Genomic DNA, 57,671 nt, shown 5'->3' on the forward strand with positions numbered 1-57,671 from the left:
CGCGGCCTGGGTCGAGCGGCTCTCGCCCGCCAGACGCAGCGCCTCAGCGCGGAAGGCGGCATCATAACGCCGACGTTTAGGAGGTTGGGGGCTGTCCTTTCATGACATTCGAAAGATAAGACCCTATTCTGTCCACATTTACCTGACCACCTCACTTTCTCCCTGTGGTATTACCGCTATTCTAACAACTCTGCTGCTCCTGCCGGACTCGCCGCGCCGCCTACGAACACGCGCTCCGTCAGCCGCGAAGCCACCAGGGCAAACAGTGTGACGTTCACGGCCATCAGGCCCACGAAAAACCAGTAGTAATCGGCTCCCTGGAAGCGGGCGAAAAAGCCGCCGCCGGCAATGCTGCTGTTCATCAAGGCCAGAAAGAAGTTGCCGCCCGCGATGGTGAGCAGCCATAACGAGGTGGTGAAGCTTTTGAGGGCCGGGGGCGCGTGGGTGTAGGCGTACTCCAGGCCCGTGACGGCCACCATGAGCGTGCCGCCGGCCACCACGAAGTAGGCCAGCACCTGCCACCACACCGAAGGACTGCCGCCCGCGTCGAGGCTGCGCTGAATACCGGCAATAACCACCATCGAGATGGCCACGAACACCATGCCCGCACCCATGCGCCGCAACGGCGTAGCCCGCAGCCCGCGCCGCTCCAGGGCCGGGTAGATGCGGTAGGTGAGCAGCGGGTTGAGGCCGATGCCGAACACGATGCCCAGAATCTGGAGCTGCTCGGGCCGCGGGGCGTAGCCGGGCCACAGCTCCCGGTTCAGGTGGGCCGCCTGCAACACCCACTCCGACACGCTCTGGTCATAAAGCGCCCAGACCACCGGAATGAACAGAAATACCACACCCACCCGGCGCAGGGCCGCCCGGCCCTCACCGGCCCCGAGCGTCTGACGCAGACCCGCCCGCAGGCCGGTGGGCGGCACCCGCACGTAGTGCCGCCGCCCCAGCCAGAACGTGAGGGCAGCCGCGCCCATCAGCAGCCCCGGCACCCCGAACGCCACGGCCGCCCCGTAGCGGGCATACAACTCCGGAATGAAAAACGTGGACAGAGCCGCGCCCACATCGATGCTGAGCTGAAACCAGCCGTAGGCTTTGGGCAGCAAATGGGCGTTGGCGGGGCCGAACTGGTCGCCCAAGTTAGCCGTGACGCTCGATTTAATGCCGCCCATGCCCACGGCCACTACCAGCAAGCCCAGCCGAAAGCCGACCAGCTCATCATGAAAAGCGGCCAGCAGTGCGTGCCCGCCGCAGTAGAGCACCGAGAGCCAGAGAATGACGCGGTATTTGCCCAGCACCCAATCGGCCAGCAGCGCGCCCACCACCGGCAGCGCGTAGCCCAGGGCCGCGAACGAATGCACCAAGTCGTTGGCCCGGGCCTCGGCGGCGGCCGTCAGGGCCGGGTTGTGGGCGGGGTTGAAGAACTGAGCCACCAGAAACGTGGGCAGAATGGCCCGCATGCCATAGTAGCTGAACCGCTCGGCCACCTCGTTGCCGATAATAAAGGGCACGGCTTTCGGAAAGGCGGCAGTTGCGGTGGGCGCGGCAGTAGGCGGCATCGGAGCGGGGTTGGCAGTTAACGGCGGTCAGATGAGCAAGCTAACATTCCGGGACTTAAGCGCCAGGGGCAAGCTGCCTACGGCACGACCACCAGCCGTTGCACCGTGGTGCGCTTCCCCGACTGCACCCGCACCAGGTAGGTGCCGGCGGGCCAGGAGCTGGTGTCGAGCTGGTAGCGGGAGCCGCTGAAGGTGGCCTGCTGGCGGAGCTGGCCGCGCAGGTCGAATACGGTAACGGCGGTGCGGCCGGCCGGATCGGCTACCACCACCTGGGCCTGCTGGCGGGCAGGGTTGGGGTAGAGCTGGGCCGAAAGCTGGCGGGCCGTTTGGGTGCTGGTAACGGTTTGGGGCGTGAGGCGCAACAGCCAGGTGGCATTGGCGCTCAAGGCCCTAAGGGTCGTGGGCTGCCAATTGCTGAAACCGCCCTGGGCATCGAGCGTGAGCGTGCCGGCCGTTTGGCCCGAATACAGCTCCGTTACCAAGTAACTACCGGCAGGCAGAGAGGAAAGCGGCAACGAAAGCGTCGGCTGACTGATGGCACTGCCGCCTAGGTTGGCGGCTACCACGACAGCCTCCGTACCGTACACGCGGGTGTAGCTCAGCAGGCTGGTGCCGGTGGTGGTTACGGGCAGCAGGTAGCCCTTGCGCAGGGTTTCGTGGGTGGTGCGCAGAGCAATCAGCTTTTTGTAGTGGTTGAGCAGCGAAGCCGGGTCGGCGGCCTGGGTGGCCACGTTGAACTGGGCGTAGTTGCTGTTGAGGCCGCGCCAGGGCGTGCCGGTGCTGAAACCGGCGTTGGTACCCGCCGTCCACTGCATGGGCTTGCGCTTTTCCTCATCGGTCCCGCTGCCGAGCAGGCCCACTTCCTCGCCGTAGTACAGGAAGGGCACGCCGGGCATGGAGAGGTAGAGGGCGGCCGCCTGCTTCATGCGGGCCAGGTTGCCGCCGAGCTGGCCCAGCACCCGGTTCTGGTCGTGGTTGGTGAGGAAGGTGGCGTACTGGAGCTTGGGGTAGGTGGCGTCTACCAGCTGCAGCTGGCTGCGCAGCCCGGCCGCGCTACCCGAGCTAACCCCATTCACGATGGCTTCAGCCAGATCGAATTCGAAGCACACGTCCAGCCGGTCGTTGGTCACGTAGGGCAGCACGGCCGGGGTTTTCGACCAAGCCTCGCCCACAGTAAAGGCGTTGGCGTTGGCCTGCTTCACTACTCCATTGAACTCGTGAAGCAGGTCGAGGGTAGCAGGGGTGTCTTCCAGGGTCGGGCCGTTTTCATCGAGGTATTTCACGGCGTCGAGGCGGTAGCCGTCTACGCCCTTGTTCAGCCAGAAGCGGGTGGCGTCCCACATGGTCTTTTTCAGGTCGGGGTTGTTCCAGTTAAGGTCGGGCATGCCGCTCCAGAAAACACCGTAGTAGTAGCTGCCATTGCGCGGGTGCCATACTGTCGGCTGGCCCCAGGGCCCGGAGTAGCCCGGGTTGGTGGCCGACCACCGGTACCAGTCGCGGTAGGGGCTAGTGGCGCTGCTGGCCGCCTGGGTAAACCAGGGGTGCTGCTCGGAAGAATGATTCAGCACCAGATCAATAATTACTTTGATGCCCCGGGCGTGGGCGGCGGCCATGAACGCCTCAAACTCGGCCATCGTGCCGTAGTCGGGCTCGGTGGCCTGGTAGTTGGTCACGTCGTAGCCGTGGTAGCTCGGCGACTCCATCATGGGCATCAGCCACAGGGCCGTTACGCCCAGGTCGGTGGTGGTGGCCGGGTCGCCGTCGTTGAGGTAGTCGAGCTTCTGCATCAGGCCCTTGAAGTCGCCCTTGCCGTCGCCGTTGCTGTCGTAGAAGCTGCGCACGAACACCTCGTAAAACACCGCGTCGTTCCACCAGTGGGTAGCATAATTGGTGGGCGAAGCTCCGCAGCTGGCGCAGCTGCTGAAGCATACCGGCCCGACCACGTTGGCATCCTGCAGGGCATCGACGGTGCGGTTACGGTTGCCGCTGCCATCATCCTGGCCGCAGGCGGCCGGCACGATTTCGGCCCCGGCCCAGGTGTCGCCATTGATAAACTTGTACTGGAAGCGGCCGGGGGCGGGCAGCTGTACTTCGGCTTCGTACACGCCGTCGGCGTTGTCGTCGGTGAGCTTGGTGGCGGCCGGGTCCCAGTCGGTGGCATAGCCGGCCAGGGCCTGGAAGTTGCCGGCCACATGGATTCCGGCGGCCGAAACCGTCTGGCCCTGCATGTTTACTACAAAGCGCAGGCGGGTAGCACAGCCGTTGAAGGCAATAGCCGGCAGGCGCAAGGCCGCGGAGCCCACCGTCACCATGCGGTTGTAGTTGCCGCCGCCGTCGTCCTGGCCGCAGGTAGCCGGCACGGGCTCGGCCCCGCCCCAGGCGTTGCCATTAATGAATTTGTAGCGGTAGGTGCCGGACGGTATGTTCACCGTCAGCTCGTATACTTTATCCCCGTCGGGGTCGGTAAGGGCCGTTGTGGCCGGGTCCCAGTCGGTGGGGAAACCGGCGGCACGCTGGAAGGTGCCCGCCACGTGCACCCCGGTGGCCGGAACGGTCTGCTGGCGCATATCGACCCGAAACGTGAGCGGCGTGGCGCGGAGGCTGAGGGCCCCGGTCAGCAGCGCCAGAAGAAGTACGAGTTGTTTCATGCGGGAGAGAATGATTCGGGAACCAGGGACCAAGATAGAGCCCCCGGGTTGCCTTGCCCGATGCTGTCAACCGCTAATAGTGCCGGTACTTCCGAATCAGCCGAAAAAAAGCCCGCCGACACATCAGCGTCGGCGGGCCTGGAGTTGATGAAGCTGTTTAGAAACGCTGTGGTATTAATGAGCTCGTCATGCTTCGGCATGACGTTTTTTTGGCTTTCTAAACAACTTCGATAACAAACGGGCAACCTACCGTTGCGCCGAACCTTCGGGCTTCAGTGTGCGGCCGAGCCACTCAAAAAACACCCGGTTCCAGAGCACCGCGTTCTGGGGCTTGGAAATCCAGTGGCCCTCGTTGGGGAAGTACAGGAAACGGCTCGGGATGCCGCGCAGCTGGGCCGTGCCGAAGGCCTCCATGCCCTGGCCCTCGGGCACCCGGAAATCCTTGGCACCGTGGATGACCAGGATGGGCGTATCCCAGTTCTGGGCGAACTGCTGGGGGTTGAACTCGGTGTAGCTCTTGTTGAGCGGTGTCTCCCAGGGCGCACCGCCGATGTCGTGTTTGGCGAAGAACATTTCCTCGGTGCTGGGGTACCAGCTGGTGAGGTTGTAGAGGCCGGCGTGGGCGATGAACGTTTTGAAACGGCCCTCGTGCTTGCCGGCCAGTTGGTACACCGAGTAGCCACCGTAGCTGGCGCCCACGCAGCCGCGCCGGTCCTTGTCCACGTAGGGCTCCTTGCTCACGGCGTCAATGGCCGAGATGTAGTCGCGGATGGGCTGGCCGCCCCAGTCGCCCGAAATGCTGTTGTTCCACTCGGTGCCGAAGCCGGGCAGGCCGCGGCGGTTGGGCGCCACCACAATGTAGCCCTGGGCCGCCATAAGCTGGAAATTCCAGCGGAAGGAGAAGCTCTGTGAAATCGGGCTCTGGGGGCCGCCCTGGCAATACAGTAGGGTTGGGTACTTCTTGGCCGGGTCGAAATCGGGTGGGAAGGTTACGTACACCTGCATCTGCTTGCCATCGGTGGTGGTCACCATCCGCGACTCCAGCCGGCCGGTTTTCACGCCCGCCAGTTCCTGCTGATTGATGTTGGTGAGCACTGTTTCGCGGCCCGATTTCAGGTCCACGCGCACGAGGTCGGCGGGCGTGGCCTGGGTGGTTTTGTTCACGATAACCGCGTCCTTGCCCGCCAGCTCGAATCCGTTGTAGTTGAACGCGCCCTTGGTTAGCTGCTTCACCTTGCCGCCTTTGGCGGGCACTGAGAAGATCTGCTGGGTGCCGGCCAAGGCGCTGGCGAAATAGATGCTTTTACCATCGGCGCTCCAGCGCAGGTTGCCGGCCGCCTGCTCCGAGCTGGCCGTTATGTCCTGGCGCTTCTTGGTCTTGAAATCATACACCACAATGCCGTTACGGTCCGACTCGAAGCCGGGCGTGGCCATGCTCAGCCAAGCAATCTGGGAGCCGTCGGGCGAGAAAACCGGCTCGGTGTCGTAGCCGCCCAGGCCTTCGCTCAGGTTGCGTGTCTGGCCCGTGCGGATGTCGTAGAGGTAGATGTCGGAGTTGGTGCTTTCGGCTTCGGCCTTGCCCGTAAGCTTGCGCGAGGTGTAGGCCAGCTCGTAGCCGTCGGGCGAAAATGCCAGCTGCTCGGAGCCACCAAACGGCTGCAACGGCGCATCAAACTTCTCACCAGCCATCACGTCCTTGCCGCTCCCCACGGGCTTGCCATCGGCTCCCACGGGCTGGAAGTAGACGTGCGACACCTTGAAATCATCCCAGCTACTCCAGTGGCGGTAGTTGAGGTCGTCGATGATTTTGGCGTCGGCCTTGGGCAGGTCGGGGTACCAATCCTGCACCGATTTGCCCACTTTCACGTCCTGGGTGTAGAGCATGAAGTTGCCTTTGGGGGCGAACTTGAGGTTGGCCACGCCTTCCTCGGCCCCAAAGCTGCTCAGCTGCTGCTTACCCGAGCCGTCGGCGTTCATCACGTACAGCTGATCCGAGCCGGCTTCGGCGCTCATAAACGTCAGCTTGCCATCGGCGCGCCAGTTGAGCGTGTTTTCCGACGTGGCCGGCGTATTGGTGAGCTGCCGGGCCACGCCGCCGCCGGCCGGCACCAGCCAGATATCCGACTGGCCTTTGTTGTCGGCCAGCGAATAGCGCGTGATGGTGTAGGCCACCGTTTTCTGGTCCGGCGACACCTGCATTTCGCCCAGGCGGCCAAGTTTCATCAGCAGTTCGGGCGTGTAGGTATTCTGGGCCGCGGCCGCCAACGGTAGCAGGAGTAGGGCAGTTAAAATCGGTTTGTGCATCATGGGAATTTCGGGTGGAAACGGAGGGCAAGATAACCAAGACTCGGTGCTGAACCCAAAACGGCGTAGGGGCGGGGCATGTCCCCACCCGCCATTCGCGCTACCAAAACGGTTCTGTTCAGACGGTTCTGTTCAACGGCGGGCGGGGACAAGCCCCGCACCCTACGCCGTTCTGGGTTCAGCACCGAGACTCCCGGTGTAACGTCTCTGCAATCATTCTACCTTGCACCCATGTCCGATTTTCGACTGCGCGTTTTTCAGGCCGTGGCCCGGCACCTGAGCTTTACCAAGGCGGCCCAGGAGCTCTACATCAGCCAGCCCGCCGTAACCAAGCACGTGCGGGAGCTGGAAACGACCTACGGCCAGCGCCTGTTTGAGCGGCGCGCGGGCCGCGTGAGCCTCACCGACGCCGGCCACCTGTTGCTGGCCCACGCCGATGAAGTGGCGCAACTCCACGCCCAACTCACCGATCAGCTTCAGGAGCTGCACGGCGAGGCCGCCGGCCGTCTGCGCCTGGGAGCCAGCACCACCCTGGCCCAGTACGAGCTGCCGGCGCTGCTGCCCGGTTTCCAGCGCCGCTATCCGCGCCTGGAGCTCACGCTGCTCAACGCCAACTCCGAGCAGATTGCCGAGGCGTTGCTGCAGGGGCGGCTCGACTTGGGGTTCGTGGAGGGGCGGGCTAAGAGCCGCGACCTGCACTACGAGCCCCTGCTGGCCGACGAGCTGGTGGCTGTGCGCCGGGCCACGCCCGCCGGTCCGCCCGCCGTGCCGCTGCCGCTGGCCGAGGCCCTGGCCCACCCGCTGGTGCTGCGCGAGCGGGGCTCGGGCACGCTGGAGGTGCTGGAATTCGCGCTCCGGGAGCAGAAAATCAAGCTGGCCAACCTGCGCGTGGCCTTCTACTTCGATAACACCGAAGCCATCAAAACCTACCTCGAAGCGGCTCCCGATGCCCTGGGCTTCGTGTCGCGCCGGGCCCTGACGCGGGAGCTGGCGGCGGGGCTGCTGGAGGAAGTACCGGTGGCCGGACTGCGCCTGCCCCGACAATTCGAGGCCCTTTGGGTGCAGGGCCAGCCCCTAACCAAGCCCGCCGAACGGTTCCTGCGCTTCGTGCAGCAGCAGTATAACCTGAAGGAATAGCCGATAACTATTTTAGATTATCCATCGGGGTGGGGCGGCCGTACTTTTGGGTGCTGATTTTCTGCCCCCTTGCATGCCCGCTGCCCCAACTGCTCCCCTTGTTTCTGCCGCTCCAACCCTGGGGTCCAACCCGCCACCGGCCCCCGCAAACTGGCTACCGAAAGTGGTGTTCGGGTTGCTGCTGGTCTTCTGCCTCACGCCCTGGGCCTCGCCACCGGTAGCGCTGGCCCTGGGTTTGGTGCTGGCCCAAACAGTAGGCAACCCCTTCCAGGCCTTCACCAAAAAATATACGGCCAAGCTGCTGCAATACTCGGTTATCGGGCTGGGCTTCGGCCTGAACGCCCACGCGGCGGTGCAGGCCGGGCGGCAGGGCCTGTTGTTCACGGTAGCCTCCATTTTTGGCACGCTGGCGCTGGGCTACGTGGTGGGGCGCTGGCTGAAGCTGGGCCGGGTGGTCACGCACCTGATTTCCTGCGGCACCGCCATCTGCGGGGGCTCGGCCATTGCCGCCGTGGGCCCGGTAGTGGGGGCCAAAGATGAGGAAATGTCGGTGGCCCTGGGTACGGTGTTCGTGCTGAATGCAGTGGCCCTGTTCGCCTTCCCGCCCATTGGCCACGCGCTGGCCATGACGCAACAACAGTTCGGCCTTTGGTGCGCCATTGCCATTCACGATACCTCCTCGGTGGTGGGCGCGGCGGCCGCCTACGGCTCCGAGGCGCTGGGCGTGGCTACCACCATCAAGCTGGCCCGCGCCCTCTGGATTATTCCGGTGGCCCTGGGCACGGCGTATTTCTTCAAGCAGAAAGACGTAAAGGTGAAGCTGCCCTGGTTTATTCTGGGCTTCATCGGGGCCATGCTGCTCAACACCTACGTGCCCGCCACCCGGCTCGTGGGCCCCTGGCTGGTGCAGGCGGCCCGGCTGGGGCTCGTGGTCACGCTGTTTTTCATTGGAGCGGGCCTGTCGCTCAAAACTATCAAATCAGTTGGCCCCCGCCCGTTCGCGCTGGGCGTGCTGCTGTGGCTGGTGATTTCGAGCGTGTCGCTGTACGTGATTGTGTCTGTATAACAGATAGGGGCGGAGAAGCTATTTAGAAAGTCAAAAGAACGTCATGCTGAGCGCAGCCGAAGCATCTCTACCGCTTCGTAGCAGTCGTTCGACGAAGCGGTAGAGATGCTTCGGCTGCGCTCAGCATGACGTGTCTTTAACCGGCAACCAACAACTGGCAACTAACAACTGACAGCCAACCGCGTATCTTTGCGGGGTTCAACTACCCCTGCCGTTACTTATGCGCCAGCTCGCCATCATTCCCAACCCGCACGCCAAAATCACGCTTTTCAGCTGGAATGGGAAGTACCTCATCAAGCTCGAAAAAGGCTCGTTGGAGCAAACCTATAAGGTAAGCGAGCTGGACCTGACCGGCGAAGAAGATATCCACCGGCTGCTCGACGAGGAGTTCGTGCAGGCCGCCGTGGCCCGTTTTGCGGCCATGAGCCAGGATCTGCAGGCTGCTTTCGACCGCCACGACCTGTAAACTGCTTTTTTTCCGATGCTTTCAACTTCCAACCTCATGCGTTTTCTGCTTGCGCTGCTGCTCCTGCTGCCAGTATCCACTGTGATGCGGGCCCAGCTCTACGAGGCCCGCACGGGCAGCGTCAATTTTGAGCGCCGTGAGCGCGACGCCGTAAAGGTGGAAATCGAGGCCTCGGCCAACTGGACCCGCGATTTCTGGCAGAGCTGGCTTAAGGACACCTACAACATCAAGCTCAAGGGCGATGGGGTGTTTGGCGTGGGTAAAAAAGACAACCTCACGGCCAAGCAGGTCCCCATGTCGAACGTGACGGGCAAGCTGCTCGACCTCTATTCGACCATCATTGCCCCGTCCGATACGGTGTCGGAGCTGTCGGTGTGGGCCGCCACCGGGCCCGATGCCTTCTTGGCCGCTTCTACCAGCGAGTTCAGCGCCCTGCGCACCATGGTGCAGAGCTTCGGCGCCGCCGCCCGCCTGAAAGCCTACCGCGAGCAGATTGTCGAGTCGGAAAAGGAGCTGGCCGCCGCAAGCAAAGACAAGGATAAGCTCGAAAAGGAGCGCCTCAGTCTGGCTAGCAATACCAAGTCGAACCTTGAGAAAATCGAGGATCTGCATAAGCAAAACGCCGATAACAAGCTCAAATCGGCCGAAGACTCGGTGAAGCTGCTAGATAATGCCCGCCTGCTGGAACTGCGGCAGGCCCAGCTGGAGCGCCGCCGCGCCCGCCTCACCAACCTCGACCGCAAATAACCTTCGCTATTCACGCACCCGCTGCTCTGCCTTATGGAAAAAGACCCTTCCCCCCTTGACACCCTGCGCCAACTGAAGGAGTGGCTGGATGCTGGTACCATTACCCCGGAGGAGTTCCAGACCCTGAAGCAAAAGCTCGTTTTCGCCGATACCACGCCGCCCCGCGCCCCCGAACCGCCCGCTCCGGAGCCGTTTGAGGTAGCGCTGCCCACGGTGCCGGAACCCATGCCACCCCTCCCGGAGCCGCCCACCGCCGCCAGCCCGAAAACCTGGCCGTCCTTGCTGCCCCTGACTCCCGTGCCGCCACCTGCCGCTGCAGTGCCCCCGGCCCCCGAGCCTACCACCATTGCGCCTGTCGAATTCGCGCCGCTGCTGCCGCCCATCACTCACGCCCCGGCGGCCGAGGTGCCGGTAACCCCGGCCCCGCCCGCTACTGCCGAAGCGCCATTCTCACACCCCTTCGAAGCTGGCCGCCCCGCCGCCTCGCCCGGCCCGGCCGACTCGTTTCTGCCCCCGGTGCCGCCCGCCGCGGATGCCGATTCCGTCGAATACGTGGAGGATGATGCCTATACTGCACCGCCCAAAAGCTCCCTGACCACGGTGCTGGTGGTGGGTGGCATCGTGCTGCTACTGGCTTTGGTGGTGTATCTGATGACGGATAACCGCGACTCGGAGCGCCTGACCAGCGCCACCCGCACCGCCGCCGACTCGGTGGCCGTTCGTCCCGACGAAGGCCCGCAAACTGAGCAGATCGAGCTGCCGCCCATTGCCGCGCCCGAAACTATCCGCGTTGAGCCGGTGGCGCCGCCGGTAGCTGCTCCTCCGGCTTCCGACACAGCCACGATGGCTGCTCCCACACCCGAAGCTCCACCCGCCGCTGCACCCGCGCCGGCCGAAGCGCCCGCAGTTTCGGAGAATGAGGCAAAAACCCGCGTCGAAGGAGCTTTGCGGCGCTATTATGCCGATTTGCAGGCGGCACCCTTCACGGCCACGGCCCACTTTGCGCCCCAGGTCGAGCGGTTTTACCTGATGCGTAACACGAGCCCGGCCGCCATCAGCGCCGAGCTGGAGCGCAGCCACTTTCCCGAGTTTCTGGAGGGCCAGACGACCATCCAGCCCGGCAGCCTGCAGGTGAGCCCCGCGGTGGCCGACGGCTCGCGGGTGGTTACCTATGTGGAGAACAGCACGGCTCTGCGCCAGTCGCTCCAGAAGCGCCAGCAAACTGCCGCCCAGGTGCGCGTGCGCTTCGATAAGAACTTCAAGATTGTGTATCTGCGCCAGGAAAAACTGCTCGAAAATAACTTCACCGACTAAGCTCGGAGGAGGCGTACTGTGAGCACGCAAAGCACCTTACTCTATGCGCAACCACCTACTCTTATTCACTTCCGTGGCCCTGCTTGGCCTCAGCTCCTGCCTGAAAATCATCAAGCCAAGCAAGGATTTTGGCCAATACGAAACGCCCGTTGCGCCCGATTACGGCCAGCCGGCCAGTTGGGCTGCCCTGCCCACCCGCCGCGATTCGGCCGATGCGGTGCCGCGCAATACGCCATTCCGCGACCAGCAGGCCACGGCCGCGGCCGACGTATTCTTCGTGCACCCGACTACGTACTACTGGCGCAAGCAGTGGAACGCCAGCCTGGCCAACAACCGGCTCAACCAGTTCACCGACGACGACGTGATTCGGAATCAGGCCTCCGCGTTCAACGCCGCGGCCCGGGTATACGCGCCCCGCTACCGCCAGGCCACGCTCTATAGCTTCTTCGTGGATGACCAGAGCACCAATGGCCAGAAAGCCCTCGATCTGGCTTACAGTGACGTGAAAGCGGCTTTTCAATACTACCTCGACCACTACAACCAGGGCCGGCCCATCATCATCGCGGGCCACAGCCAGGGCACCGTGCATGCCACCCACCTGCTGCACGAGTTCTTCGATAACAACCCCGCGCTCCGCCAGCGCCTCGTAGCCGCCTACCTCATCGGCTTCAAAGTGAAAACCGACGAGTACCAAACCCTGCGGCCCTGCGCCGACTCCACCCAAACCGGCTGCTACGTGGCCTGGAACACGGTGGCCTGGGGCAACGACTACCCGCCTTTCCAGAACGGCGTGGCCGTGAACCCCCTCACCTGGACCCTCGACACCCTCGCCGCGCCCGCTGCCCTCAACCGCGGCGGCGTCGGGCAGGATTTCAACCGGCTCGATGTGGGCGTAGTCGATGCCAAAATTCACCAAGGGCTACTGTGGGTGCATCCGCCCAAGCCCTCGGGCTACCCGCGTTTCCTGCTGCCCGGCCAACCCCAGCTCTGGCATTCCTTCCACATCGCCGATTACGGCCTATTCTACGCCAACATCCGCCAAAACGCCGTAGCGCGGGTGCGGGCCTGGCAGGGGCGGGCGGGCAATAATCAGTCTACACTTTCTAACAGTTGCTGGTCAAAAACCTTTCGGTAATGGCTGATATCTAACTATTGGGTTCGAAACCCTAAAATGATTCAGACCTCCCCAAAACGCTTCTTCATTAAAACCGATAAAGTCTGTGGCGGCAGCTAATGCAAAGTTGTGGAGTTGATAAGCTACGGCTCCAGAATAATAACTGTGTTGCGCAAATTGCTCGACGCTACGCTCGGGTTGAGATGGAGTCGGAGCAGTTCTGATATCAATCAGAAACTGGTACAGCAAGTACCGATAGGCATTCTTTCTATTCTCATCCATACCCAAAGAACCATAGAAAAGGCCCCGCCGGCAAATTGCCAGCGGGGCCTTTTCAAATTCTGAACGGAAAGCTAACGGCTAAAAGCTGTCAGCCACTAGCTCCCAAAGACCTAGCCTACAATAGCTACGCGCTTGAAGTCGGAAACCGTCAGGCCCTTACTCGTCTTGTCGAGTAGCTGGGCGATGGTCATCGAGCTGTCCTTCACGAATTCCTGGTTGAGCAGGGTGTTCTCTTTGTAGAACTTGTTGAGCTTTCCCTGGGCAATTTTCTCCAGCATGGCTTCGGGCTTGCCGTCGGCGCGGGCCTGCTCCTTACCAATCTCGATTTCGCGCTCAATGGTAGCCGAATCCACGCCGTCCTTATCGAGGGCAACGGGCTTCATGGCAACAATTTGCATGGCCACGTCGCGGCCCACGGTAGCAACGTCGGCACCGCCTACGTTCTTCATGGCCACCAGTACGCCCTTCTTGTTGTCGGAGTGGATGTAGGAGGCCACTTTCTCGGCCGTGATGTTCTCGTAAGCTGTTACCACCAGCTTCTCGCCGATTTTGCCCATCAGGTCGGTGATGTGGTCTTGCAACGGACGGTCATCCTCCTGCTTGGCAGCCAGCAGCTCCTCTTTAGTGGCGGCGTCGGTTTTAACGGCCGTGGCCAGAATGCGCTGGGCCAACTCCTTGAAATCGGGAACCTTCGATACCGGCTCGGTTTCGCAAGCCAGCGATACGAGCTTGCCGTTGGTGCCATCCTCGCTTACGGCGGCCAGCACCACGCCTTCCGACGTTTCGTTGTCCGAACGCTTGTCAGCGATTTTCTGGCCCTGCTTGCGCAGCAAGTCGCGGGCAACCTCGAAGTCGCCATCGGCTTCTACGAGGGCTTTTTTGCAATCCATCATGCCTGCACCAGTCATGGTGCGGAGCTTGTTCACGTCAGCGGCGGTAATTGCGGCCATTTGTTTCTAGGAGTTAGGAGCTAAAAGCTAGGAGTCAGAATCGCAAAGGATAAAGCCCGGAGCTAAAAGCTGGGTGTTGAAATTAGATAAAGGAGAAAAGAAGCAGCAAGAAAGAGGTATTAAGTAGAAGCAAAAAAGTCAGGAGCCAGGAGCTAGAATTGGCCAGTCGGTTTCCCTCTGATTCTATCTCCTAGCTCCTGACTACTAGCTTCTACGAAGTCGCCTATTCTTCGGCGTCCAGCTTTTCCTTGATGCCTTCTTCTTCGGCTTGCTTCTTGTCGGCGTCCTCTTTGTCAACCTTGCGCTCCGACAAACCTTCTTCAATAGCCTTACCCATGATGCCCACGATGAGCTGGATAGACTTCGAGGCGTCGTCGTTGGCTGGAATCGGGAACTGAACCGACTCGGGGTTGGAGTTGGTGTCGCAGATAGCGAATACCGGGATACCCAATTTCTGGGCTTCCTTTACGGCAATGTGCTCACGCTTCACGTCAATCACGAACAGGGCCGAAGGCAAGCGGCTCAGGTCGGCAATGCCACCGAGCACCCGCTCCAGCTTCTCCCGCTCGCGCGACAGCATCAGCCGCTCGCGCTTAGCGAGGGCCGCGAAAGCCGTGTTTTCCTTCACCATCTTGTCGATAGTGCTCATCTTCTTCAGCGACTTGCGAACGGTGGTGAAGTTGGTGAGCAGACCACCCAACCACCGATCGGTGATGTAGGGCATGTGCAGGCGCTTAGCCTCCTCGGTCACAATTTCCTGGGCCTGCTTCTTGGTAGCCACGAACATGATCTTACGGCCGCTCTTCGCGATGTTGCGAATAGCAGACGTCGCGTGTTCGAGCGAAGCCAGGGTTTTGTTCAGGTCAATGATGTGGATGCCGTTCTTCTCCATGAAGATGTACGGAGCCATTTTGGGGTCCCACTTGCGGGTGAGGTGACCAAAATGCGAACCGGCGTCCAGCAATTCTTTATAAGTGGTAGTCTGGGCCATGATAGGGTTCCTCTGGAAGATTAGCGTTTCGAGAACTGGAACGAACGACGAGCCTTACGCTTACCGAATTTCTTACGTTCCACCATGCGCGGGTCGCGGGTCAGGAAGCCTTCCTTCTTCAGGGCGGGCCGAACCTCAGCGTTTTCACCCACGAGGGCTTTGGAGATGGCCAGGCGGATGGCTTCGGCCTGGGCCGAAATGCCACCACCGCGCACGTTCACCTTGATGTCGTACTGGCCGACTTGCTCGACCGTCGCCAAAGGCTGGTTCACGATGTTTTCCAGGAGTTCGTTGCCGAAATAGGCTTTCATTTCCCGGCCGTTGATAGTGATATTCCCTTGCCCGGCCTGCATGTAAATGCGGGCCACCGAGGTTTTTCTTCTACCAGAGGTATTGGAGATTTCCATTAAGTGAAGAGTTAGAGAAAAAAGGAGCCGGTTTGCGGCTTACAGATGCGAGAAAGAAACGGTTTTAGGCTGCTGCGCCTCGTGCGGGTGCTCGGTGCCAGCGTACACGAACAGGTTACGGAATTGCTCCGCGCCCAGCCGGTTGCCCTGCAGCATACCACGTACGGCGTGCTCGATCACGCGGGTCGAGTTCTTGGCTTTCTTGTCGCGCAGGTTGATGCGCTTCTGTCCGCCGGGATAGCCCGAGTGCGTTACGTAGATTTTGTCGGTCATCTTCTTGCCCGTTACCCGCAGGTTGTCCGAGTTGATGACGATGACATTGTCGCCACAGTCCGAGTTGGGCGTGAAGGAGGGCTTGTGCTTGCCACGCAGAATGTTGGCAACCTGGCTGCACAACCGACCCAAATTGGCGTCGGCGGCGTCAACCACAACCCAGCCCTTGTTGGCGTTGGCTTTGTTGACGGACACCGTCTTGAAGCTCAGATGATCCATTGGGAGGAGGATAAACGTTTGAAAATGAAGAAGAAGCCGAACACAGTTCGGGGAAAACGGACACAAAGTTACCGCCTTTCGGCGAATATTCAAACCAAGAGCTTAATAATTGTCTGGCAGGCAGTTGGAAAGGAGGGTCTAGGTGGCCGAGCAATGCAACAGAAAGACGGTCTTTCTGCATTTTCATCTCCTAGAGGTACTGCCGCATATTTTCCACCAGCACCCGAAAGTCCTTGGGGTAGGGGGCTTCTACCGTCACCGGCTCGCCATTGAGGCGGGCGAAGGTGAGTTGGGCGGCGTGCAGGGCGAAACGCTTGATGAATGGTTGCTCCTCTTCGCCCTGCTTCACATTGAACTTCTTCTTGAGCGTGGATAGGAAGAAATCGTCGCCGCCGTACATGCTGTCGCCCACGATGGGGGCCTGCAAATAGGCCAGGTGCAGCCGAATCTGGTGCATGCGGCCCGTAATGGGCTGGCATTCGAGTAGCGTGTGGCGGGCGAAGGGCTCCAGCGTGCGCACCAGCGTCACGGCCGGCTTGCCCTTGTAGGCCAGCCGGGCCTTGCCCTTGGTGGTAGTTTCGATGCTTCGGTCGACGCGCAGGCCGTCGTAGTGATGCACGCCCCAGGCCACGGCGTGGTACACCTTACGCACCTGCCGGTCTTCGAACTGCATGGCCAGGTGGCGGTAGGCAGCTGGGTTTTTGGCCAGCGCCAGCGCCCCACTGGTTTCCTTATCGAGGCGGTGGCAGGCTTGGATGTCGTCGTGGTGCTCGCGGGCCAGGCGCAGAATATTAGGGGCCCCGCCAAACCGCTCGTCGAGCGTGGCCAGGAACGGGGGCTTGTTGATGACGATGAAATCTTCGTCTTCGAACAGAATCAGGTCGTTGAAATCAGGCAGCTTCATAGAAGCCGTAAAGGTAGGGGTTAGCGCGGTGGCAAGGGAGGAGAGGCGAGAAGTGGGAGGTGAGTGGGGAATGTCATGCTGAACGAAGGCGGAGCCGCAGTCGAAGCATGACGCCCTGTTAGGCCCAACCTCCCGTATCGTTTCTCACTTCTCACTTCTCACTTCTCACTTCCACCTTGGGCCGGGGAAGCTTGAACTCCAGCGTTGTGCCCTGGCCCAACTCGCTGCGTACGCGGATAGTGGACTTGTGGGCCTCCACAATGTGCTTGCTGATGGCCAGCCCCAGACCCGAGCCGCCTGCCGCCCGCGACTCGCGGGTGCGGCTCTTATCGATGCGGTAAAACCGCTCAAAAATGCGGTTCTGGTGCTGCTTCGGGATTCCCTCGCCGTCGTCCTGCACGCTAATGCGCACGTTTTTGCCCGTGGGCTGGAGGCTGACGCGCACGTGGCCCTGCTCGCGGCCATACTTAATGGCGTTGTCGATTAGGTTGATGAGGACTTGGCGGATGCGGTTGCGGTCGGCCAGTACGCGCACGGGGCCGGCGGGCGTACCGGGGGCCGGTTCAAGCAGCTCCAGATGCACCTGGCGCTGGGCGGCCTTTAACTCCAATTGCTCGAAAATGTCGCGCACCAGCTGGGCCAGGTCGAAGGGCTGACGACGCATGCGCAGCACGCCTTTTTCGAGCTGAGAAATAGTTACCAGATCCTGCACAAGCGTGTCGAGGGCGTCGAGGCTGGTGGCGGCTTTGCGCAGGAACTTGCGGCGCGTCCCGGCATCCATACCGTTGCCCTCTTCTTCTTCATCGAGCACGGTGTGTACGAAGCCCTGGGCGGCGAAAATGGGCGTTTTTAGCTCGTGCGACACATCGGCCAGAAACTCGCGGCGCAACTCCTGCAACCGCCGTAGCTCATCGATTTCCTGCTGTTTGCGCAGGGCCATATCCAGAATTTCGTCGCGCATACGCTTGAGCGGCTCGGGCCGGAACAAAAACTTGCTCGACATACGCCGGAACTCCTTGCGCTTGATGTGCTCCAGCCCCTCGTAAATGTTGTTGACTTCCCGGAAAATCAGCGCCTCAAACATCAGGTAAAGTAGCAGGAAGCACGCGGCTATGGTAATGCCCGCCGCCAGCACGCCCTGTTGCAACGGCAGGGTAGGCGCGATGAAGACCAGCGCCGTGAGCACCGTAGCCACCAGCACCGACAGCAGCACGGCAATACTGCGGGACGAGAAATTTAAACGCATAGGAGTAGTGCAGTAGTGAGCAGTTGAACTGGCGAGGTGTGGCCGACTGAACCCGGCGGTGCTGTAGGGGCAACAAGGCCCTGTTGAACATCACTCACCACCCCCTCCTCATTTCACCACCTCACCTGGAGCGGATTTCAAGTTCCTGTGCTGCCTCGTTCTCGCGTCACGCCTCACCCCCCGGCCTCCTACGCCGCTTGATGCGCGGAATGAAAAAGGAGACGGGGAGCCAGCCGATTACTGCTGGTACACGAACCTGAAATGCGCTCTAATTGTCCGTGTTAAACTTGTAGCCCACGCCCTTAATAGTCTGGATGTGGTGGTCGCCCACTTTCTCGCGGACCTTGCGCACGTGCACGTCCACGGTGCGAACCAGCACGAACACGTCGTTGCCCCAGATATTCTGCAGCAACTCGTCGCGCCCGAATACTTTGTGGGGCGAGGCCGCCAGAAAGGCCAGCAGCTCGAATTCTTTCTTAGGAAGCGAGATTTTGCGCCCCTCCTGGTACACGGCAAAGCCCGTGCGGTCGATGGTGAGGCCGTTGATTTCGATAGTGTCCGATACCTGTTGAGGGTCTTTGTCGCGGCGCACGAAGGCGGCCAGGCGGCCGAGCAGCGCCCGGGGCTTAATGGGCTTGGCGATGAAGTCGTCGGCCCCGGCTTCGAAGGCGGCTACTTCCGAGAATTCCTCAGCCCGGGCCGTTAAGAAAATAATGTACGTGTCCTTGAATTTGGGCAGCTCGCGCAGCTGGCGGCAGGCGGCAATACCGTCGAGGTGGGGCATCATCACATCGAGCAGGATGATGTCGGGGCCGAATCCGGGGGCCATCTCCACGGCTTGGCGGCCGTCTGCGGCGCTGGCTACCTCGTAGCCCTCCTTGCGCAGGTTGTACTCAAGCAGTTCCACGATGTCCGGGTCGTCATCGACCACCAGAATCTTGTAGGCGTTAGGATGGGCAGGTTGTTGCACGAAACGGGGCGGTTTAGGGTAAAAAAGAAGGCGCGACGATAAAAGTACGCCCGGCCGGCGGGCGCGGCGTGTTACGTTTTCATTACCGGGGCTGCGGGGAGCCGCGCACCAGGCGTCGGGCATGCGTAAGGAAAGTAAAAATGAGGAAGAGTTAGGCCAAAAAGAAAGGCGGCTCCTATCGGAACCGCCTCGTCATTACTTCATCGTTGGGCTATCAAGTTGAGCCGGTTTCGCAGCCCTTTATATTTATAGAGGTCTACTTTTACCGACCCTACAAACATTTCGGCCTGAATTAGTACCGGAATCTTGTTCTGGTCGTCGGACAAATACACCGACACGGCATTTTCGCCATTGAAGATCTTATTGACGGGCATTTTGGGTACCAGCCGGATTGCGCGGATAGTACCGGCCTTGGTAGTCACGGTTTCGCGGCCCTTATAGGTGACGTCCATGCTGAATACGTCGCCGTCGAAGAATCCCTGCACCCGGATAACCTCTCCCGGGCGGCGCTGATCGTAGTTGATGGTGCGCAGGTAATAGAAGCCACTGACGATGTCCTGCACGTTGTTGGGCACCTTGAAGCTGCCGCGTTTCATGTCGTTCTTGTCTTTTTTGTAGCTCTCCACATCGGCCATATCGCGGATATGGTCGAAGTCCACGGTTTCGCGCTTGCGGTAGCTTTTCTCCTCAATATTGCGGAAAAACCGCTGGGGCAGAATGCTGGTGGTATCAACGTAGGAGCGCCAAGTGTCGCGGATGCGCAGGAAGTAGTCGAACGAGCCGGTGGTGCGGCCCGTCACGGTGGCCCGGTAACAGGGCCGGTCGTTCACGCGGTGCACGTCATCGTCGAGCTCAATAGTTGCTTCGGCGGCATTGATGAGGCCGTAGTGCACTTTATACTGTAAGGTTTCGCCCCGTTCAAAGCTATTGTTGCCCAAAGAACGAGTCGGGTTATCAACCGGGCCGAAAGCAGCTAAGCCGATAAATAACAAGCAGAATAAAACGGGGAACAGTAGCCAGCGGCGGATAATCATGGGGGAGCGAAGAACAGTGAACTACCCGTTATCTTCTCAAATGCGGTGCCAGTAAAGATACTCGGTTTCCGCCAAGCCCAAAAATGGCGCCGATGAATTGGCTCTTTAAAGGGCAGCTCAACATGTCTGATCGGGTGATGGCCAAACAAAAAAGCTCCCCCGATCAACGGAGGAGCTTTCAATGCAAGAGGCGTAAGCCGCTAGCTTATTCTTCGATTTCAACTGGTTCTACCGTTTCTTCGGCGTCTACGGTGCGGTCCTCATCGAGGGCAGCCAGGGCCTCCTCAGGGTTGCCCTTCACCTTGGCCCGAATCTGGGCTTCGATTTTGTCGGCCAACTCGGGGTTGTCCTGCAGAATGGTTTTCACGCCCTCGCGGCCCTGGCCGAGGCGGTTGCCATCGTAGCTGAACCACGAGCCCGACTTGGCAATAATGCCCATGTCAACGCCCAGGTCCAGAATCTCACCTACTTTGGAAATGCCTTCGCCATAAATGATGTCGAACTCAATCACTTTGAAAGGCGGAGCGACCTTGTTTTTGGCCACCTTCACCTTGGTACGGTTACCAGTGATGTTGTCCTTATCCTCCTTGATCTGGCCGATGCGGCGAATATCGAGGCGTACCGAGGCGTAGAACTTGAGGGCGTTACCACCGGTAGTGGTTTCGGGCGAACCGAACATCACGCCGATTTTCTCGCGCAGCTGGTTGATGAAGATGCAGCAGCAGCCGGTTTTGTTGATGGTGCCGGTGAGCTTCCGCAATGCCTGCGACATCAGGCGGGCGTGCAGACCTACTTTCGAGTCGCCCATGTCGCCTTCCAGTTCGCCTTTCGGCACGAGGGCAGCCACGGAGTCAATTACGATGATGTCGATGGCACCGCTGGAAATCAGCTGGTCGGCGATTTCGAGGGCCTGCTCACCGTTGTCGGGCTGAGCAATCAGTAGGTTGGCCGTGTCGATGCCGAGCTTACGGGCGTATACCGGATCGAAGGCGTGCTCCGCGTCGATGAAGGCCGCAATGCCGCCCTTCTTCTGGGCTTCGGCAATGCAGTGCATAGTGAGCGTGGTTTTACCCGACGACTCGGGGCCGTAAATTTCGACCACGCGACCTTTGGGCAAACCGCCCACGCCAAGCGCGATATCGAGGCCGAGCGAGCCGGTGCTGATAACTTCAATGTCCTGCAGCACCCGGCTGTTGTCGAGCTTCATGACAGTACCCTTGCCATAGCTCTTGTCGAGCTTATCGAGGGTGAGTTGAAGCGCTTTGAGCTTTTCCGCTTGCGAATTAGACTCTTTTTTGTCAGCTTTTTCAGCCTTGTCGGAGTTTGCAGCCATTAGAAGGGGGGTAAATAGAATTGCTTAGGTTTGGTGAATGTAAGCGTTTTGGCCAGCCCATGCAACCTGTGAAGGGGCGTTTCAGGGCCGGCTCATGGTAACGCCGCCGGGCTATATTTTGTGCCCACAATGCTAAAGAAATTCGTTGAATTCTGAAGTTTTTTTTCGTGCTAAATTTTTTAGAAATCCGGTCGGTTTTTAGAATCCTGATACTGACTGTGCTAGCGTGGGTAGGTACCTCGTCGGTGGGCTGGGCGCAGCTAGACAACCGCGCATTTTTGTACCGCGCACCGATGGGCCCCGCCTACGAGCACCAGTTGCGGGTAGAAGTGCAGGGGTTGCTTTTCAACAAAGACAACGAGTACTTCAACAGCATCGACCCAGGTCTGACTTATTACGGGGCCCAACTGGCCCCGCGGCTGGTGTACTACCCGGCCGGTAACCTGCGGCTGGAAGCGGGCGTGTTCCTGTGGAAGAACTACGGCACGACTCCGTTGCGGCAGGTGCGGCCGCTGTTTACGCTTAAGTATCGCCAGGGGCCGCATACGCTGCTGTTCGGCAACCTGGAAGGCAACCTGCACCACGGCTACATCGAGCCAATGTTCGATTTTGAGCGCCTTATCACGAACCGGCTGGAAGAGGGCACGCAATACCAACTCCAGACGCCTCGCATTACGCTGGATGCTTGGGTGAACTGGGTCCGGCAGCAGTACCGGTTCAGCAATTTCCAAGAAGAAGTGGCCGGGGGCTTAACGGCCGAGCACCGGCTGCTGGCCGACTCGGCGGGGTGGGTGGTAGCGCTGCCGTTTCAGTTTACGGGTACCCACCGGGGCGGACAGATTGATACCATCGACACGCCGTTGCAGACCTTGTTCAACGTGGCCACCGGGCTGCGGCTGCGGCGCGGGCTCACCTCGCGGCTGGTAAGCGCGGTGCATTTCGACGGCTACGTCACCTACTTTAATGACTACTCCTTTACCGAAGCGCTGCCTTTTCGCAGCGGTACGGGCCTGTACCTAAATGCAGGGGCCGATACGCGGTTTTCCAATCTGCAACTGGCTTACTGGAGCGGCAACGGCTACATTTCACCGCTCGGGGGGCGGCTTTATCAGTCTGTTTCTGCGTCGCCAGTCGAACCCAACTATACCGAGCGGCAGCGGCAACTCCTGATTCTGCGGGTGCTGCGCGACTACCAACTGCCGGGAAATGTGGTGCTCACCACCCGCTTCGAACCGCTCTACGACCTCAACAATGGCTTGTTCGACTTCTCGTTTGCGCTCTATCTGAATTTCAACCAGAGCTTCCTTCTTTCTAAACTCCGCCCCAGCCGCTAACGCCGATGGTAGTGGTGGCCTTCAGTAGAAAGATTGTTTCTGAGTAACGGGCGAAGGAGGCGTCTCACCTGGTAGCTCCCTGATAACTTGGGGCAACTGCCGATGCCGCAGGCCCCATCTCGTTATGGCGCTGGCGCTGCGGTATCTCTCCTCAAGATATAATAGAGCACGTGCGGGGTGCCGCCCAGCACCCGGCGCAACCAGGGGCGCGGGCGGGGGGGCAAAGGCTCGAACCCCACGGCCTCCGCTACGGCAGAGCTGCGGGGGTTGTCGGCGAGGCAGCGGATGAGGAGGCGCTCGGCCCGCAACTCTTCGGAGCCAAAGGCCACGGCCGCCGCCAGTGCCTCGCGGGCGTAGCCCTGGCCCTCGGCGGCCGTAGCCAGGTAGTAGCCGATTTCGAGGGTGATGGGGGCGGCCCAGTTAGGCTTGAGGCTGATGTCGCCTAGGTATTCGCCGCTCTGGCCGTGCCAGATGCCGAGCACGTACAGGCGGCCCAAGTGCCAGTCGTGATGGAACTGGGTAAGCAACCGGCTGGCGGCGGCTAGCGTGGGCGTAGTCGCGACCCGGGCCGGGAACGAGGGGCGTAACCGAGCCTGATCGGTGTGCAGCAGCTGAAAAAAGGCGGGGGCATCGGGGGGCTGGTAGGGACGGAGCAGCAGGCGCGGGGTGAGCCGAGGCGTGTCGGGTGGAGCAGGACGAGCGGCGGCAGTAGACATGCTGGGAGAATAGGAGCGGGCAAAAGCGGCAGAAACAGCGAACATTGGATTAGCAAGCGTAGCAGCGTAACCCCGAGCTACGAATTCTACGTGGGTTGGCAGCAGATTGGTCGGTAGTGTCTTCCGGTGGCCCTTGCCACCTTTGCTCTCGTGAGTTCTCCCGAAGACCTAGCATAACTGGTTAACACGGTTTAAAGTATACCCGGCTTCGGATATGGAGCGAATGGCTACCTATTACGTCTTGGCTGGCCGCTTCTGCCAAACAGAAAAGCCACCCCGGCCGAGGTGGCTTTTCTGTTTGGCAATGAAATCAGTGCCCCCAAGAACGGCGAAGCTAAGTCCGCACGAATGCTTGCTTCTAGCTTGCGAGCTGCAGTCCTACACCCGAGCGTGACTGGGGCGGGCTGCCGAGGGCGTGCTGGTTGCGCATTACGTTTATCTGCCGGGCGGCCTCGTTGAAGTATTCGAGCCGGCGGATAAGCATTTCCTTGGTCAGCACCCGGCCTTCCGGAGTCCGCATTATGGCCTTCTTATCGGCCAGAATACGCTGCATCAAGGCCTCGTTGTGGGCTTCGTGGCTCTGGAATTGCGCTAAGAACTCGCGCACCTGCTCGCGGGGTGCCAGGTTGTCGGAGAGGCGGAACTGGCCGCCACCCTGGTTGAGCACCTCGCTCAGCACATACACTTCCAGCGGCAACGACACGTTCAGGGCCGTCGTGCTGATGTTGAGGCCCGCGTCGAGGCCGCTGAGGATGATTTCGAGGTTGCGCTCGAACTGCTGGTAGTAACCGGCTGCTTCCATGGTGGGGTCTTAGGAGTTAGGGACTTAGGGCTTAGATGACGTGCTAGGAATTGTAAAGGCTATAGCGATAGAATGTCAGCTAAGCCCTAAGTCCCTAACCCCTTAGTTAAAGTAGTTCTTTTACTAGCTGATCTACCGTGATGCCTTCGGCTTCGGCTTTGAAGTTGCGTACGAGGCGGTGGCGCAGGATGGGCAGAGCCACCGCTTGCACGTCCTCGATGTCGGGCGAGTACTTGCCATGGATGAGGGCGTGGCACTTGGCGCCCACAATCAAGTGCTGGGAGGCCCGGGGGCCGGCGCCCCACTCCAGCAGCTGGGTGGCGCGGGCGGCGGCGCGGGCCGTGTTAGGCCGGGTCTTGTGCACGAGGCTCACGGCGTATTCCACCACGTTGTCGGCTACCGGCACCCGGCGCACCAACTGCTGGAAAGCCTGAATTTCGTCGGCGTGCAATATCTTGTTTACCGTGGCTTTGTGGTTGGACGTCGTGTTTTTCACGATTTGCAGCTCCGCCTCGTAGCTAGGGTAGTCCAACTCAATATTGAACATGAACCGGTCGAGCTGGGCTTCCGGCAGCGGGTAGGTGCCTTCCTGCTCGATGGGGTTCTGGGTGGCCAGCACGAAAAACGGGCGGGGCAGCGTGTAGCGCTTGCCGGCCACCGTCACGGCGTACTCCTGCATGCTTTCGAGCAGGGCGGCCTGGGTTTTGGGTGGCGTACGGTTGATTTCGTCGGCCAGCACGATGTTGGCGAAAATCGGCCCCGGCACAAAGTGGAAATCCCGGTCCTTGTTGAGCGTTTCCGAACCCACGATGTCGGAAGGCATCAGGTCGGGTGTGAACTGAACCCGGTTGAACGATAAATCCAGCGAGTCGGCAATGGTTTGGATGAGCAGGGTTTTGGCCAGTCCGGGCACGCCCACCAGCAGGCAGTGGCCCTGCGAAAAAACGGCCGTCAGTACCAGTTCCACTACGTCTTCCTGCCCAATAATGACTTTGCCGATTTCCTGGCGCAGCTTCTGGTAGGCGGCGGCCAGCGCGTCGGCGGCTTCTTTATCGGAGGCGAAGGGCATTCTACGGAAGTGAGAGGTGATAAGCGAGAAGTGAGACTTTCGGGCCGGTATGCCAGGGTAAAAAGCAGAGGGAGAAAACGCGCCATCAGAACGTGGTCTCACCTCTCACTTCCCGTATCTCACTGCTAAAACTCTAATTAATCGAATTCAGCAGCTGGCAACCAGCGTACTCGGGGTCAACTTCGAGGTACACGGTGCCGCGGTTGAGGGCAAACCAGGCGTCGAGGGCTTTGTTTTTCTTCTGGTTGAGGGCAGCGGCGGCAATCTTCTGGTAATCGTCGGCTAAGTTGGCTTGGTGGGGCGGGCTGTTCGATTTGAGCCAGAGGATCCGCACGGCGTCCTTGCCATCTTCGGTACGGTAGGGCAAGGGGGGCGTAATGCTGCCCACCTTCATGGTGTCGATGGTGAAGAAGATGGCCGGGTCGATCTGGTCGAGGGGCAGGTAAGTGCTGGCGTCGCGGCGGTTCTGGAGCAGGCCGCCGTTGCCGCTCGTGAGCTTATCGTCGGAATTGTCTTTGGCAGCCTTTGCGAAAGTCAGCGTGTCGGCCATCACTTTCAGGCGCAGTTTAGCTAGCTGCAGAGAGGCCTCGTTGGTGTCGGTCGTACCGGTTTCGGGCTTCAGCAGAATGTGACGGGTGCTGTACGAATCGCCCTTGCGCTCGATAAGCTGAATAACGTGAAAGCCGAACTGCGACTCCACGACCGGCGAAATGCCACCTGGCTCCAGGCGCAACGCGGCGGCCTCGTACTCGGGCACCAGCTCACGGCGCTTGAAGAAGCCCAGGTAGCCGCCTTCCACGGCCGAGCCGGGGTCCTGCGAATACTGCTTGGCCAGGGTGGCGAAATCTTCGCCGGCCACAATACGGGCCCGCAGCTCGTTGAGCTTGGCCTGGGTGGCCAGCTTCACTTTGTTATTGACTTGGGCAATTTTCACAATCTGACCTACTTCCACCTCGGTAGAGTAATAGGGCAGGCTGTCTTTGGGCATGCGGCTGAAGTACTGGCGCACCTCGCGGGGCGTCACCGATACTTTGCCGGCAATCTGGTCCTGCATTTTCTGCTGAATCAGCTGCTCCTTCACCTGCCCGCGCAGGTCGTCTTTGATCTGTTTGAGCGGCTTGCTGTAGTATTCTTCCAGTTTCTGCTCCGAGCCAATTTGCTGCACGAAGTAGGCCATGCGGCGCTCCAACTCACTTTTTACCTGCGAATCCTCCACTACCACCGAGTCGGTTTCGGCCTTGGCCAGCAGCAGCTTGTTGAGGGCCAGGCTTTGCAGGATTTTGCATTTAGTGTCGGGTGGCAGGGGCTTGCCCTCGGCCCGGGCTACTTCCTGGCCGTAAATGGTTTCCAGGTCCGACTTCAGCACGATTTGGTTGTCGACTTTGGCAATGATGCCGTCGACCATTGTGCGCCCCACGGGCCGGCCCATGCCCAGTTGGCCGTAGCTCACCGTAACCGAACCGACCAGTAACACGGCGCTCAACAGCACCTTCTGGACTGGTACTCGCAAAAAATCAATCATGGAATCTGGTTCTAATGCCCGCCCCGGCAGTGTGCGCGGGCTGGGTCCGACGAATGGCATAACGCCAAAAGACGCCCGTAAATTTCGTTATAAATCCTTTCTCTGGCAAAAACCGTCAGCTTACCCCATTTTGGGTCGCTGTTGCTGCCAGGAGCCGGATTCGGGCCACCGCGTTGCATGAGTAGAGGCGAGGCGTAAGAAAGAACGTCATTCTGAGCATGTGGCGCATCAAGCCAGGGATGAAGAATCTCGCGTGCTGGCGTTGCAACACCAACCAAACGGCAGGATTGCCATTGCACGTGGGATTCTCCATCTCTGGCTTGATGCGCCCATGCTCAGAATGAGGTTATTTACTGCCAATCAACCACCTACTTCGTTACCAGCTTGTCTACCTCGGCTTGGTTTATCGTTACCGGGTACTGCGTGCGGAGCTGGTTGAGCCACTCCTTCTCCAGGTAGTTCTGGTAGTCGGAAGTTGCCTGGCCGCGGGTATCGGCCAGCGTTTTGGGGCCAGCGGGCAGCACTTTGTCCACGATAATGGTGTAGTAGCGTCCTTCGGCTTCGGTAGTATACGAACCCGGGCCACTGGCCATGAATTGGTCTACGGCTTTGCTTTCGCCCTGCTGGAAGTTGCGTTGCTGAATCTGCACGGCCAGCGGGTTCTTCTCGTTCAAGGATTCTTCGAGCGCAGCCGGATTGGTGCTCATGACCGTCAGCTGGGCATCGGCGGCGGCGGGCTTGCCAGCGGCCGTGCGCATCTGGTTGGCCGATACCCCCAGGGCCGTTAGGTACTTTAGTACGCTGGCATTGCGGCGGGCCACCAAGCTGGCAGATTCGCCGCGCTTGGTGCGGGCCGTAATAGTCAGCATCAGGGCCGGATCAATGCTGAGGCGGTTGGCCAGCTCTTCGAGGGCGGCCCGGCCGGCGGGCTCGATGTCGGCGGTGCCGGCCCGGAAGCTCACGCTCGTGGGCATACCCCGGCGCACCGGGTAGCTACCGGCCCGCAGCTGCTGCTGGGCTCGGGTGCGCAGTTCGGGCGAAGCTGCGCTGATAACGGTGGCCTGCACCCGCGGGCCCCACTGGTACTGCGCCTGGTTATCGGCAAAGAACTTCTGCAGACCCACGGTGTCCTCCACGGCTTTGGTCCAGACTTTCTCGTCCATGAGCTGGAAGAGCAGGATACCGTCGCGGTACTCCTTCACCAGCATGCGGTAGTCCTCGTACTTGGTTTCCAGGTTGGCTTTCTCGAACTCGGTCAGGCTCTGGTCCACGTATTGGTCGTAGAGCTGCTGCATGGCAAAGCGGGGTTCCGCACTGGGTCGGGGCCGCTGGTTCTGCTGGGCGAACGTCAGGAAGTCCTTTACCAGGTAGGGCTTGCCCTGAATGGTGAACAGGGTGGAATAGTCGGTGGTCGTTTTGCTGGCCTTCGTGCTGGCTACTGGGGCGGCGTAGGCGAAGCGGCCCTGCACCAGCGCCGTATCAGCCTTGGCGAGGGCGTAGTCCTTTACGGCTTGATTTTCCACGAAATTGTTCTCCCGGCGCACCCGCTTGAGAAAGGCGGTGCGGTTGAGCTCCGAGCGCGAATCCTTAGATACTTTGCTCTTGAGCGTGGGCTCCATGGCCTCAAAGGTGGGCACAGGCTGCTTTTCGAGCAGCTTGATGATGTGCCAACCGTAGGGCGTCTGCACGGGCGGGGCCAGGTCGCCGGGGTTCTGGAGCTTGAACGCAGCTTCCTCGAAAGAGGGAATCATGCGGCCGGTACCGAAAGCGGGCAGCTCGCCGCCGTTAGGAGCCGAGCCGGCATCTTCCGAAAACTGCCCTACCAGCTTGTCCCAGTTCTCGTTGCGGCGGCTGAGGCGGGCGTAGAGCTCGTCAATCTTCTTTTTAGCCGTCACTGAATCGGCGGCCGGCATGCCGGGCGTGGCCCGAATCATGAGGTGGGCCACTTTCATTTCGCCCTGAGCTGGGCGCACCTCATTTACTTTAATGAGGTGGTAGCCGAAGCGGGTGCGTACCGGCTGCGACACCTGCCCGGCGGGTGTAGAATAAGCGGCCGTTTCGAAGGGGTACACCATCTGCATGGCCGTGAAGTAGCCCAACGAGCCACCGTTGTCGCGGGCCGAAGGGTCTTCGGAGGTCTGGCGGGCCACTTGGCCGAAGTCTTCGCCGCCGCTTGTCACGCGTTGGCGCAGGGCCATTGCCTTTTCGTAAGCGGCCAGCGTGTCTTTCGGGGCGGCGTCGGGCGCCACCCGGATGAGGATGTGAGCGGCGCTGATTTCCTTGCTCAGCCGGTCATAGGCTTCGCGCACCAGCTGGTCGGTAACGCTTTTTTCCGTCAGATAGGGCTGGGCCAGCTGCTGCTTGTAGCCCTCTAACTCCTGGCGAAAAGCCTGGGTGGTATCGAGGCCCCGCTGCTCGGCGGCCAGCACCTTGAGCTTGAAGTTGGTGTAGAGGTCGAGGTATTCCTGCACGCTGGCCCGGGTGCCGAACTGGGTATCCGCGCTATTGTTTTTACGGTACACGTAGGCAAATTCCGCGGCCGGTACGGGCGTAGTGCCCAGGGTTTCGACGATGGCCTTCGGGGCGGAAGCAGTGGTGGATTTGGTGGCTTGGCACCCGGCCAGCAGGGCGGCCGCGGCGGTGCCGGCAAACAAAAGGCGTTGGTGCATACGGAAGAGAAGGGGTCAACTATAGGCCAAATAACGGCGATGAACGAGCAGCGGTCTGCTCACCCAACGTTGGCGGTTACAATTTTACGGATTTTTTTCCGGGCACCGACCCCAAAGGCGGTCTGGAGGGAGCACAAAAAGAGCACCCCGAAATGGAGTGCTCCTGGCAATGGTAATAGCGGTGGTGTCAGGCCAAGTACTTGTAGAGGCGGCAGACGTTGTGGGCCCCGCGGGTGGTGTATTCTACCCGGTCCATGATGCGGTTAACAAGCATCATGCCCATGCCGCCCTTCTTGCCCACACGCACGTATTCGCGCAAATCAGGCTCTTGGTAGCTATTGGGTGAGTAGGAAATAAGATTAGTATCCTCAATTTCAATTTCAAACTCCTGTCGGTGCACGGCTAAGCGCAGGTCCAGAAACTGCGATTCATCTTCCTTGTTACCATGAATAATAAGGTTGGCTACCACTTCATCCACAGCCAGCACAATCTGGTTGATGAGTATATCTGAGAACTGCTGTTCGGCTAAAAATTCGCTCACAAAATCCCGTACCACCTTTAGGTTGTGGCGAGTACAGCTAATGCGGAGCGTATGTTTCATGTCCTCTGGTTGCGGTGTGGCCCCACTCAAACGGCCACGGCGTCGGCCTCCGATGGCACAATCGTCATCAGCGAATCGAGGCCCAGAATTTCAAATACGTTGTGCACTTTCTCCTGCATGTTGAAAAACACCAGCTTTACGTCAGCGTCCTGAAACGTCTGCAAGTGAGAGATGAACACGCCGAGTCCGGCAGAGGAAATGTAGTTGAGCTGCTGGCAGTCGATAAGAATTTTCTGGTTTTTCAGAATTTCGGGCTTGCCCAATTCCGTGTCGAGCACAACAGAGGAGCTGGCATCCAGCTCGCCGTTGAGCACGAGCGTGAGGGTAGTGTCGGTGGCGTGTTGCGTTATTTTCATGGCTAGGTGCTACGCTAAAGCGCAGCTTCGGGTTGGGCCGACTTGAATTTAATTACCAGCAGCGTCTGGTCATCGTGCATGGGCTGGCCCTTACTGAACTCGTGCAAATCGGCCAGAATGTGGGCTTTAATCTGTTCGGCATCAAGGTAATATGACTGCTCGAGCATTCGAAGCAGGCGGTCTTCGCCGTACTCATCCTGGGCGGCGTCACGGGCTTCTACAATGCCGTCGGTATAGATAACCATCACGTCGCCAGGATTGTAATCGTAGAACTGGTTCTTGATGTGCTTCTCGTAGCCGTCGTGGCGGATGATGCCCAGACCCAGGCCGGCCGTCTGGAAGTAGGATACTTCCTCCTTAATGGAATGGTAGTAAAGCGTGTGGCAATGGCCGGCGCGGGCAAACACGAATCCGCCGTGCTCATAATCAATGATGTAGAGCGAAGCCGTAATAAAGGCCGACTTTTCGAGGCAGCGGCCGAGCGCGTCGTTGGCCTGGGCCATAAATCGGCTGGGCACCGGGTACTTTTCCCGCTCGTTTCGGGCCAGTGGGTTTTCCTGCATGAGGGCATGGAAAATTCCCTTCATCTGGGCCACGTGGAAGGCCGCCGTCACGCCCTTGCCCGATACGTCGCCAATGAGCACGGCCAGCCGCCGCCCGGGGAGGTGCAGAAAGTCATAGAAGTCGCCCCCTACTTCCGTGGCTGATACGGCGTAGGAGCTGATTTCAAACCAGTTGTCGATGGGCAGGTTCTTCGGAATCAGGCTGTCCTGCACGGCCGAGGCAATCTTGAGTTCGTCCTGCACCCGCTGGGTATGCATAGAGGCCTGAATGAGCAGCAGGTTTTCGATGCTGAGCACCGTCTGGCTGGCGAACGTCTGCAGGATGCTGAGGTTCTCGCGGTCGAAGGCTTGGGTGTGTTCCTTGAGCAGGTAAATATTACCGTAATGGCGCTTGCTCGAACTCAGCGGCATCACCATCAATGAGCCAAAGGGCAACGCCAGCTTCCGGAAACTACTGGCCCCAAGTTCATTATTGAGGTATTCAAGATCAAGCAGCTGCATGTGGGACAGTTGCTGGCGGATAGCCTCGCCTTGGTCGGGTTGCAGCTGAAAGCGCGGTTCAAAGCCGGGGTCGCGGGCATCGGTCAGGTGCAGCCAAGCGGCATCGGCCTGCACCGTCTGGATGGCCGAATCGAAGAACATGCTGTACACTTCTCCCTCGGTCTGACCTCGCTGAATGAGTTGGGTGAGGCGCTGGAGGCTTAGTATCTCCTCGCGCTTCTGCTCAAACACGCCTGCTGTGGGCAAGTTGAACAGCGTCACTAGCAGGCCCATCAGGGCGTAGAAGCCGGCAAAGAACGCGTTGAGCAACAGGAAGGCGTTCTGAGTGGCGGGCCCGACCAGCCGGAAGGCGGGGCGGGTGTAGAGGAAGTAGGCCACAAACACCCCCATCACCACAATGATGGCTAGTTGAAACAACACGACGCCTAATTTCTGGCGGCGGTTGAGGAAGGCCACCCATTTCTGGCGGCCACTCAGGTAGGCGCCGTAAGCCGCCAACACGCCCAGTAGGGCTGAAGCCAAGCCCATTGGCGGCGTCCAGGGCAACAGCCGCAGCAGCAGAGTGGCCCCGAGTAGTACCTCAAACCACACCCACTGCCGCCGGAGCCGCTCGTTGGAGCGGAACAGGACCAGGGCCCGCCAAGCGTAGTTGGTATGTGCTAGCAGCAGCACAAACAGGCCCACGTTGAGGGTGTAGAACACGGTGTAAAGTACGGAGCCAGTGCCTTGGCCTGGGCCCGACACGAGTTGGACCAACTGATGCACTCCCACCCCGGCCACCGCCCATAATGCCGGCCTGAGCAGCAACTGGCGCAGCAGACCGGTGAAATCGATGCCCTGCAACCGTTCGGGAGCTGCCCGCTCGCGCATGAATACGGCCACGATGAACATGGCCTGCAACACCAGCAGCAGCCAGCCGGGGGGGGCGATACGGCCGCCCGTAAGTTCCGGGTGGGCGTACAGTAAAGTGCCCCCCAACAACCCCATCCAGCTCAGGACGGCAAAAAAAGACAGGAAGGGGCACAGCTTCCGGGGAAATGACATGCAGTGAATAGGAAAGAAACAGCCAGAGCAAGCAGCCGAACGGAGGGACAAGATACGGGCCGGACCGGGAATCGGCCAACTGTAGCCGACGAAGTGCTCGTGAGGCAGCAAATAAGCTCAAACTTACCAAGCTGGTAGGGCGCCGGTTGGTAGGCCCCGCCGACCTATTAGTAGCCGGCCGTAACGGTTAGCACGACTAGCTGCGCCGGGATATTTTAGTTGCGAAAAACGCACTAACCCAGTCAGGGTAGTGCGTTTTTCGCCTGTTATCTACGCCCCATCAATAGAGCAGAAAGCCTTGAAAGAAAAAGGCTAGCGGCTGCTGTAGTTCGGTGCCTCGCGGGTAATCTGCACGTCGTGGGGGTGCGACTCGCGCAGGCCGGCCCCAGTGATGCGCACGAAGCGGGCCTCGTGCAGGGCCTCGATGGTGGCGGCGCCGCAGTAGCCCATGCCGGCCCGCAGACCGCCCGTGAGTTGGTACAGCACTTCGGCCGCCAGTCCTTTGTAAGGTACCCGGCCCACGATACCCTCAGGTACGAGCTTTTTCACGTCGTCCTCGGCATCCTGGAAATAGCGGTCCTTACTTCCTTCCTCCATGGCCTCCACCGAGCCCATGCCGCGGTAGCTTTTGTACTTGCGGCCCTCAAACAGGGTCATTTCACCGGGGGCTTCTTCGGTGCCCGCCAGCAGCGAGCCAACCATTACGGTGCTGGCACCGGCCGCCAGAGCCTTCACCACGTCGCCGGAATACTTGATGCCGCCATCGGCAATAATCGGGACGCCGGTGCCCTCCAGGCCCCGGGCCGCTTCGAGTACGGCCGAAAGCTGGGGTACGCCAATGCCGGCGATGATGCGGGTGGTGCAGATGCTGCCTGGCCCCACGCCCACCTTCACGGCGTCGGCGCCGGCGTCGGCTAAAGCGCGGGCGCCTTCGGCGGTGGCCACGTTGCCTGCTATTACTTCGAGGTCGGGAAACTGCTGCTTGAGGTTGCGCACGGCGTCGAGCACGCCTTTACTATGGCCGTGGGCGGTATCTACGCTCACTACGTCTACGCCGGCTTCTACCAGGGCGGCCACGCGTTCCATCAGGTCGGCTGTTACGCCCACGGCGGCGCCTACCATCAGGCGGCCCTGCTCGTCTTTGCAGGCGTTGGGCGTGCGGCGGCGCTTACGAATGTCTTTATAGGTGATGAGGCCCACCAAGCGGCCTTCCATATCGATAACGGGCAGCTTTTCGACTTTGGAATCCTGCAGAATGTCTTCGGCGGCGGCTAGCTCGGTGCCGGCCTTGGCCGTAACGAGCGGCGTGGCGGTCATTACCTCCGTTACCGGCCGGCTCATGTCTTTCTCGAAGCGCAGGTCGCGGTTGGTAAGGATGCCCTTGAGGCGGCGCTGCTCGTCGATGATGGGGATACCGCCGATGTTGTTGTCGCGCATCAGCTTGCGGGCATCGGCCAAGGTGGCGGTTTCGGCCAGCGTGAAGGGGTCGAGAATCATGCCGCTCTCGGAGCGTTTCACGCGGCGCACGAGCTCGGCCTGGGCCTTGATGCTCATATTCTTGTGGATGATACCGATGCCGCCTTCCTGGGCCAGGGCAATGGCCATTTCGGCCTCGGTCACGGTATCCATGGCCGCCGACACGAACGGCAACTGGATTCGGATGTTGCGAGTGAGCTGGGTGCCAGTGTTGGCGTCGCGGGGCAGTACTTCCGAATAACCGGGCAGCAGCAGGACGTCGTCGTAGGTGAGGGCCTCGAAGGCAATTTTGGCGGCGTGGTCGGCCATGGCAACAAGTGGATTAGGTGCTACTTATTGCCGGACAAAGCTACGGCGGAAACTTGGCTTTCGGGTTATGCCCACGCGGGGTTTTATAGAAATTCAGCCTAGTTGGTTCCGCTACGCCTGGGTACTGCCAATACGGTAGGGCCCGCACCAGCAAGCAGGGCATGATACCACTTGCACATTACAGCCAGGGCCTCCACCTGCCAATCTAAAGCCAGTCCGGATATGATGCGCCAACTCATTATCGCTTCATTGTCAATAAGTGAGTACTTACTCATTAATAAGAACGAAAATTAAATTATTCCGATGGGCAGTAGTTATTCCCTGCTCATTGCTCACAGCTGCAAAGCAACAGCACCAGACTGCTTGGTGGTGCTATGTAACTGGCCCTCATTGAGCAGGCCGGCTTGGTGCTGCTAGCGGGGGCCTCGTACTGGTCTACCAATAGCACAGTGCATAAAGGTGTCAGGCGTGCTGTTAATCGACTATGCGCAAAGCAAAAGGGTTGCGAGTGCAGGCTTAGTCGGGCGGGAGAGGAGAGGCTGGGGCAACGTGTTTTTTAAAAGGACTTCATACCCGCTTCATGTAGTGGGAACTTGTTTTGTGCCAGTCAACCACAAACCAACTGGCGTGGAGCAACTGTATTTTTCCTTGAATTCATCGTGCCAGCCCCGCAGACTGGCCGTTTGGCTAGCACCTGGAATGGATTAATAGAATGACTGTCAAGGCACTAAGCTTGAAATAGCCGCCTGGCAGGCATCCAGACATAAATACAATGTGCTTTCTGGTAAGCTGGAGCCTTATTCGGCTCCTGGGAATTTCCGCTAAGCAGCCATCACCAACTGCCCCTCGGGGCAATCCCGTTTTTTTATGAAAAGAGTGCTCCTGAGCCTGTGTATCCTAGCCAACTTTACTGGCTGCTCGAAAGAGAAAGAAGAGAAGGAAGAAGTGATAAAGCTGGTTGTAACTAGCCCCTTAACTACCGATACCACCATCACCAAAGAGTACGTGGCCCAGATTCACTCCATCCAGCACATCGAGATGCGGGCGCTGGAGAAAGGCTACCTCCAGAAGATTTTTGTGGACGAGGGCCAGACCGTGCACAAGGGCCAGTCGATGTTCCAGATCATGCCCATGGTGTACCAAGCCGACCTGAAAAAGTCGCAGGCCGAGGCCAATTACGTGGGCATTGAGTACCGTACCACCAAGAGCCTGGCCGATAGCAACATTGTATCGAAGAACGAGCTGGCCCTGGCCCGGGCTAAGTACGACAAGGCCAAGGCCGACGTGTCGCTGGCCAACACGCACCTGCAGTTCACGACCATCAAAGCCCCCTTCGACGGCATCATGGACCACTTCCAGGGCCGGCTGGGCAGCCTGGTGGATGAGGGCGACTTACTGACCACGCTTTCCGATAACAGTAAAATGTGGGTGTACTTCAACGTGCCCGAGGCCGAGTACCTGACTTATAAGTCGATGGCTAAGGCGGACCGCCAAACGGAAGTGGGCCTGAAAATGGCCAACAACGAGGTGTTCAAGTTCCCGGGCGTGGTACAGACTATTGAGGCCGACTTCAACAACGAAACCGGCAACATCGCCTTCCGGGCCACTTTCCCGAACCCCAACGCTCTATTGCGCAACGGCGAAACCGGCAATGTGCTCATGACCGTGCCCCTCAAGCACGTGCTGCTGATTCCGCAGAAGGCCACATTCGAGATTCTGGAGAAGAAGTACGTCTACACAGTCGATAAGAACAAGGTAGTGCACCAGCGCGAAATCACCATCGGCTCCGAAATGCCCGACCTCTACGTCATCACGAAGGGCCTGACGGGCAACGAGAAAATCCTGCTCGAAGGCCTGCGCAAAGTGCAGGATGGCGACAAAATCGACTTCACCTATGAAGCCCCCCGCACGGTGCTACCGAAGCTGAAGGTGTACTCGGAGTAGCTTTTTTTAAGCTGTTGGCTGATAGCTATTAGCTGCTAGCTTTTCGGCAAACGAAGCTAATACCACCAGTTCGAAGGACAGATTATGCCCGGCATTCAGTCAGAACGAAAGCTAACAGCTAATAGCTAACAGCTTAGTAAAAAAACCTATGTTCAGTAAATTCCTTCGTCGGCCCGTATTTGCCATCGTTATTTCGGTGGTGATCATCCTCATGGGTGTGCTGGCCATCAATACGCTGCCTACCTCGCAGTTTCCGGAAATTTCGCCTCCCATGGTCATGGTGAGCGCGGCCTATCCGGGCGCGAGTGCCAAGGTGCTCACCGAATCGGTCCTGATTCCGCTGGAACAGGCCGTGAACGGCGTACCGGGCATGAAATATATGACCTCCGACGCCGTGAGTGCCGGCGAGGCCAACATCCAGATCGTGTTCAACCTGGGTACCGACCCTGACCAGGCGGTGGTAAACGTGAACACGCGCATTGCGCAGGTGCTCAACCGCTTGCCGGTGCTCGTGCAGCGCGAAGGCATCATCGTCAACCGCGTGGTGCCCAACATGCTCATGTATGTGAACTTGTACAGCAAGGACAAGAACACCGACATGAAGTACCTCTTCAACTTCGCCGGCGTGAACATGCTGCCCGAGCTGCAGCGCCTGAGCGGCATCGGCCGGGCCAACATCCTGGGTAGCCGCCAGTACGCCATGCGCATCTGGCTCAAACCCGACCGCATGCGGGCCTACAACATCTCGGTCGATGACGTGATGAAGTCGCTCGACGAGCAGAGCGTGATTGGCTCGCCGGGCCGGATCGGCCGCTCTGACGGGCAGCGGGCCGAAGCGCTGGAATATGTGCTCACCTACCAAGGCCGCTTCAACGATGTGGAGCAGTACAAGAACGTAATTCTGAAGGCCAACGCCGACGGCGAAATCCTGCACCTCAAGGACGTGGCCAATGTGGAGCTGGGCTCGGAGTTCTATGATATCTACTCCAACCTGAATGAGTTTCCGTCGGCGGCCATCGTGCTCAAGCAAACCTACGGCTCCAATGCCAAGGACGTAATTAAGGAGGTGAAGGCCAAGCTGGAGGAGCTGAAGAAAACCAGCTTTCCGCCCGGTATGGACTACAAAATCAGCTACGACGTGTCGAACTTCCTCGACGCCTCGATTGAAAACGTCATCGACACGCTGCGCGACGCCTTTATTCTGGTGGCCCTGGTGGTGTTCCTGTTCCTGGGCGACTGGCGCTCGACGCTGATTCCGATTCTGGCCGTGCCCGTGTCGCTGGTCGGCTCGTTCATCGCCATGCAGGCGTTCGGGCTCACGATTAACATGATTACGCTCTTTGCCCTGGTGCTCTCAATTGGCATCGTGGTCGATGACGCCATTGTGGTGGTGGAAGCGGTGCACGCCAAGATGGAGGAAAAGCACCTCTCGCCCTACCACGCCGTGCGCGAGGTGCTGGGCGAAATCAGCGGCGCCATCATCGCCATTACTATCCTGATGACGGCCGTGTTCATTCCGGTGTCGTTTATGAGCGGGCCGGTGGGCATTTTCTACCGGCAGTTCTCCATTACCATGGCCACGGCCATCGTGATTTCGGGCCTCGTAGCCCTTACGCTCACGCCGGTGCTCTGCGCCATGATTCTGAAGAACAACCACGGCCAGACCAAGCCCAAGTCGCCGATGCAACGGTTCTTCGATGCCTTTAACCGGATGTTCGAGCGGTTTACGGGCCGCTACACCAACTTGCTGGAGCGTATCGTGGACCGCCGCCTCGTGACATTCGCCCTGCTGATAGCCTTCGGCATCGGCATCTTCGGCATCACGGCCAAGCTGCCCTCGGGCTTTATTCCGAGCGAAGACCAGGGCCTGATTTACGCCATCATCCAGACCCCGCCCGGCTCGACGTTGGAGCGCACCAACGCCATTTCCCACGACTTGCAGCAGTTAGCCAAGAACGTGCCCGGCATCGCCAACATTTCCACGCTGGCCGGTTACGAGGTGCTTACCGAGGGCCGCGGCTCCAACGCCGGTACCTGCCTGATCGACCTCAAGCCCTGGGACGAACGCAAGGAATCGGTGGCCGAAATCATTGAGGCGCTGGAGAAAAAGGCGCAGAAGATTCCGGGCGCGACCATCGAGTTCTTCGAGCCGCCGGCCGTGCCGGGCTACGGCGCGGCGGGTGGTTTCCAGCTCCAACTGCTCGATAAAACCAACTCGGGCGACTACAAGGCCCTGGAAAAAGTAAACAAGGAGTTCATGGGGGAGCTGCGCAAGCGCAAAGAGCTGGCCGGCCTGTTCACCTTCTTCTCGGCCGACTACCCCCAGTACGAGCTGCAGATCGACAACCAGCGGGCCATGCAGAAAGGCGTGAGCATCGGCAACGCCATGAACACGCTCAGCATCATGGTAGGCTCGACCTACGAGCTGGGCTTCATCAAGTACCAGCGCTTTTTCAAGGTATACGTGCAGGCCTCGCCCGAATACCGGCGCCTGCCCGAAGACATCCTGAACATGTGGGCTAAGAATGATAAGGGCGAGATGGTGCCGTTTTCGGCCTTCATGAAAATTGTGAAGAGCCAGGGCGCCAACGAAATCAACCGCTACAACATGTACACCACGGCCTCCATCCGGGGTGGCTCGGCGGCCGGCTACAGCAGCGGCGAAGCCATTAAGGCGGTGCAAGAGGTAGCAGCCAAAACCCTGCCCCGGGGCTACGACATCGACTGGGGCGGCTTGTCGAAAGACGAAGTATCGCGCGGCAACGAGGCCGTTATCATCTTCGGGGTGGTGCTGCTGTTCGTGTACCTGGTGCTGGCGGCCCAATACGAGAGCTTCCTGCTGCCGCTGGCCGTTATTTTCTCGCTGCCGGCCGGCATTTTCGGCTCCTTTTTGCTCCTCAAGCTCCTGGGCCTGGCCAACGACATCTACGCCCAGGTGGGCCTCGTGATGCTGGTGGGTCTGCTAGGCAAGAACGCGGTCCTGATCGTGGAATTCGCGGTGCAGAAGCACGAAGAGGGCATGAGCGTCCGCGAGGCGGCCATCGAAGGCGCCAAAGTGCGTTTCCGCCCGATTCTGATGACCTCCTTCGCCTTTATCGCGGGTCTGATTCCGCTGGTGCTGGCTACCGGCGCGGGCGCCATCGGCAACCGTACCATTGGCACTTCGGCCTTGGGCGGCATGCTGTTCGGCACCGTGTTCGGCGTCATTATCGTGCCCGGGCTTTACTACATCTTCGGTACCATAGCCGCCGGCCGCAAGCTGATTCAGGACGAATACGAAATGCCGCTGACTGAGAGCATCGAGCCGCACCTTCCTTCTTTAGTAACGGATCAAATCAAGCAGCATGCTTAAGAGACGCATTTATCAATGCCTGGGCGTAGCCTGCTTATCGCTCGCGTTCGGGGCCTGCAAAACCCCGGAACTGGTGGTAAAAAACGCCGACCAGACCGTCCCGACCACCTACGCCAACGCCCTCACGTCGGACTCGACCAACACGGCCCGGGTGCGCTGGCAGGAATTCTTCACCGACCCCAACCTGCAGGGCCTTATCACGACGGCCCTGCAAAACAACCAGGAGCTGAACATCACGCTCCAGGAAATCGAAATTGCCCGTAATGAAGTCCGGTTCCGCAAGGGCGCCTACCTGCCCTCGGTGGGCTTCGGCGGCCGGGCGGGGCTGGAGAAAGTGGGGCGCTACACGTTGCAGGGCGCCACGGAGGAAAACGTGGATATCCGCCCAGCGCGGAATACGCCTGACCCGTTGCCCAACTTTGAGCTAGGTGCGGTGGCGAGCTGGGAAGTCGATATCTGGCACAAGCTGCGCAACGAGAAAAAGGCCGCCGCCCGGCGCTACCTGGCTACCGTAGAGGGCCGGAACTTCACCGTAACCAACCTGATTGCCGAGCTGGCCAACGCCTACTACGAGCTGCTGGCCCTCGACAATCAGCTGGCCATTGTGCAGCAGAATATCGAAATCCAGAACAACGCGCTGCGCATTGTGCGGCTGCAAAAGGAGGCTGCCCGGGCTACCGAGCTGGCCGTGCAGCGCTTCGAGGCCCAAGTGCAGAACACGACGGCCCGCCAGTACAACATTCAGCAGCGGATTATCGAAACCGAGAACCGCATTAACTTCCTGGTTGGCCGTTACCCGCAGCCGGTGGCCCGTAACCCGGAGACGTTCAACGACCTGCTGCCCCGGCTGGTGCAGAATGGGGTTCCGCCCCAGCTACTGAGCAATCGCCCCGACATCCGGCAGGCCGAGCAGAACCTGGCTGCGGCCAAGCTCGACGTGCTGGCGGCGCGGGCTAATTTCTACCCCTCGCTCAATATCTCGGCCGCCGCGGGCCTGCAGGCCTTCCGTCCCGGCTTGCTGCTCTCCACGCCCCAGTCGATGCTCTACTCGCTGGCGGGCGACCTGACCGGTCCGATCATCAACAAAAACGCCATCAAGGCCACGTATTACAGCGCCAACGCCCGCCAGACCCAGGCCGTGTACCAGTACGAGCGCACGGTGCTTAATGCCTATATCGAGGTGGCCAATCAGCTATCCAGCATCAGCAACCTAGCCAACAGCTACGAGGCGAAGCGCAAAGAAGTGCAGGCCCTGAACCAGTCCATCAGCATTTCCAACAGCCTCTTCCGCTCGGCCCGCGCCGATTACACCGAAGTGCTCTTCACCCAGCGCGACGCATTAGAGTCGAAGTTTGACCTGATCGAAACCAAAATGCGGCAACTCAACGCCACCGTAAACGTGTACCAGGCCTTGGGCGGCGGCTGGCAGTAAGCCCCGCGCCAATCCCCTTTCCGGGCTATGAAAAAAAGTGCCGCTCTTTTTGGGCGGCGTTTTTTGCAGGGTAGGAATAGGTAGCGCTCGGGCCGCTTCGGGAAAGGCTGAATCAAGCGGCTTCTAAACAATGTGTTAAGCATCGGGTTCTATGGATCATCAATCAATAACACCCTAAATTCTTTCCATATGAAAATGACCGCAGCAAAAACCTCCCTTCGCGTACTGCCTACCTGTTTTGTGGCTCTGGCCCTGGCTTTCGGCACTGCGAGTTGCGCTAACAACACGCCCGACACCGCCACCACCGAGCCCGCGATGGATACTGAAATGCCTGCCACCGACCCAGCCATGGCTCCAGATGCTGGCATGGATGATACGAGCGGAAAAAACCTAGCTGAAAACGCCACTGCCGTGCCTCAGATGAGCACACTTACGGCCGCCCTGCAAGCCGCCGGCCTCGCCGATAAGGCCTCTAGCGGCGGCCCCTATACAGTATTCGCGCCAACCAACGAAGCATTCGATGCGCTGCCCGCCGGTACGCTAACCGACTTGCTCAAGCCCGAGAACAAGAGCAAGCTGGTCGATATTCTGACCTACCACGTGGTGCCTGGCAGCATGATGGCCGCCGACCTGACGGATGGCCAGGAGCTGACTACCATCGAGGGTAAAAAACTGAAAGTAAGCGTTAGCGGCGGCACCGTAACGGTGAACGGAGCCAGTGTTTTGAAGGCCGATGTGAAGTCGAGCAACGGCGTGACCCATGTAATTGACAAAGTGTTGCTGCCCCAGTAGCCAACATCGGAAATAAGTAAGAGCGCCACCACGTAGCAACTACGTGGTGGCGCTTTTTTTTATTGGCTGGTCTTCTGTGCCCGCTCTACAGTCGAACGTGGGCCCCCGAGTTCGGGACGCGCATGCAATGGTTCTTCACAAGACGAATTGTGAATGCCCCGTTTCACTTTCGCAAAACCGCCGTTTTAAAACCCCCGGTCCCGTTCGGCAGTTATACCACCCAGCCGCGCACTTAGCTGCGGCTACGTTTCATTTCAACAGACACAACGTTTATGGCAACTACTAAAAACTGGTTCATTACCGGCGTTAGCTCCGGATTTGGCGCTTCGCTGGCCGATTTGCTCCTCGAAAAAGGCGACAAAGTGGCCGCAACTTTCCGCAAACAGGCCCAGGCCGATGAGTTCACGAAAAAAGCCAACGGCCAGGGCCACGGTTTCGTGATGGAAGTAACCGACGAAGCCCAGGTAAAGAAGGCCATTGCCGATGCTATCAGCCAGCTCGGCCACCTCGACGTGATTGTGAACAACGCGGGCTACGGCTCGTTGGGCAGCATTGAGGAAATCGACGCCGAGGAAGTCCACCGCCAGTTCGACGTGAACGTGTTCGGGCCTCTGCACGTGCTGCGGGCCGTATTGCCTCACCTGCGCGAGCGGAAAAGCGGCCACGTGCTCAACATCACCAGCATCGGGGGACTGAAAACCTTCCCTGGCGTGGGCGTCTATAACGCCAGCAAGTTCGCCCTCGAAGCCATCGGCGAAAGCCTGGCCCAGCAGGTGAAACCCCTCGGCATCAAGGTCACGAATATCGAGCCCAGCGGCTTCCGCACCGAGTGGGCCGGCAGCTCGGCCACCTATGTCGATACCAATATCGAGGACTACCGCAGCACGGTGGGCGAGAACCTGAAGGGTATCCAGAGCTACAGCGGCAACCAGCCCGGCGACCCCGACCGCGCCGCCCAGATCATGTACGACCTCGTGCATTCCGACAACCCACCCCTGCACCTGCCCTTGGGCAAAGCGGCCGTGAAAGGCGCCCGCGAGAAGTTCACCGGCCTGCTCGAAGAATTGGCCACTGTGGCCGAGACCGGCGATTCGGCCGATTTCCCTTCGTAGTAATTGAGGGCTTAGGGTCTTAGTTCTTATGAAAAGAACGTCATTCAGAGCGAAGCGAATAGGTCACCTCCAGTAGCCATGTAGTTATAACCCCGCGAAGCCATTTCGTTGGATACGGCGTCGCGCAGCATCGTTTTAAACAGCAAATCGTTAAGGAAATAGGTGTTGTTCTGCTCGTTCTGAACTTGCGAGGCCCAAGAGTAGGTTTTGTAAGCCGAAAAATCGGGCTGGTTGGTGGCGTTGTTTATATAGCCCGGTACGTTGGTCGTACTGCCCCGCTCATCGGCTCCTACGGTTACGGCTTGTTTGGTTTCGCTACAGCCGGCCATGAGCATGGTCACGCTCAGGGCCAGGATTAGATGCTTGAAGTTCATAAGAAGAGTGCTAAAAGAGTGATAAAATCAATTTACACTATATTCTTACGCATCAATCTATCAATACGTTACCATTTTTTTACCCGCTCCTTCAGAACCCAAGCCTACTCGGGTGAGGTAGTGGGCCTCTGCAAATAATTGATACAGTTGGGCTTAAACCCGTTTTTTCAGACTCCACTCCAATTTTGGTCGTCGGGCGGAGAGGACTCTACGTTGGTACATCTGCGGCCACGAAAAGGCGCGAATTATGCACAGCAAAGACTACATCTCTCCTTCTACGCCCAGCCCAAAGAGCGCAAAATCGTACTTCACGGGGTCGAGCGGGTCAAAGGTGCGCAGGTGGGCAGTGAGCTCCTCGGCGGCCAGCCAGTCGACCTGCTTGCGTTGGAGCAGGCCCAGGCGGCGGCCTACGCGCTCCACATGCACGTCGCAGGGGCAGATGAGGTCGGCGGGTGAGAGGCGCGTCCAGAAGCCGAAATCGACGCCGTGCTCATCTTGGCGCACCATCCAGCGCAGGTACATATTGAGGCGCTTGCAGGCCGAGCCGCGGGCGGGCGTGGCCACGTGCTTGCGGGTGCGCTGGGGCGCGTCGTCGAGGCTGAAAAACAGGGTGTGGAAATTCTCCAGGCGCTGTTTCTGGGTGGCGCCGTGCGTAAAAGCATCTTCCAGCGACGCGTGTTGCCCGTAGTACCAGCGCAGCCAGTGCACGAAATACAGCAGGTCGGTGTCGCAGAACGTGCGGTGGCAGAAGCCCAGCAGCCGCTTCAGGTCGTCGTCGTGGTGCTGGGTGATAAACTGATGGGGCGCGTTGTCCATGCGGGCCAGCAGCTCCCGGCACTTGCTGATGATGGTAGGCCGCCGCCCCCAGGCCAGCACCGCCGCAAACAACCCGCTGATTTCCACATCGGCCCGCGCCGCGAACTGGTGCGGAATGCTGATGGGGTCGAGGGCAATAAAGCCGGGCTGGTCGTAATGCCGGTATTTGTCGTCGAGCAGCGCCCGCATCTGCGCGTGGTTCATGCGGTCAATGAGTGAGTTGGTGAATGAGTGAATGAGGAAGTCGGCAGGTGAGTGCATTGTGCTGTCATCCTATGCGGAATACCGAGGATAACAGAACGGTTCACTCACCTAGTCACTCATTCACCGTTACGGTACGTAGCTGGTTTCGACGCGGAAACGCTGGTCGGGGGTAGCCAGGCGCTGCACGGCGCGCTTGGAGAGGCGGATGAGGATGCTGGTGTTTTCGCCCGTATCGGGCAGGCGACCGATAACGCGCACGTACACCGCCTGACCATTCATGATGTTGCGCACCTCCATGATGGTGCGACCGGGGCCGTTTTATGCAGGGCCAAGTACTTGTCGGAAGCATCGGTGGGGATGACCGTGGCCAGGCCGCTTTCCGAGACCCGGCGCACAATTTCGTTGGCCCGGGCCGGGGGGGCTTCTTTCTCATCCGGTTCGGCTGTTACGGCCGGCGAGTTGGCTTCGTCGCGAGCTTTGTCGCGGGCTGCATCGCGCTCGGCCGCTTTCTCGCGGGCCGTTGGGCGGGCTGGAGCGGTGGCCACTGGCGCCGGCGGACCAGCCGCGCCGGTAGCGGGCGCCGCAATAATTACCACGTCGCCCACCTTCACGTTGTAATCGGTTTCGAAGCTGTTGAGGCGGGCCAGTTCGGCGGGCGTCGTCTGGAAGCGGCGGGCAATGGCGTAGAGCGTCATGCCGGGCGTTACCTTGTACACCCGGTTGCCGTTGGCATCGGTGGATAGCGCGCGCACGGCGGCGGTGGCGGGCGCGGCCACCGTTACGGGAGCCGCCGGCCGGGCCGGGGCGGGCGTGAGCACGACCCGGGTACGAGGCACGAGCACGATCTGGCCCAGAATCAGCTGGCCCTTCTGGCCCGAATTGGCCTCCACGATTTCCTCGACGGGCACCTTATAGCGGCGCGAGAGGCCATAGAGAGTTTCGCCAGCCGTGACGCGATGGCGAATGAGCATTTTATTGTTGCGGTACTCGACCCCGATAGAATCGGGCAGGGCTACCGGCGCGGGGGCCGCCCACGCGCAAAAGCCGGAGAAAACAAGGGCGACGGTCAGCAGCGGAAATCGGGACATCATAAGCAGCAGGCAAGAAAAACAGCGGCCAGCTGGCCCCGGCGCGGCCGAACCAGCCTGACTACAGGCGGTCGAAAGTTACGGATTTGATGCTAAGCAGTCGTGTACCGGAACTAAAATGATGAGCCAACGGGAGGCTAGCCGGCGAAGTACTGCCTGTTTTTATTGTTTTTTTGCGCTCTTCACCTCCTCACCCCCTGCTTATGCTCGCTATTGGTATTATTCCGGCCCGTTATGCCTCCACCCGCCTGCCCGGTAAACCGCTGGTCGATTTGGGAGGCCAGACCATGATTGAGCGCGTGGTCAGGCAGGCCCAAAAGTCGAGCTTGAGCCGGGTAGTGGTGGCCACCGACGACGAGCGGATTCTGGCCCACGTGCGCGGATTCGGGGGTGAGGCCGTGCTCACCGACCCCGACCATCCTAGCGGCACCGACCGGGTCCGCGATGCTTATGAGCAGTTGGGCATCGTGGCCGACTGCATCGTGAACATCCAAGGCGATGAGCCCTTCATTCATCCCAGCCAGATTGATGCCCTGGTGCAGCTCTTTGCCGCGCCCGAGCCACCGGCGCTGGCCACGCTGGTCAAGCCCGTCGTCAGCGAAGAGGAGCTCTTCAGCCCCCACCTGCCCAAAGTGGTGCTCGACGGCCGGGGCCGGGCCCTGTATTTCAGCCGCCACCCCCTGCCCTACCAGCGCCAGCACCCCGAAAGCGAGTGGCTGGCCCACCACCGCTACCTGCGCCACATCGGCCTCTACGCCTACCGCCCCGACGTACTGCGCGCCATCACCCAGCTCCCGCCCTCACCCCTGGAGTTGGCCGAAAGCCTCGAACAGCTCCGCTGGCTCGAAGCCGGCTACGCCATCCAGACCGCTGAAACGACGCTCCAAACGCTGGGCATCGATACCCCGGAAGATGTAGAACGGGCGCTGCGCTTGATTAAGAATTAGAGATTCGCGCTACAGGTTCTCATTATTCCTAAAGCACAAAGAATGGCCGTTGAACGACTCCCAAACGGGGTGTTCAACGGCCATTCTTCATTTCTAACTCCCTTCTACTTCTCTACCACGCTGATGGCGTAGCCGCCACCGGGGGCGCAGTACTGGCTAAGTTTGGATTTGCTCGTGACCGTGAGCTTGCGGATGGCGTAGGCCTGGGGATTGGTTTCGTAGTGGGCGCCCTTGCCGTCGGCGTAGATGGTGGCCTCGTACTTTTTACCGGGTTTCAGGAAGTCGAACTTGATGGTACTAGTGCGGCCCTGCTCGTCGCAGGTGCTGCCCACAAACCAGTTGCCGGTACCCTTGCCTTTGCGGGCGATGGTGATATAGTCGCCGGGCTCGGCTTCGAGCACGTGGGTATCGTCCCAGTCCACGGGTACGTCTTCGATAAACTGGAAGGCGTCGAGGAACTTGTTGTAGGTTTCGGGCAGGTCGGCGGCCATTTGCAGGGGGCTGTACATGGTGACGTACAGGGCCAGCTGCCGGGCCAGGGTGCTGTGCACGAAGGACGTATTCTTAGGGTTGTAGGCGCTGATGCGGGTCTGGAAAATGCCCGGCGTGTAGTCCATCGGCCCGCCAATGAGGCGGGTGAAGGGCAGGATGGTGGTGTGGTCGGCGTTGTTGCCGCCGAAAGCCTCGTACTCGGTACCCCGGGCGGCCTCATTGCCGATCAGGTTGGGGTAGGTGCGGGCCAGGCCGGTGGGGCGCACGGCCTCGTGGGCATTCACCATGATGCGGTGCTTGGCCGCCTCCGTGATGGCGTAGAGGTAGTGGTTGTTCATCCACTGGCCGTAGTGGTACTCGCCCAAAGGCAGAATATCGCCCACGTAGCCGCTTTTCACGGCATTGTAGCCGTACTTGTTCATCAGCTGGTAGGCGGGCTCCATAAACCGCTCGTAGTTGCGCGACGACCCGCTGGTTTCGTGGTGCATGATTATGTTGACGCCTTTGGCGTGGGCGTAGCGGTTGAGCTCTTCGATGTCGAAATCGGGGTAGGGCGTTACGAAGTCGAACACGTACTCCTTGTGCTTGCCGAACCAGTCTTCCCAGCCGGTATTCCAGCCTTCCACCAGCACAGCATCCAGTTTGTGCTGGGCCGCGAAGTCGATGTACTCCTTCACGTGGGCCGTGTTGGCGGCGTGGGTGCCGTTGGGCTTCACTTTGGAGTAGTCGATGGAGTCCAGCTTGATGTTCTCCATGTCGGTGTACGACCACGAGCTTTTGCCCGTAATCATCTCCCACCACACGCCCACGTACTTCACGGGCTTAATCCAGCTGGTATCCTTGTATTTGGTGGGCTCGTTGAGGTTGAGTACCATCTTGGATTCGAGGATGGCCCCGGCCCGGTCGCTGACGATTACCGTGCGCCAGGGCGAGGTGCTGGGCGTTTGGAGGTTGCCCTTGTTGCCCTCAGCGTCGGGTGTGAGGTGGGCGTTGAGGATGAAGTTCTGATCATCCAAATCCAGCGAGAGAGTGGAATAATCAATCAGCGCGGCCTCGTGGATGTTAATATACACGCCATCGGGGCGCTTGAGCATGAGCGGGGTCTGCACACCGGTGGGCGAAAACGTGTGCTGCGAGGCGTTATCGGTGACCGACTGCTTCATCAGCCCGCGCACCTGCGAGAGGTTCGACGTGACGGTGCTGTACTCCTGGGTGTCGTAGTCGCCGGGTAGCCAGAAGGCCTTGTGGTCGCCGGCTAGGGCAAACTGAGTTTTCTCTTCCTTCACCACGAAATAGCCCAGCTCGGGCTGGCGCGGAAACTCGTAGCGGAAGCCCAGACCATCATCGAACAGCCGGAACCGCACCAGCATCACGCGCTTGGTAGCGGGCTGGGTAAGCGTAACAGCCAGCTCATTGTAGTGGTTGCGGATGGTTTTCACCTCGCCCCAAACCGGGTTCCAGCTCTCATCGATGGATTTGCGCACGGCGCTGGTCTGCACGAAGCCGTTGGTGAGGCTGGGCGTGTTCTTGAGCTCTAGGCCCAGCTGGCTGGTTTTGAGAACCGGCTTGCCTTTGTAAACGAGGCTGTAGGTGGGCGCACCGTCGGGGGTGAGGTTTACGCTGAGCGTGAACTGCTTGTCGGGCGACTGCAGTTCTTCGGCCCGGGCCAGCGTGGCCATGGTCCAGAACAGCGTTAGGAGCAGCAGCAGGCCGCGACCGGACCGCGACGAGGTATTGAGAGGGAACATAAACGAAGAGTGGAATTGGAAGGAGATGAAAGCAAAGCGGCCGGGCACGCCGGCCGCCGCAAGTTGGGGACGCCAGAACGGGCCGGCTACCTTTCCGTTACCCGGTTCCCGCACGGTGTTGACCAATATAGCCACTCAAAACCGCTACTGCTGATCCGGAGCTCAGCCGGCGGCCCTGGGCTCGGGAGCATCGGCGGCTTCGGCGGGCGACTCCTGCTGGCGGGCCTGGCGCTGCACGTGGTGCTCGGCGGCGGCGCGGTGCTCGTCCTTCATCTCGCGGGAGAGGAAGTAGTTAAGGGCCGTCCGGATAACGGCAATGGCCCCGAGCTTGCCAATCTGCTCCCAGCTTGGCGCAATGGTAGTGGAGAGAATATCGGCCCCCAACTGAAACTCCAGGGCCAGGGCCAGGTAGCGGGCCAGCGTGAGCCGGATGGCCGTAAAATCGGCCGTTCGGCGCGAGGCCAAGGCTTTGGCGAACAGGTAGCCCCCCACCAGAATACCCAGCACAATAATGCCCGCCCCTACCGCCTCGGCGCCCAGCTTCAGCCAGAGCACCACGTGCACCACGGCCTCCTCGACCTGGGTGTAGGTATCGGAAACATGCGGCAGCATAACGTCAGGCATCGGTAGCGGGCGAGGTGGGAGAAATAGGGTCGATGGCCCCGCGTTGCGGGGCCGAGGCCGGCGTCAGGCGACCCAGCAGGTAACCGGACCCGCGTTGGAGCAGCACCAAAACTACCACCAAACCCACCGCCAGTCCAAACAGCAGCAGATTCCCCTCGCCCTCACCAGCCCGGAACGCAAAGCTCAGGGCCGTGCCCACGGCCGGCGGGTGCATCACGTTCAGCAGTACCATGAGCCCGATAGTCAGCACCATCGCCAGGGCCGCCGCTGCGTAACCGGACCCCAGCAGCGCATGCAGGCTATAACCGATACCCGCCGCGCTCAGCTGGCTGATGATGAGCGTGCGGGTGCTGTTGGTGCGGTGGGTGGGGTCGAGGTAGATTAAAAAGGCGCTGGAAGCCAGCGAGGCGAACAGCAGCCGCTGGTTGCTGAGCAACTCCAGCAGCCACAGCATCACGAGCACCGTGAGGGTGGGCAGCAGGGCCAGCAGCAGTTCTGCTTTATTGGATAGCCGGGAGCGGGTCATTGCTTGGTTTTCAGGTTGGAATTACCCGCCGGCTTTCTTGGCTTTGTAGCCTTTTTCGAGCAGCAATGCCAGCACTTTGTCGCGGAAGTCGCCCTGGATAATGACCTCGCCATCCTTGGCGTTGCCACCAACGCCACAGCGGGTTTTGAGCAGCTTACCCAACGCCTGCAAATCGGCATCCTGGCCCACAAAGCCCGTAACAAGCGTCACTTGCTTGCCCCCGCGCGACTTCTTATCGAGCTGCACGCGCAGGTTTTGTTGCTGGGGCGGCAGCGTGGCGGTGGTGGCAGCGGTGGGTTCATCGTAGCTGAATTCGGGATTCGTGGAGTACACCACACCCTGGCGGCTGTTTTTCATGATTAGGGATTAGGGATTAGGGATTAGGGATTAGGGATTAGGGAAAATACGAATGTCATGCCTCATCTGGCGTCCGCGCAGCCGAAGCATCTCTACCGCAATGCTATTCATATTGATAGCAACTTCGACTCCGCCTCCGGCTGCGCTCAGCATGACAGTCGTATTTTCCACCGCTCATCAACTCACTCGCCCCTACACCGCTACTTCCAAAGTCAGCGGCTTCAGTTCCACCTCAAATTCGGTGCGTCGGCCACGTAGTCGCCATCAACGTGGAAGCCCAGCGGAGCGGCGGCCCGCACGCGGATATGGCGGCTGCGGTGGAACTGCGCCCCGCCCGAGGTAGGCAGCGTACCCAAAGCCAGCCCCACTCCTACCCGCACGGCCCGCCAAATGGGTAGCGCGTCAATCAGGCACAGGTCGAGCAGGCCGTCCTGGATGTTGGCGCGGGGCGCGATGTAGGCGTTATTGCCATATTGGGCGGCATTGGCAAAGGCCAGCACGTAGCAGTGGGTATCGAGCAGGGCCTGGTTTTCCAGCTCCACCTGCACGGCCGTAGGCTGATAGCGGCGGTACTCGCGCAGGGCCACTTTCACGTAGGTGCTCAGGCCCCGGGTGCCAGCTTGGGCAAACATCTTGCTCACATGGGCATCAAACCCCAGCCCGGCCGTGCAAAAAAACCAGTGCCCATTAATGCGGCCCGCGTCGATGCGCTGGAAATCGGGGTGGCAGGCCCGCTGCACGGCGGCCGGCAAACCAAGCGGCACGTGCAGGTGCCGGGCCAGCCCGTTGCCCGATCCCCGGGGCACGATGCCCAGCGCCGCGCCGGTGCCCAGCAGCCCCCGAGCCACCTCGTTCACCGTGCCGTCGCCGCCCACGGCCACCACCACCCGGCAACCCGCGGCGGCGGCCTCGCGGGCCAATTGCTCGGCGTGGCCAGCGTATTGCGTGGGCATAATGTCGAACTCGGCCCCGGCGGCCGCAGCATGCTCGGCAATCAGGGCCGGCACGTTCTGGCTCCGGTCGGTGCCGGACGTAGGGTTAAGGATAAAGCAGATGCGCATTCTTTTGAGGAGCTAGAAGTCAGGAGCTAGGAGATAGAATGCAATAGTCAATAGTTGGAAGATGGAACAGCTTGATGCTGCCGAAAACTGAAACAAAGAACGTCATCCCAAGCGAAGTGCGGCAACTTTCCCCAGCAGTCCGAATAAACGTTCTACGGTAAAAAGGTCCTTCCTTCGTCAGGATGACGTTCTTAATTCTAGCTACTAGCTTCTCAAGAATTACATTTTATCGCCCAGCATCTTGATGAGGTCGGCGGTACGGGAGCTGTAGCCAGCCTCGTTGTCATACCAGCCTACCACTTTCACCAGTGTACCGTTGGCCGAGGTCAACTCCGAATCGAAGATGCAGCTGTGGGGGTTACCGATGATGTCGGCGCTAACCAATGGGTCGGTGCTGTACTCCAGGATACCCTTCATCTCGCCTTCGGCCGCCTTTTTAATGGCCGCGTTGATTTCCTCAGCCGTGGCCTCGCGCTTGAGCAGCACGGTCAGGTCGGTGGTCGAGCCATCCGGAACTGGCACGCGCATGGCGATACCGTCGAGCTTACCCTTCAGCTCGGGCAGCACCAGGCCTACGGCTTTGGCAGCACCAGTGCTGGTCGGGATGATGCTCAGGGCGGCGGCGCGGGCGCGGCGCAGGTCCGAGTGAGGCGAATCCTGCAGGCTCTGGTCGGAGGTGTAGGCGTGCACCGTCGTGATGAAGCCCTTCTCGATGCCGAACGTATCGTTGAGCACCTTGGCCATTGGGGCCAGGCAGTTGGTCGTGCAGCTGGCGTTCGAGATAATCGTCTCGTCGCCGGTCAGGATATCCTCGTTTACGCCCAGTACTACCGTCGGGATGTTTCCTTTGGCGGGAGCCGAAATAACTACCTTTTTAGCACCAGCAGTGATGTGCTGGCCGGCACCGGCCTCATCAACGAAGCGGCCCGTGCTTTCGAGCACGATGTCCACGCCCATGTCGCCCCAAGGCAACAGCTTAGGGTCGCGCTCGGCCAACGCCACAATGCGCTTGCCGTTCACGGTCAGGCTGTCGTCGTCGTGCTCCACAGTACCCTGGAAACGGCCGTGTACGGAGTCGTACTTGAGCAGGTGGGCCAGGGTTTTATTGTCGGTCAGGTCGTTGATTGCCACGACTTCCACGTTGTCGCGCGAGAGCAGCGCCTTGAACGTGAGGCGGCCAATGCGCCCGAAACCGTTGATGGCAACTTTGATTTTAGCCATAGTTGTAGGGGGATGGGATGGGTTGTCGGCCGCGGGCGGCCGGAGTGAAAACACAGAGCGAAGGTAGCGCCATACGCGTTGATACCCAAATCGGGGCCTAAATGTGCACCACCGCCCAGCACGGTAGGGCCGCCGAAGCTAGTCGGAGCACTGGAATCACAAATATTTGACCTTGAAAATCAGCTTATTCATTCCCAAGCCGGTTTTTTTTCAAAAACAGCGCTTGTCCCAAACAACTGGCTTCCTATCTTTGCAGCACCAAAACGCACCGCGGCCTGCTTATCTGGTCCGTTCGTCTAGGGGTTAGGACAGTAGATTTTCATTCTACCAACAGGGGTTCGATTCCCCTACGGACTACTCCGCCGCCTTCGTTTTGGCTACCGCTTGAAAACCCGCTCCGTACTATTACGGAGCGGGTTTTCGCTTTTCCGGCCTAGCCGCGTACCTTGCCCCGATGCACCCGTTGCGCGCCTATATCCACCGTTTCGTGCCCCTCACCGACGCCGAGTGGGCTCCACTGGCCGCCGCCCTGCGGCCACGCCAGTTACGGCGCAAGGAGCTGTTCGTGAGGCAGGGCGCGCCCTCGGCGGAGCTGGCCCTGGTGCTGGCCGGTAGCTGCCGCCTGTTCTACACCCGCCCCGATGGCGAGGAGCGCACCACTTACTTCTTCTTTGAAAACCACTTACTGGGCGACTACCACAGCTGCCTGACCGGCCAGCCCAGCGCGTTTGGCATCGAAGCCCTGGGCCCGACCGAGCTGCTGACATTTCCGTACGCCTTGCTGCGCGGGCTCTACGACGAGTTCCCGGCCTACGAGCGGTTTGGGCGGTTGCTGGCCGAGTACCACCTGCTGGGTACCGATGCCCGCCTGGCCGAGCTGCTGCTGCTGAGCCCCGAGCAGCGCTACCAGGCCCTGCTGGCCAGCCACAAAACCAAGATTCTGGAGCGTATTCCGCAACACTACATTGCCTCCTATCTGGGCGTTACGCCGGTGTCGTTGAGCCGCATCCGGGCGCGGGTGCAGGGCCACGACGGCCGTATTTCTTAGCATTTGTTAACGATTTGGGCACCGCGCGGGCCGGACCTTTGGGGTGTTGTTTCACTCCTCATTTGCCACTCCATGAAAACGCTGCTCAAACTCGAAGAACTGGCCGAACTGCTAGTGGCCACCCTGGTTTTCGCCCACCTCCCCTACCCCTGGTGGCAGCTGCCGGCCCTATTCCTGCTGCCCGATTTGGGCATGCTGGGCTACCTGGCTGGCCCGCGCCTGGGGGCTTTCACCTACAATCTGCTCCACCACAAAGCCCTGGCCCTGGTGGTGAGCACGGCCGGCTGGGCGCTGGGCCAGCCCCTGCTGCTGCTGGCCGGCACGGTGCTACTTTTCCACTCCGCCTTCGACCGGCTGCTGGGCTACGGCCTCAAATACGCCACCGGCTTCCGGCACACGCACCTGGGTATGGTTGGCCGTGCCGAACCAGGCATTTTGGCCGGGCCAGGCAGCGGCTATCAGGAAGCGAATTGATGCCCTCCCGCCGGTTTGTGTCGTAAGTTGAGGGTTCGACTACTATACCGCAACCGCATGCCTCGCACTATTATCGTTTCCAACCGCCTGCCTACCAAAGTTTTACGCACCAACGACACCCTTACGTTCCATGCCAGCGAAGGCGGGCTGGCCACGGGGTTGGGTTCTATTTTCCGCCAGGAGGGTAACGTGTGGGTGGGCTGGCCGGGCTTGTTTGTGGATGACGAGCAGGAGGAGGGCTACGTGCGCGAGCAGTTGCGCCAAGACCGTATGGTACCCGTAATGCTGACCGAAGCCGAAATCCGCGATTACTACGAGGGCTTCAGCAACTCCACCCTCTGGCCCACTTTCCACTACTTCCCGCAATTTGCTGAGTACGAGCAGAGCCATTGGGATGCCTACGTGGCCGTGAACGAGAAATTCTGCGCCGCCGTGCTCGAACAGGCCGGCCCCGACGACACCATTTGGGTGCACGACTACCAGTTGCTGCTGCTGCCGGCCATGCTTCGGGCAGCCCGGCCGGGAGCCACTATCGGCTTCTTCCTGCATATCCCGTTTCCGTCGTACGAGCTGATTCGGGTGCTGCCTTGGGCGCGAGAACTGATGGAGGGCATACTGGGGGCCGACCTGATTGGCTTCCACACCTTCGGCTTCATGCGCCACTTCCTGAGCTCCGTGTCGCATCTGCTAGGCTTCACGGCCCAGAACGGCCGCCTCGAAGCCGGCGACCGGACCATTCTGGTGGATACCTTCCCGATGGGGATTGATTACGAACGGTACGTGGCTGCCGCAGCTTCCGACAGTGCCCGTCAACACGAGGCCAATTATCGGGAGGCGCTGGGCGACATCCGCGCGATTCTCTCCATCGACCGGCTCGACTACTCCAAAGGCATTGCCCAGCGGCTGCGGGCCTTCGAGCTGCTGTTGCAACGCTATTCCGAGTGGCGCGGGCAGGTGAGCCTGATTATGGTGGTAGTGCCCTCCCGCGACCAGGTTGCCCAGTACGCGGCCCTCAAGGAGGAAATCGACGAACTGGTGGGCCGCATCAACGCGGCTTACCGCACCATGAGCTGGACGCCGATCCACTATTTCTACCGCGCCTTCCCGCTCGATGAGTTGGCAGCACTTTACCGCCTGGCCGAAGTGGGCCTCGTAACCCCTATGCGCGACGGCATGAACCTGGTGGCCAAGGAGTTTGTGGCCAGCAAGGCCGATGAGCGTGGGGTGCTCATTTTGAGCGAGCGGGCTGGCGCGGCCCGCGAATTGTCCGATGCCCTGCTCATCAACCCCACCGATACCAGCCAGCTGGCCGAGGCCATGCACGATGCGCTGGTGATGCCCGAAGCCGAGCAGATCCGCCGGATGCGGGCCATGCGCCAGCTCGTGCGCCAGTACACCGTGTTTGCCTGGACCGACCTGTTCATGAACCGCCTAGCCTACAGCAAAAACCAACAGCACTCCCTCGATACCGAAATGCTCTCCCCCGACGTTACCACGCAACTGCTGGCCGATTACCGCGCCGCCGACCATCGCCTGCTGCTGCTCGACTACGACGGCACGCTCAGTCCCTTCCACGACGACCCCCAACAGGCGGGCCCCGACGAGGAACTGCTGCAGTTGCTACGCGCCCTCACCGATATTCCTGAGAACCGGGTTATCATCATCAGTGGCCGCGACCGGAAAACCATGGAAGCCTGGTTGGGGCACTTGCCGGTTGATTTCATCCTCGAACACGGCGTTTGGCTGCGCCCTCACGGCGAGGATTGGCGGTTGTTCCAACCCCTCAACAACGACTGGAAAGACGAAATCCGGACCGTTCTGGATTTGTACGTGGCTCGCACGGCCGGCTCATTTATCGAGGAAAAAGACTTTTCGCTGGTCTGGCACTTCCGCCGGGCCGACGCCCAGCTCGGTGCCATGCGGGCCCGGGAGCTCATGAATCACCTCACTTTCATCACCTCCAATGCCAATTTGCAGGTCATGGAGGGTAATAAGGTAATTGAAATCAAGACGGCCGGCATCAATAAAGGCACCGCCGCCGCCCGCTGGCTGGCCACCTACCCGGCCGATTTCACCTTCGCCATCGGCGACGACCGCACCGACGAAGACACCTTCCGGGCCATGCCACCCGAAGCCTACACCATCAAAGTCGGCCCCGCCCCCCGCTCCCTGGCCCGCTACCACGTAACCGGCCCCACCGACGTACACGAGCTGCTGCGGCAGATGCTGAAGTAGGATTTAGAGAGAAATAAAAACGTCATTCTGAGCGAAGGCGCAGTCGTAATCGAAGAATCTCTACTGTAATAGTATTCCTGCTGTTAGGAGTTACCACTACGGTAGAGATTCTTCGATTACGACTGCGCCTTCGCTCAGAATGACGTTCCTTTTCTAAGTCGCCAAGCTGCCTTAAAACAACCTACACGAAGTTCGGGCGGTCCAGCTTTTTGGCGATGCGGTAGGCGGCATTCACCAAACCCACGTGACTGTAGGCTTGGGGGAAATTGCCCCATTGGGAGCCGGTTTTGGCGTCTACGTCTTCGCTCAGCAGGCCTAAGTGGTTGGAGTAGGTGAGCAACTGCTCGAACTCGTCGATGGCCTCCTGTACCCGGCCCACGCAGGCTAGGGCCTCCACGAACCAGAAGGAGCAGATGAGGAACGTAGTTTCGGGCGTACCGAAGTCGTCGGCGTGGCGGTAGCGGTAGAAGAGGCCCTCGGGTGTTTTCAGCTCCTTTTCCAGGGCCACGAGGTGGCGTGCGGCCCGCTCGGAAGCCGGGTCGAGGTAGCACATCATAATCAGCTGGATGGTGCTGGCATCGAGGTGGGGCGAGCCGATGGCGTTGGTGTACGCCTCGCGCTCCTCACTAAAGCACTGCTCGATGCGCTCGGTGGCGGCCTCGTTGAGGCGGTTGGCCAGCGCCTCCATGTCGGCGTTACCGAGGGCCTGGGCCATTTTGCGGGCGGCGTGGCTGCCGGCCCAGTGAAACAGGTAGGTGTAGCAATGGCGCTGGGCCAGGTTGCGGAACTCCCAGAGGCCGGCGTCGGGCTGGTCCATGGTGGCCTCAATCAGCCGCAAAGCCTCGTACACCAGTTTTTCGGGGTTGCGCTGCTCCGGGTTCACGAAGCGGCTGTCGACGTAAAGCGGCAGCAGCGCCACCAGCACCTGGCCGTACACGTCGTTCTGCACGTGGGTGTAGGCGTCGTTGCCAATGCGCACGGGCTGGTTGCCCAGGTAGCCAGCCAGCGGCAACTCCTCTTCTACCAGCTGCGAAGCGCCACTGATGCCGTACAGGGGCTGGTACTTGCCCTGGATGCTGCTCGAAATATTGGCGATGTAGTGGAAATAGCGCTCCAGCTCCTCGAAGTGGCCAATGTTGTTGAAGGCCGTGAGCGTGTAGAACGTGTCGCGCATCCAGCAGTAGCGGTAGTCCCAGTTGCGGGTGCTACCGGGCGCTTCGGGCAGACTGGTGGTGCTGGCCGCAATAATGGCTCCCGTATCCTCGTACTGGTGCACCTTAAGGGCCAGCGCCGACCGGATAACGGCCTCCTGGTGGAAGTTGCTGATGCTGGTGCTCTTCACCCACTTGCGCCAGTACTCCACCGTGGAGCGCAGAAACTGCTCGACGGTGCTTTCCAGCGGCGCTTCGAGCGGGGCCCCGTAGGTGAGCACGAGGTACTTGGTTTCGTTGAGCACGAAGGCCTCCTCATCGAGCACGTAGGTGAGCGGGATGTTGGTGGTGAGGCGGATTTCCTCCTCCATGCCCAAAAAGGCAATGTGGTTGGAGCTGCGGCGGCGGCTCAGTTGCTGGCGGCCATAGTCGGCCACCGGGCGGCAGGCTACTTTTATCCGGGGGGTGCCATCCAGCGGCTCCACCTTGCGAATAAACATGAGGGGCTTGTAGTACCGCTCGTACTGGGAAAAGCGCGGGGCAAAGTCCGTGACGCGGTAGCTGCCTTCGGCCGTGGTAATTTCGGTGGCCAGCACGTTGGTGTTAGTCAGGTAATACTGCCGGCTCTGGAAGCCGCCCTCGGTAGCGGGCCGGATGCTGTACTCGCCGCCCTTCTCCTCATCGAGCAAAGCGCCAAACACAAAGCTGCTATCGAAACGGGGCCAGCAGAGCCAGCGCACGGCCGTA

The 57,671-nt window shown here is 60.1% G+C and carries 48 protein-coding genes and 1 tRNA gene (1 of these 49 running past the window's edge); 17 read left to right on the forward strand and 32 right to left on the reverse strand.

Annotation, left to right across the window (positions count from 1 at the left end):
* Positions 1-176: 176 nt before the first annotated feature.
* The 3 genes from CDA63_RS10385 to CDA63_RS10395 all read right to left on the reverse strand — a co-directional run bounded on the left by CDA63_RS10385 (position 177) and on the right by CDA63_RS10395 (position 6,514).
* Positions 177-1,559 (reverse strand): POT family MFS transporter, encoded by a 1,383-nt coding sequence (locus tag CDA63_RS10385; protein ID WP_088464392.1) that lies wholly within the window; start codon positions 1,557-1,559, stop codon positions 177-179.
* 77 nt (positions 1,560-1,636) lie between these two features.
* Positions 1,637-4,207 carry an alpha-amylase family glycosyl hydrolase gene (locus CDA63_RS10390; RefSeq protein WP_088464393.1) on the reverse strand — a complete coding sequence of 857 codons (2,571 nt, stop codon included), beginning with the start codon at positions 4,205-4,207 and terminating at the stop codon, positions 1,637-1,639.
* Between the two features lie 246 nt (positions 4,208-4,453).
* Positions 4,454-6,514 carry a S9 family peptidase gene (locus tag CDA63_RS10395; RefSeq protein WP_088464394.1) on the reverse strand — a complete coding sequence of 687 codons (2,061 nt, stop codon included), beginning with the start codon at positions 6,512-6,514 and terminating at the stop codon, positions 4,454-4,456.
* A 228-nt stretch (positions 6,515-6,742) separates the two neighbouring features.
* On the opposite strand from CDA63_RS10395, the gene CDA63_RS10400 reads away from it, so the two are divergent.
* From CDA63_RS10400 to CDA63_RS10425, 6 genes are all read left to right on the forward strand, one after another.
* Entirely contained in the window at positions 6,743-7,648 is a 906-nt protein-coding gene (locus tag CDA63_RS10400) for a LysR substrate-binding domain-containing protein (RefSeq protein ID WP_088464395.1), read from the forward strand.
* Between the two features lie 73 nt (positions 7,649-7,721).
* Complete coding sequence (locus CDA63_RS10405; protein ID WP_242434639.1) at positions 7,722-8,714, forward strand: YeiH family protein; 993 nt, start codon at positions 7,722-7,724, stop codon at positions 8,712-8,714.
* Between the two features lie 220 nt (positions 8,715-8,934).
* Positions 8,935-9,180, forward strand: coding sequence for a hypothetical protein (locus CDA63_RS10410; RefSeq protein ID WP_088464396.1), 246 nt, complete (start codon positions 8,935-8,937; stop codon positions 9,178-9,180).
* 36 nt (positions 9,181-9,216) lie between these two features.
* Positions 9,217-9,927 (forward strand): hypothetical protein, encoded by a 711-nt coding sequence (locus CDA63_RS10415; protein WP_088464397.1) that lies wholly within the window; start codon positions 9,217-9,219, stop codon positions 9,925-9,927.
* A gap of 33 nt (positions 9,928-9,960) precedes the next feature.
* The gene (locus tag CDA63_RS10420; RefSeq protein ID WP_088464398.1) at positions 9,961-11,241 is read left to right on the forward strand and encodes an SHOCT domain-containing protein; all 1,281 of its coding nucleotides are present in this window, start codon (positions 9,961-9,963) and stop codon (positions 11,239-11,241) included.
* Positions 11,242-11,284: 43 nt separating this feature from the next.
* Entirely contained in the window at positions 11,285-12,376 is a 1,092-nt protein-coding gene (locus CDA63_RS10425) for a DUF3089 domain-containing protein (RefSeq protein ID WP_088464399.1), read from the forward strand.
* 371 nt (positions 12,377-12,747) lie between these two features.
* Here the strand turns inward: CDA63_RS10425 and tsf are convergent, their stop codons facing one another.
* The 9 genes from tsf to recA all read right to left on the reverse strand — a co-directional run bounded on the left by tsf (position 12,748) and on the right by recA (position 20,964).
* On the reverse strand, positions 12,748-13,587 hold the full coding sequence (gene tsf / locus CDA63_RS10430; protein WP_088464400.1) for a translation elongation factor Ts: 840 nt from the start codon (positions 13,585-13,587) through the stop codon (positions 12,748-12,750).
* A gap of 223 nt (positions 13,588-13,810) precedes the next feature.
* The gene (gene rpsB, locus CDA63_RS10435; protein WP_088464401.1) at positions 13,811-14,578 is read right to left on the reverse strand and encodes a 30S ribosomal protein S2; all 768 of its coding nucleotides are present in this window, start codon (positions 14,576-14,578) and stop codon (positions 13,811-13,813) included.
* 20 nt (positions 14,579-14,598) lie between these two features.
* Positions 14,599-14,985: a 30S ribosomal protein S9 gene (gene rpsI / locus CDA63_RS10440; RefSeq protein ID WP_088464402.1), complete on the reverse strand. Its 387-nt coding sequence runs from the start codon at positions 14,983-14,985 to the stop codon at positions 14,599-14,601.
* Positions 14,986-15,024: 39 nt separating this feature from the next.
* The gene (rplM, locus tag CDA63_RS10445) at positions 15,025-15,477 is read right to left on the reverse strand and encodes a 50S ribosomal protein L13 (protein WP_088464403.1); all 453 of its coding nucleotides are present in this window, start codon (positions 15,475-15,477) and stop codon (positions 15,025-15,027) included.
* A gap of 190 nt (positions 15,478-15,667) precedes the next feature.
* Complete coding sequence (locus tag CDA63_RS10450; protein ID WP_088464404.1) at positions 15,668-16,381, reverse strand: RluA family pseudouridine synthase; 714 nt, start codon at positions 16,379-16,381, stop codon at positions 15,668-15,670.
* A gap of 151 nt (positions 16,382-16,532) precedes the next feature.
* A complete protein-coding gene (locus tag CDA63_RS10455) occupies positions 16,533-17,627 on the reverse strand; it encodes a sensor histidine kinase (protein WP_088464405.1) in 1,095 nt (364 codons plus the stop codon).
* A gap of 268 nt (positions 17,628-17,895) precedes the next feature.
* Positions 17,896-18,720 (reverse strand): response regulator transcription factor, encoded by an 825-nt coding sequence (locus CDA63_RS10460; RefSeq protein WP_088464406.1) that lies wholly within the window; start codon positions 18,718-18,720, stop codon positions 17,896-17,898.
* 77 nt (positions 18,721-18,797) lie between these two features.
* On the reverse strand, positions 18,798-19,631 hold the full coding sequence (locus CDA63_RS10465; protein WP_088464407.1) for a DUF3108 domain-containing protein: 834 nt from the start codon (positions 19,629-19,631) through the stop codon (positions 18,798-18,800).
* A gap of 205 nt (positions 19,632-19,836) precedes the next feature.
* The gene (recA, locus tag CDA63_RS10470) at positions 19,837-20,964 is read right to left on the reverse strand and encodes a recombinase RecA (RefSeq protein WP_088464408.1); all 1,128 of its coding nucleotides are present in this window, start codon (positions 20,962-20,964) and stop codon (positions 19,837-19,839) included.
* Between the two features lie 218 nt (positions 20,965-21,182).
* Here recA and CDA63_RS10475 point away from each other — a divergent pair, with 218 nt between their 5' ends.
* A complete protein-coding gene (locus CDA63_RS10475) occupies positions 21,183-22,298 on the forward strand; it encodes a hypothetical protein (protein WP_126546813.1) in 1,116 nt (371 codons plus the stop codon).
* 122 nt (positions 22,299-22,420) lie between these two features.
* Here the strand turns inward: CDA63_RS10475 and CDA63_RS10480 are convergent, their stop codons facing one another.
* The 9 genes from CDA63_RS10480 to guaB all read right to left on the reverse strand — a co-directional run bounded on the left by CDA63_RS10480 (position 22,421) and on the right by guaB (position 33,926).
* Positions 22,421-23,014 carry a GNAT family N-acetyltransferase gene (locus CDA63_RS10480; protein ID WP_165768265.1) on the reverse strand — a complete coding sequence of 198 codons (594 nt, stop codon included), beginning with the start codon at positions 23,012-23,014 and terminating at the stop codon, positions 22,421-22,423.
* Positions 23,015-23,372: 358 nt separating this feature from the next.
* Positions 23,373-23,816, reverse strand: coding sequence for a hypothetical protein (locus CDA63_RS10485; RefSeq protein WP_088464411.1), 444 nt, complete (start codon positions 23,814-23,816; stop codon positions 23,373-23,375).
* Between the two features lie 106 nt (positions 23,817-23,922).
* On the reverse strand, positions 23,923-24,885 hold the full coding sequence (locus tag CDA63_RS10490; protein WP_088464412.1) for an AAA family ATPase: 963 nt from the start codon (positions 24,883-24,885) through the stop codon (positions 23,923-23,925).
* A 133-nt stretch (positions 24,886-25,018) separates the two neighbouring features.
* A complete protein-coding gene (locus tag CDA63_RS10495) occupies positions 25,019-26,407 on the reverse strand; it encodes a peptidylprolyl isomerase (protein ID WP_088464413.1) in 1,389 nt (462 codons plus the stop codon).
* 368 nt (positions 26,408-26,775) lie between these two features.
* The gene (locus CDA63_RS10500) at positions 26,776-29,076 is read right to left on the reverse strand and encodes a peptidylprolyl isomerase (RefSeq protein ID WP_088464414.1); all 2,301 of its coding nucleotides are present in this window, start codon (positions 29,074-29,076) and stop codon (positions 26,776-26,778) included.
* Between the two features lie 187 nt (positions 29,077-29,263).
* Entirely contained in the window at positions 29,264-29,677 is a 414-nt protein-coding gene (locus tag CDA63_RS10505) for an ATP-binding protein (RefSeq protein WP_088464415.1), read from the reverse strand.
* A gap of 26 nt (positions 29,678-29,703) precedes the next feature.
* A complete protein-coding gene (locus CDA63_RS10510) occupies positions 29,704-30,033 on the reverse strand; it encodes an STAS domain-containing protein (RefSeq protein WP_088464416.1) in 330 nt (109 codons plus the stop codon).
* A 14-nt stretch (positions 30,034-30,047) separates the two neighbouring features.
* Positions 30,048-32,141 carry a PP2C family protein-serine/threonine phosphatase gene (locus tag CDA63_RS10515; RefSeq protein WP_088464417.1) on the reverse strand — a complete coding sequence of 698 codons (2,094 nt, stop codon included), beginning with the start codon at positions 32,139-32,141 and terminating at the stop codon, positions 30,048-30,050.
* Between the two features lie 312 nt (positions 32,142-32,453).
* On the reverse strand, positions 32,454-33,926 hold the full coding sequence (gene guaB, locus CDA63_RS10520; protein WP_088464418.1) for an IMP dehydrogenase: 1,473 nt from the start codon (positions 33,924-33,926) through the stop codon (positions 32,454-32,456).
* Between the two features lie 867 nt (positions 33,927-34,793).
* Between guaB and CDA63_RS10525 the strand changes: the two genes are divergently transcribed.
* The 5 genes from CDA63_RS10525 (at position 34,794) to CDA63_RS10545 (ending at position 42,558) form a co-directional block, all read left to right on the forward strand.
* On the forward strand, positions 34,794-35,870 hold the full coding sequence (locus CDA63_RS10525) for an efflux RND transporter periplasmic adaptor subunit (protein WP_088464419.1): 1,077 nt from the start codon (positions 34,794-34,796) through the stop codon (positions 35,868-35,870).
* Between the two features lie 148 nt (positions 35,871-36,018).
* Entirely contained in the window at positions 36,019-39,222 is a 3,204-nt protein-coding gene (locus tag CDA63_RS10530) for an efflux RND transporter permease subunit (RefSeq protein WP_088464420.1), read from the forward strand.
* The gene (locus tag CDA63_RS10535) at positions 39,215-40,654 is read left to right on the forward strand and encodes a TolC family protein (protein WP_088464421.1); all 1,440 of its coding nucleotides are present in this window, start codon (positions 39,215-39,217) and stop codon (positions 40,652-40,654) included. Before CDA63_RS10530 ends, CDA63_RS10535 begins: the two co-directional genes overlap by 8 nt.
* Positions 40,655-40,849: 195 nt before the next feature.
* Positions 40,850-41,446, forward strand: a complete 597-nt coding sequence (locus tag CDA63_RS10540; protein ID WP_242434640.1) for a fasciclin domain-containing protein — start codon at positions 40,850-40,852, stop codon at positions 41,444-41,446.
* A gap of 272 nt (positions 41,447-41,718) precedes the next feature.
* Positions 41,719-42,558 carry an oxidoreductase gene (locus tag CDA63_RS10545; RefSeq protein ID WP_088464423.1) on the forward strand — a complete coding sequence of 280 codons (840 nt, stop codon included), beginning with the start codon at positions 41,719-41,721 and terminating at the stop codon, positions 42,556-42,558.
* Between the two features lie 44 nt (positions 42,559-42,602).
* Here CDA63_RS10545 and CDA63_RS10550 read toward each other — a convergent pair whose 3' ends face one another.
* The 4 genes from CDA63_RS10550 to CDA63_RS10560 form a co-directional block, all read right to left on the reverse strand.
* The gene (locus CDA63_RS10550) at positions 42,603-42,932 is read right to left on the reverse strand and encodes a DUF4136 domain-containing protein (protein WP_088464424.1); all 330 of its coding nucleotides are present in this window, start codon (positions 42,930-42,932) and stop codon (positions 42,603-42,605) included.
* A 261-nt stretch (positions 42,933-43,193) separates the two neighbouring features.
* The gene (locus tag CDA63_RS10555) at positions 43,194-43,952 is read right to left on the reverse strand and encodes a TIGR02757 family protein (RefSeq protein ID WP_088464465.1); all 759 of its coding nucleotides are present in this window, start codon (positions 43,950-43,952) and stop codon (positions 43,194-43,196) included.
* 126 nt (positions 43,953-44,078) lie between these two features.
* The gene (locus CDA63_RS20850; RefSeq protein WP_165768266.1) at positions 44,079-44,249 is read right to left on the reverse strand and encodes an RlpA-like double-psi beta-barrel domain-containing protein; all 171 of its coding nucleotides are present in this window, start codon (positions 44,247-44,249) and stop codon (positions 44,079-44,081) included.
* Positions 44,228-45,043: a LysM peptidoglycan-binding domain-containing protein gene (locus tag CDA63_RS10560; protein WP_088464425.1), complete on the reverse strand. Its 816-nt coding sequence runs from the start codon at positions 45,041-45,043 to the stop codon at positions 44,228-44,230. Before CDA63_RS10560 ends, CDA63_RS20850 begins: the two co-directional genes overlap by 22 nt.
* Before the next feature lie 200 nt (positions 45,044-45,243).
* Between CDA63_RS10560 and kdsB the strand changes: the two genes are divergently transcribed.
* The gene (gene kdsB, locus CDA63_RS10565; RefSeq protein ID WP_088464426.1) at positions 45,244-45,987 is read left to right on the forward strand and encodes a 3-deoxy-manno-octulosonate cytidylyltransferase; all 744 of its coding nucleotides are present in this window, start codon (positions 45,244-45,246) and stop codon (positions 45,985-45,987) included.
* Between the two features lie 104 nt (positions 45,988-46,091).
* Here the strand turns inward: kdsB and CDA63_RS10570 are convergent, their stop codons facing one another.
* The 6 genes from CDA63_RS10570 to gap form a co-directional block, all read right to left on the reverse strand.
* Positions 46,092-48,227 carry a glycoside hydrolase family 97 protein gene (locus CDA63_RS10570; RefSeq protein WP_199797519.1) on the reverse strand — a complete coding sequence of 712 codons (2,136 nt, stop codon included), beginning with the start codon at positions 48,225-48,227 and terminating at the stop codon, positions 46,092-46,094.
* A 162-nt stretch (positions 48,228-48,389) separates the two neighbouring features.
* Entirely contained in the window at positions 48,390-48,839 is a 450-nt protein-coding gene (locus tag CDA63_RS10575) for a DUF1622 domain-containing protein (protein ID WP_242434641.1), read from the reverse strand.
* Positions 48,840-48,843: 4 nt separating this feature from the next.
* On the reverse strand, positions 48,844-49,377 hold the full coding sequence (locus CDA63_RS10580) for an HPP family protein (protein WP_088464428.1): 534 nt from the start codon (positions 49,375-49,377) through the stop codon (positions 48,844-48,846).
* 21 nt (positions 49,378-49,398) lie between these two features.
* The gene (locus tag CDA63_RS10585; protein WP_088464429.1) at positions 49,399-49,734 is read right to left on the reverse strand and encodes a translation initiation factor; all 336 of its coding nucleotides are present in this window, start codon (positions 49,732-49,734) and stop codon (positions 49,399-49,401) included.
* Positions 49,735-49,955: 221 nt separating this feature from the next.
* Complete coding sequence (locus CDA63_RS10590) at positions 49,956-50,795, reverse strand: diacylglycerol/lipid kinase family protein (protein ID WP_088464430.1); 840 nt, start codon at positions 50,793-50,795, stop codon at positions 49,956-49,958.
* Positions 50,796-51,014: 219 nt separating this feature from the next.
* Positions 51,015-52,016 (reverse strand): type I glyceraldehyde-3-phosphate dehydrogenase, encoded by a 1,002-nt coding sequence (gene gap / locus CDA63_RS10595; protein ID WP_088464431.1) that lies wholly within the window; start codon positions 52,014-52,016, stop codon positions 51,015-51,017.
* Between the two features lie 285 nt (positions 52,017-52,301).
* Between gap and CDA63_RS10600 the strand changes: the two genes are divergently transcribed.
* The 4 genes from CDA63_RS10600 to CDA63_RS10615 all read left to right on the forward strand — a co-directional run bounded on the left by CDA63_RS10600 (position 52,302) and on the right by CDA63_RS10615 (position 55,773).
* Positions 52,302-52,373: transfer RNA gene (locus tag CDA63_RS10600), tRNA-Glu, on the forward strand.
* A 97-nt stretch (positions 52,374-52,470) separates the two neighbouring features.
* A complete protein-coding gene (locus CDA63_RS10605; RefSeq protein ID WP_088464432.1) occupies positions 52,471-53,064 on the forward strand; it encodes a Crp/Fnr family transcriptional regulator in 594 nt (197 codons plus the stop codon).
* A gap of 72 nt (positions 53,065-53,136) precedes the next feature.
* Entirely contained in the window at positions 53,137-53,538 is a 402-nt protein-coding gene (locus tag CDA63_RS10610) for a DUF4260 domain-containing protein (RefSeq protein ID WP_088464433.1), read from the forward strand.
* A 57-nt stretch (positions 53,539-53,595) separates the two neighbouring features.
* Positions 53,596-55,773: a bifunctional alpha,alpha-trehalose-phosphate synthase (UDP-forming)/trehalose-phosphatase gene (locus tag CDA63_RS10615; protein WP_088464434.1), complete on the forward strand. Its 2,178-nt coding sequence runs from the start codon at positions 53,596-53,598 to the stop codon at positions 55,771-55,773.
* A gap of 181 nt (positions 55,774-55,954) precedes the next feature.
* On the opposite strand, the gene CDA63_RS10620 is transcribed toward CDA63_RS10615, so the two are convergent.
* A protein-coding gene (locus CDA63_RS10620) for a glycoside hydrolase family 15 protein (protein WP_088464435.1) crosses the window boundary here: on the reverse strand, positions 55,955-57,671 show its 3' portion. Its footprint extends 68 nt past the window's final position; 1,717 of the gene's 1,785 nt are visible here — the last part of the coding sequence; the start codon falls outside the window, past its right edge; the stop codon is at positions 55,955-55,957.

Origin of the sequence: Hymenobacter amundsenii (assembly GCF_002204745.1) — a bacterium.
Taxonomy (GTDB): domain Bacteria; phylum Bacteroidota; class Bacteroidia; order Cytophagales; family Hymenobacteraceae; genus Hymenobacter; species Hymenobacter amundsenii.

Coding starts and splice junctions, on each gene's coding strand:
- CDA63_RS10385 (WP_088464392.1), bottom strand. CDS start 1,559: ATGCCGCCTACTGCCGCGCCCACCGCAACTGCCGCCTTTCCGAAAGCC.
- CDA63_RS10390 (WP_088464393.1), bottom strand. CDS start 4,207: ATGAAACAACTCGTACTTCTTCTGGCGCTGCTGACCGGGGCCCTCAGC.
- CDA63_RS10395 (WP_088464394.1), bottom strand. CDS start 6,514: ATGATGCACAAACCGATTTTAACTGCCCTACTCCTGCTACCGTTGGCG.
- CDA63_RS10400 (WP_088464395.1), top strand. CDS start 6,743: ATGTCCGATTTTCGACTGCGCGTTTTTCAGGCCGTGGCCCGGCACCTG.
- CDA63_RS10405 (WP_242434639.1), top strand. CDS start 7,722: ATGCCCGCTGCCCCAACTGCTCCCCTTGTTTCTGCCGCTCCAACCCTG.
- CDA63_RS10410 (WP_088464396.1), top strand. CDS start 8,935: ATGCGCCAGCTCGCCATCATTCCCAACCCGCACGCCAAAATCACGCTT.
- CDA63_RS10415 (WP_088464397.1), top strand. CDS start 9,217: ATGCGTTTTCTGCTTGCGCTGCTGCTCCTGCTGCCAGTATCCACTGTG.
- CDA63_RS10420 (WP_088464398.1), top strand. CDS start 9,961: ATGGAAAAAGACCCTTCCCCCCTTGACACCCTGCGCCAACTGAAGGAG.
- CDA63_RS10425 (WP_088464399.1), top strand. CDS start 11,285: ATGCGCAACCACCTACTCTTATTCACTTCCGTGGCCCTGCTTGGCCTC.
- tsf (WP_088464400.1), bottom strand. CDS start 13,587: ATGGCCGCAATTACCGCCGCTGACGTGAACAAGCTCCGCACCATGACT.
- rpsB (WP_088464401.1), bottom strand. CDS start 14,578: ATGGCCCAGACTACCACTTATAAAGAATTGCTGGACGCCGGTTCGCAT.
- rpsI (WP_088464402.1), bottom strand. CDS start 14,985: ATGGAAATCTCCAATACCTCTGGTAGAAGAAAAACCTCGGTGGCCCGC.
- rplM (WP_088464403.1), bottom strand. CDS start 15,477: ATGGATCATCTGAGCTTCAAGACGGTGTCCGTCAACAAAGCCAACGCC.
- CDA63_RS10450 (WP_088464404.1), bottom strand. CDS start 16,381: ATGAAGCTGCCTGATTTCAACGACCTGATTCTGTTCGAAGACGAAGAT.
- CDA63_RS10455 (WP_088464405.1), bottom strand. CDS start 17,627: ATGCGTTTAAATTTCTCGTCCCGCAGTATTGCCGTGCTGCTGTCGGTG.
- CDA63_RS10460 (WP_088464406.1), bottom strand. CDS start 18,720: ATGCCCGACGCCTGGTGCGCGGCTCCCCGCAGCCCCGGTAATGAAAAC.
- CDA63_RS10465 (WP_088464407.1), bottom strand. CDS start 19,631: ATGATTATCCGCCGCTGGCTACTGTTCCCCGTTTTATTCTGCTTGTTA.
- recA (WP_088464408.1), bottom strand. CDS start 20,964: ATGGCTGCAAACTCCGACAAGGCTGAAAAAGCTGACAAAAAAGAGTCT.
- CDA63_RS10480 (WP_165768265.1), bottom strand. CDS start 23,014: ATGTCTACTGCCGCCGCTCGTCCTGCTCCACCCGACACGCCTCGGCTC.
- CDA63_RS10485 (WP_088464411.1), bottom strand. CDS start 23,816: ATGGAAGCAGCCGGTTACTACCAGCAGTTCGAGCGCAACCTCGAAATC.
- CDA63_RS10490 (WP_088464412.1), bottom strand. CDS start 24,885: ATGCCCTTCGCCTCCGATAAAGAAGCCGCCGACGCGCTGGCCGCCGCC.
- CDA63_RS10495 (WP_088464413.1), bottom strand. CDS start 26,407: ATGATTGATTTTTTGCGAGTACCAGTCCAGAAGGTGCTGTTGAGCGCC.
- CDA63_RS10500 (WP_088464414.1), bottom strand. CDS start 29,076: ATGCACCAACGCCTTTTGTTTGCCGGCACCGCCGCGGCCGCCCTGCTG.
- CDA63_RS10505 (WP_088464415.1), bottom strand. CDS start 29,677: ATGAAACATACGCTCCGCATTAGCTGTACTCGCCACAACCTAAAGGTG.
- CDA63_RS10510 (WP_088464416.1), bottom strand. CDS start 30,033: ATGAAAATAACGCAACACGCCACCGACACTACCCTCACGCTCGTGCTC.
- CDA63_RS10515 (WP_088464417.1), bottom strand. CDS start 32,141: ATGTCATTTCCCCGGAAGCTGTGCCCCTTCCTGTCTTTTTTTGCCGTC.
- guaB (WP_088464418.1), bottom strand. CDS start 33,926: ATGGCCGACCACGCCGCCAAAATTGCCTTCGAGGCCCTCACCTACGAC.
- CDA63_RS10525 (WP_088464419.1), top strand. CDS start 34,794: ATGAAAAGAGTGCTCCTGAGCCTGTGTATCCTAGCCAACTTTACTGGC.
- CDA63_RS10530 (WP_088464420.1), top strand. CDS start 36,019: ATGTTCAGTAAATTCCTTCGTCGGCCCGTATTTGCCATCGTTATTTCG.
- CDA63_RS10535 (WP_088464421.1), top strand. CDS start 39,215: ATGCTTAAGAGACGCATTTATCAATGCCTGGGCGTAGCCTGCTTATCG.
- CDA63_RS10540 (WP_242434640.1), top strand. CDS start 40,850: ATGACCGCAGCAAAAACCTCCCTTCGCGTACTGCCTACCTGTTTTGTG.
- CDA63_RS10545 (WP_088464423.1), top strand. CDS start 41,719: ATGGCAACTACTAAAAACTGGTTCATTACCGGCGTTAGCTCCGGATTT.
- CDA63_RS10550 (WP_088464424.1), bottom strand. CDS start 42,932: ATGAACTTCAAGCATCTAATCCTGGCCCTGAGCGTGACCATGCTCATG.
- CDA63_RS10555 (WP_088464465.1), bottom strand. CDS start 43,952: ATGAACCACGCGCAGATGCGGGCGCTGCTCGACGACAAATACCGGCAT.
- CDA63_RS20850 (WP_165768266.1), bottom strand. CDS start 44,249: ATGGAGGTGCGCAACATCATGAATGGTCAGGCGGTGTACGTGCGCGTT.
- CDA63_RS10560 (WP_088464425.1), bottom strand. CDS start 45,043: ATGATGTCCCGATTTCCGCTGCTGACCGTCGCCCTTGTTTTCTCCGGC.
- kdsB (WP_088464426.1), top strand. CDS start 45,244: ATGCTCGCTATTGGTATTATTCCGGCCCGTTATGCCTCCACCCGCCTG.
- CDA63_RS10570 (WP_199797519.1), bottom strand. CDS start 48,227: ATGTTCCCTCTCAATACCTCGTCGCGGTCCGGTCGCGGCCTGCTGCTG.
- CDA63_RS10575 (WP_242434641.1), bottom strand. CDS start 48,839: ATGCTGCCGCATGTTTCCGATACCTACACCCAGGTCGAGGAGGCCGTG.
- CDA63_RS10580 (WP_088464428.1), bottom strand. CDS start 49,377: ATGACCCGCTCCCGGCTATCCAATAAAGCAGAACTGCTGCTGGCCCTG.
- CDA63_RS10585 (WP_088464429.1), bottom strand. CDS start 49,734: ATGAAAAACAGCCGCCAGGGTGTGGTGTACTCCACGAATCCCGAATTC.
- CDA63_RS10590 (WP_088464430.1), bottom strand. CDS start 50,795: ATGCGCATCTGCTTTATCCTTAACCCTACGTCCGGCACCGACCGGAGC.
- gap (WP_088464431.1), bottom strand. CDS start 52,016: ATGGCTAAAATCAAAGTTGCCATCAACGGTTTCGGGCGCATTGGCCGC.
- CDA63_RS10605 (WP_088464432.1), top strand. CDS start 52,471: ATGCACCCGTTGCGCGCCTATATCCACCGTTTCGTGCCCCTCACCGAC.
- CDA63_RS10610 (WP_088464433.1), top strand. CDS start 53,137: ATGAAAACGCTGCTCAAACTCGAAGAACTGGCCGAACTGCTAGTGGCC.
- CDA63_RS10615 (WP_088464434.1), top strand. CDS start 53,596: ATGCCTCGCACTATTATCGTTTCCAACCGCCTGCCTACCAAAGTTTTA.